This is a genomic window from Aeromonas sp. R5-1 (assembly GCF_040908265.1).
Taxonomy (GTDB): Bacteria; Pseudomonadota; Gammaproteobacteria; order Enterobacterales; family Aeromonadaceae; genus Aeromonas; species Aeromonas caviae.
Genome location: NZ_JBFODJ010000051.1, coordinates 1 through 57,460, shown reverse-complemented (window position 1 = coordinate 57,460; position 57,460 = coordinate 1). Strand labels below are relative to the sequence as shown.

General features: G+C 63.4%; 50 protein-coding genes and 1 riboswitch (1 of these 51 cut by a window edge). Of the genes, 16 read left to right on the top strand and 34 right to left on the bottom strand.

Features of this window, described 5'->3' with window-relative positions:
- Both cysI and AB5Y64_RS07480 read left to right on the top strand, forming a co-directional pair.
- On the top strand, positions 1-1,499 hold the 3' portion of the coding sequence (cysI, locus tag AB5Y64_RS07485) for an assimilatory sulfite reductase (NADPH) hemoprotein subunit (RefSeq protein WP_039040326.1). Its footprint begins 214 nt before the window's first position; 1,499 of the gene's 1,713 nt are visible here — the last part of the coding sequence; its start codon lies off the left edge, out of view; it ends in the stop codon at positions 1,497-1,499.
- Positions 1,489-2,295 (top strand): phosphoadenylyl-sulfate reductase, encoded by an 807-nt coding sequence (locus AB5Y64_RS07480; protein ID WP_010675432.1) that lies wholly within the window; start codon positions 1,489-1,491, stop codon positions 2,293-2,295. Before cysI ends, AB5Y64_RS07480 begins: the two co-directional genes overlap by 11 nt.
- A 98-nt stretch (positions 2,296-2,393) precedes the next feature.
- Here the strand turns inward: AB5Y64_RS07480 and proX are convergent, their stop codons facing one another.
- From proX to AB5Y64_RS07440, 8 genes are all read right to left on the bottom strand, one after another.
- Positions 2,394-3,395, bottom strand: a complete 1,002-nt coding sequence (proX, locus tag AB5Y64_RS07475; RefSeq protein ID WP_039040327.1) for a glycine betaine/L-proline ABC transporter substrate-binding protein ProX — start codon at positions 3,393-3,395, stop codon at positions 2,394-2,396.
- Positions 3,392-4,540 (bottom strand): glycine betaine/L-proline ABC transporter permease ProW, encoded by a 1,149-nt coding sequence (proW, locus tag AB5Y64_RS07470; protein WP_039040328.1) that lies wholly within the window; start codon positions 4,538-4,540, stop codon positions 3,392-3,394. The genes proX and proW overlap by 4 nt, the downstream gene beginning before the upstream one ends.
- Entirely contained in the window at positions 4,537-5,733 is a 1,197-nt protein-coding gene (proV, locus tag AB5Y64_RS07465; RefSeq protein WP_039040329.1) for a glycine betaine/L-proline ABC transporter ATP-binding protein ProV, read from the bottom strand. The genes proW and proV overlap by 4 nt, the downstream gene beginning before the upstream one ends.
- A 473-nt stretch (positions 5,734-6,206) precedes the next feature.
- Positions 6,207-6,698 carry a type 3 dihydrofolate reductase gene (folA, locus tag AB5Y64_RS07460; RefSeq protein WP_039040330.1) on the bottom strand — a complete coding sequence of 164 codons (492 nt, stop codon included), beginning with the start codon at positions 6,696-6,698 and terminating at the stop codon, positions 6,207-6,209.
- A gap of 23 nt (positions 6,699-6,721) precedes the next feature.
- Positions 6,722-7,189 carry a threonine/serine exporter family protein gene (locus AB5Y64_RS07455; protein ID WP_010675437.1) on the bottom strand — a complete coding sequence of 156 codons (468 nt, stop codon included), beginning with the start codon at positions 7,187-7,189 and terminating at the stop codon, positions 6,722-6,724.
- Positions 7,186-7,311, bottom strand: a complete 126-nt coding sequence (locus AB5Y64_RS07450; protein WP_368203581.1) for a hypothetical protein — start codon at positions 7,309-7,311, stop codon at positions 7,186-7,188. Before AB5Y64_RS07450 ends, AB5Y64_RS07455 begins: the two co-directional genes overlap by 4 nt.
- Positions 7,308-8,105, bottom strand: a complete 798-nt coding sequence (locus tag AB5Y64_RS07445; RefSeq protein WP_042014428.1) for a threonine/serine exporter ThrE family protein — start codon at positions 8,103-8,105, stop codon at positions 7,308-7,310. Before AB5Y64_RS07445 ends, AB5Y64_RS07450 begins: the two co-directional genes overlap by 4 nt.
- Before the next feature lie 232 nt (positions 8,106-8,337).
- Complete coding sequence (locus tag AB5Y64_RS07440; RefSeq protein ID WP_039040331.1) at positions 8,338-8,676, bottom strand: DUF3135 domain-containing protein; 339 nt, start codon at positions 8,674-8,676, stop codon at positions 8,338-8,340.
- A gap of 407 nt (positions 8,677-9,083) precedes the next feature.
- Here AB5Y64_RS07440 and mog point away from each other — a divergent pair, with 407 nt between their 5' ends.
- Complete coding sequence (mog, locus tag AB5Y64_RS07435) at positions 9,084-9,614, top strand: molybdopterin adenylyltransferase (RefSeq protein WP_039040332.1); 531 nt, start codon at positions 9,084-9,086, stop codon at positions 9,612-9,614.
- 31 nt (positions 9,615-9,645) lie between these two features.
- On the opposite strand, the gene AB5Y64_RS07430 is transcribed toward mog, so the two are convergent.
- Complete coding sequence (locus AB5Y64_RS07430; protein WP_080770024.1) at positions 9,646-9,993, bottom strand: DUF2541 family protein; 348 nt, start codon at positions 9,991-9,993, stop codon at positions 9,646-9,648.
- Positions 9,994-10,201: 208 nt separating this feature from the next.
- Positions 10,202-10,957, bottom strand: coding sequence for a DNA/RNA non-specific endonuclease (locus tag AB5Y64_RS07425; RefSeq protein ID WP_039040334.1), 756 nt, complete (start codon positions 10,955-10,957; stop codon positions 10,202-10,204).
- Positions 10,958-11,602: 645 nt separating this feature from the next.
- On the opposite strand from AB5Y64_RS07425, the gene AB5Y64_RS07420 reads away from it, so the two are divergent.
- Positions 11,603-12,328, top strand: a complete 726-nt coding sequence (locus AB5Y64_RS07420) for a carbonic anhydrase (RefSeq protein ID WP_039040335.1) — start codon at positions 11,603-11,605, stop codon at positions 12,326-12,328.
- A gap of 73 nt (positions 12,329-12,401) precedes the next feature.
- On the opposite strand, the gene AB5Y64_RS07415 is transcribed toward AB5Y64_RS07420, so the two are convergent.
- From AB5Y64_RS07415 to AB5Y64_RS07370, 10 genes are all read right to left on the bottom strand, one after another.
- Positions 12,402-13,310 (bottom strand): pseudouridine-5'-phosphate glycosidase, encoded by a 909-nt coding sequence (locus AB5Y64_RS07415; protein ID WP_039040336.1) that lies wholly within the window; start codon positions 13,308-13,310, stop codon positions 12,402-12,404.
- Positions 13,304-14,395, bottom strand: coding sequence for a PfkB family carbohydrate kinase (locus AB5Y64_RS07410; RefSeq protein ID WP_039040337.1), 1,092 nt, complete (start codon positions 14,393-14,395; stop codon positions 13,304-13,306). Before AB5Y64_RS07410 ends, AB5Y64_RS07415 begins: the two co-directional genes overlap by 7 nt.
- Positions 14,396-14,539: 144 nt before the next feature.
- A complete protein-coding gene (gene nirD, locus AB5Y64_RS07405; protein ID WP_234704028.1) occupies positions 14,540-14,944 on the bottom strand; it encodes a nitrite reductase small subunit NirD in 405 nt (134 codons plus the stop codon).
- Positions 14,941-17,523 (bottom strand): nitrite reductase large subunit NirB, encoded by a 2,583-nt coding sequence (gene nirB / locus AB5Y64_RS07400; RefSeq protein ID WP_039040338.1) that lies wholly within the window; start codon positions 17,521-17,523, stop codon positions 14,941-14,943. The genes nirD and nirB overlap by 4 nt, the downstream gene beginning before the upstream one ends.
- Positions 17,524-17,549: 26 nt before the next feature.
- Entirely contained in the window at positions 17,550-18,371 is an 822-nt protein-coding gene (locus tag AB5Y64_RS07395; protein ID WP_010675449.1) for an ABC transporter ATP-binding protein, read from the bottom strand.
- Positions 18,372-18,402: 31 nt separating this feature from the next.
- The gene (locus tag AB5Y64_RS07390; RefSeq protein WP_052258857.1) at positions 18,403-19,362 is read right to left on the bottom strand and encodes an ABC transporter permease; all 960 of its coding nucleotides are present in this window, start codon (positions 19,360-19,362) and stop codon (positions 18,403-18,405) included.
- Positions 19,363-19,376: 14 nt separating this feature from the next.
- Positions 19,377-20,732 (bottom strand): CmpA/NrtA family ABC transporter substrate-binding protein, encoded by a 1,356-nt coding sequence (locus AB5Y64_RS07385; protein ID WP_039040339.1) that lies wholly within the window; start codon positions 20,730-20,732, stop codon positions 19,377-19,379.
- Positions 20,733-21,077: 345 nt separating this feature from the next.
- Complete coding sequence (locus AB5Y64_RS07380) at positions 21,078-21,662, bottom strand: ANTAR domain-containing response regulator (RefSeq protein WP_010675452.1); 585 nt, start codon at positions 21,660-21,662, stop codon at positions 21,078-21,080.
- Positions 21,663-21,787: 125 nt separating this feature from the next.
- A complete protein-coding gene (gene cobA / locus AB5Y64_RS07375; protein ID WP_010675453.1) occupies positions 21,788-22,546 on the bottom strand; it encodes a uroporphyrinogen-III C-methyltransferase in 759 nt (252 codons plus the stop codon).
- A 28-nt stretch (positions 22,547-22,574) separates the two neighbouring features.
- Complete coding sequence (locus AB5Y64_RS07370; protein WP_039040341.1) at positions 22,575-25,199, bottom strand: nitrate reductase; 2,625 nt, start codon at positions 25,197-25,199, stop codon at positions 22,575-22,577.
- A 284-nt stretch (positions 25,200-25,483) separates the two neighbouring features.
- On the opposite strand from AB5Y64_RS07370, the gene AB5Y64_RS07365 reads away from it, so the two are divergent.
- Complete coding sequence (locus tag AB5Y64_RS07365; protein WP_039040342.1) at positions 25,484-25,987, top strand: RNA methyltransferase; 504 nt, start codon at positions 25,484-25,486, stop codon at positions 25,985-25,987.
- 22 nt (positions 25,988-26,009) lie between these two features.
- On the top strand, positions 26,010-26,102 hold the full coding sequence (locus AB5Y64_RS07360) for an RNA methyltransferase (RefSeq protein WP_162483103.1): 93 nt from the start codon (positions 26,010-26,012) through the stop codon (positions 26,100-26,102).
- 42 nt (positions 26,103-26,144) lie between these two features.
- On the opposite strand, the gene AB5Y64_RS07355 is transcribed toward AB5Y64_RS07360, so the two are convergent.
- Entirely contained in the window at positions 26,145-26,888 is a 744-nt protein-coding gene (locus AB5Y64_RS07355; protein ID WP_039040343.1) for a hypothetical protein, read from the bottom strand.
- Between the two features lie 194 nt (positions 26,889-27,082).
- Here AB5Y64_RS07355 and AB5Y64_RS07350 point away from each other — a divergent pair, with 194 nt between their 5' ends.
- On the top strand, positions 27,083-27,514 hold the full coding sequence (locus AB5Y64_RS07350) for a universal stress protein (protein WP_010675457.1): 432 nt from the start codon (positions 27,083-27,085) through the stop codon (positions 27,512-27,514).
- Positions 27,515-27,606: 92 nt separating this feature from the next.
- Here the strand turns inward: AB5Y64_RS07350 and AB5Y64_RS07345 are convergent, their stop codons facing one another.
- The 6 genes from AB5Y64_RS07345 to gpt form a co-directional block, all read right to left on the bottom strand.
- Positions 27,607-28,242, bottom strand: a complete 636-nt coding sequence (locus tag AB5Y64_RS07345; protein WP_039040344.1) for a murein L,D-transpeptidase catalytic domain family protein — start codon at positions 28,240-28,242, stop codon at positions 27,607-27,609.
- Between the two features lie 156 nt (positions 28,243-28,398).
- Positions 28,399-29,655, bottom strand: a complete 1,257-nt coding sequence (locus AB5Y64_RS07340) for a glutamate-5-semialdehyde dehydrogenase (protein ID WP_324606585.1) — start codon at positions 29,653-29,655, stop codon at positions 28,399-28,401.
- A gap of 32 nt (positions 29,656-29,687) precedes the next feature.
- Complete coding sequence (gene proB / locus AB5Y64_RS07335) at positions 29,688-30,791, bottom strand: glutamate 5-kinase (protein ID WP_010675460.1); 1,104 nt, start codon at positions 30,789-30,791, stop codon at positions 29,688-29,690.
- Between the two features lie 145 nt (positions 30,792-30,936).
- Positions 30,937-31,329: a sigma factor-binding protein Crl gene (gene crl, locus AB5Y64_RS07330; protein WP_039040346.1), complete on the bottom strand. Its 393-nt coding sequence runs from the start codon at positions 31,327-31,329 to the stop codon at positions 30,937-30,939.
- A 62-nt stretch (positions 31,330-31,391) separates the two neighbouring features.
- Positions 31,392-32,660: an esterase FrsA gene (gene frsA / locus AB5Y64_RS07325; RefSeq protein WP_010675462.1), complete on the bottom strand. Its 1,269-nt coding sequence runs from the start codon at positions 32,658-32,660 to the stop codon at positions 31,392-31,394.
- Positions 32,661-32,834: 174 nt separating this feature from the next.
- Positions 32,835-33,302 (bottom strand): xanthine phosphoribosyltransferase, encoded by a 468-nt coding sequence (gene gpt / locus AB5Y64_RS07320; protein ID WP_039040347.1) that lies wholly within the window; start codon positions 33,300-33,302, stop codon positions 32,835-32,837.
- A 927-nt stretch (positions 33,303-34,229) separates the two neighbouring features.
- On the opposite strand from gpt, the gene AB5Y64_RS07315 reads away from it, so the two are divergent.
- Entirely contained in the window at positions 34,230-35,681 is a 1,452-nt protein-coding gene (locus tag AB5Y64_RS07315) for an aminoacyl-histidine dipeptidase (protein ID WP_039040348.1), read from the top strand.
- A 629-nt stretch (positions 35,682-36,310) separates the two neighbouring features.
- Here the strand turns inward: AB5Y64_RS07315 and AB5Y64_RS07310 are convergent.
- From AB5Y64_RS07310 to AB5Y64_RS07285, 6 genes are all read right to left on the bottom strand, one after another.
- Positions 36,311-37,312 carry an ABC transporter ATP-binding protein gene (locus tag AB5Y64_RS07310; RefSeq protein WP_039040364.1) on the bottom strand — a complete coding sequence of 334 codons (1,002 nt, stop codon included), beginning with the start codon at positions 37,310-37,312 and terminating at the stop codon, positions 36,311-36,313.
- A gap of 94 nt (positions 37,313-37,406) precedes the next feature.
- On the bottom strand, positions 37,407-38,444 hold the full coding sequence (locus AB5Y64_RS07305) for an ABC transporter ATP-binding protein (protein ID WP_039040349.1): 1,038 nt from the start codon (positions 38,442-38,444) through the stop codon (positions 37,407-37,409).
- 25 nt (positions 38,445-38,469) lie between these two features.
- On the bottom strand, positions 38,470-40,287 hold the full coding sequence (locus AB5Y64_RS07300) for an extracellular solute-binding protein (protein ID WP_039040350.1): 1,818 nt from the start codon (positions 40,285-40,287) through the stop codon (positions 38,470-38,472).
- Positions 40,288-40,369: 82 nt separating this feature from the next.
- Positions 40,370-41,413: an ABC transporter permease gene (locus tag AB5Y64_RS07295; RefSeq protein WP_039040351.1), complete on the bottom strand. Its 1,044-nt coding sequence runs from the start codon at positions 41,411-41,413 to the stop codon at positions 40,370-40,372.
- Between the two features lie 2 nt (positions 41,414-41,415).
- Positions 41,416-42,441 carry an ABC transporter permease subunit gene (locus AB5Y64_RS07290; RefSeq protein ID WP_010675471.1) on the bottom strand — a complete coding sequence of 342 codons (1,026 nt, stop codon included), beginning with the start codon at positions 42,439-42,441 and terminating at the stop codon, positions 41,416-41,418.
- Positions 42,442-42,797: 356 nt separating this feature from the next.
- A complete protein-coding gene (locus AB5Y64_RS07285; RefSeq protein WP_103259636.1) occupies positions 42,798-43,070 on the bottom strand; it encodes a hypothetical protein in 273 nt (90 codons plus the stop codon).
- Positions 43,071-43,180: 110 nt separating this feature from the next.
- On the opposite strand from AB5Y64_RS07285, the gene AB5Y64_RS07280 reads away from it, so the two are divergent.
- From AB5Y64_RS07280 to AB5Y64_RS07250, 7 genes are all read left to right on the top strand, one after another.
- Complete coding sequence (locus AB5Y64_RS07280) at positions 43,181-45,787, top strand: TonB-dependent siderophore receptor (RefSeq protein WP_039040352.1); 2,607 nt, start codon at positions 43,181-43,183, stop codon at positions 45,785-45,787.
- Between the two features lie 102 nt (positions 45,788-45,889).
- A complete protein-coding gene (locus tag AB5Y64_RS07275; RefSeq protein WP_039040353.1) occupies positions 45,890-46,654 on the top strand; it encodes a DUF3450 domain-containing protein in 765 nt (254 codons plus the stop codon).
- Positions 46,651-48,024, top strand: a complete 1,374-nt coding sequence (locus tag AB5Y64_RS07270; RefSeq protein ID WP_039040354.1) for a MotA/TolQ/ExbB proton channel family protein — start codon at positions 46,651-46,653, stop codon at positions 48,022-48,024. The genes AB5Y64_RS07275 and AB5Y64_RS07270 overlap by 4 nt, the downstream gene beginning before the upstream one ends.
- 10 nt (positions 48,025-48,034) lie before the next feature.
- Positions 48,035-48,562, top strand: coding sequence for a MotA/TolQ/ExbB proton channel family protein (locus tag AB5Y64_RS07265; RefSeq protein WP_039040355.1), 528 nt, complete (start codon positions 48,035-48,037; stop codon positions 48,560-48,562).
- A gap of 67 nt (positions 48,563-48,629) precedes the next feature.
- Entirely contained in the window at positions 48,630-49,037 is a 408-nt protein-coding gene (locus AB5Y64_RS07260) for a biopolymer transporter ExbD (RefSeq protein ID WP_005327075.1), read from the top strand.
- A gap of 16 nt (positions 49,038-49,053) precedes the next feature.
- Complete coding sequence (locus AB5Y64_RS07255; RefSeq protein ID WP_039040356.1) at positions 49,054-49,689, top strand: energy transducer TonB; 636 nt, start codon at positions 49,054-49,056, stop codon at positions 49,687-49,689.
- An 11-nt stretch (positions 49,690-49,700) separates the two neighbouring features.
- Positions 49,701-50,936 (top strand): lipopolysaccharide assembly protein LapB, encoded by a 1,236-nt coding sequence (locus AB5Y64_RS07250; protein WP_039040357.1) that lies wholly within the window; start codon positions 49,701-49,703, stop codon positions 50,934-50,936.
- 342 nt (positions 50,937-51,278) lie between these two features.
- On the opposite strand, the gene AB5Y64_RS07245 is transcribed toward AB5Y64_RS07250, so the two are convergent.
- Positions 51,279-54,284 (bottom strand): glycosyl hydrolase family 18 protein, encoded by a 3,006-nt coding sequence (locus tag AB5Y64_RS07245; RefSeq protein ID WP_080770028.1) that lies wholly within the window; start codon positions 54,282-54,284, stop codon positions 51,279-51,281.
- A 145-nt stretch (positions 54,285-54,429) separates the two neighbouring features.
- Positions 54,430-54,513, bottom strand: a riboswitch (cyclic di-GMP riboswitch).
- Between the two features lie 293 nt (positions 54,514-54,806).
- Between AB5Y64_RS07245 and AB5Y64_RS07240 the strand changes: the two genes are divergently transcribed.
- Complete coding sequence (locus tag AB5Y64_RS07240; RefSeq protein ID WP_039040358.1) at positions 54,807-56,948, top strand: ExeM/NucH family extracellular endonuclease; 2,142 nt, start codon at positions 54,807-54,809, stop codon at positions 56,946-56,948.
- Positions 56,949-57,460 lie beyond the last annotated feature (512 nt).

Genomic DNA, 57,460 nt, shown 5'->3' with positions numbered 1-57,460 from the left:
AGCTGGAGCCCCTGCACAACGTCATGCTGCGCGCCCGCCTGCCCGGCGGCATCATCACCCCGGCCCAGTGGCAGGTGATCGACAAGTTCGCCGAAGAACACAGCATGTACGGCAGCATCCGCCTGACCACCCGCCAGACCTTCCAGTTCCACGGGGTACTGAAGCGCGACATCAAGCTGATGCACCAGACCCTCAACAGCACAGGTATCGACTCCATCGCCACCGCGGGGGACGTGAACCGCAACGTGCTCTGCACGAGCAACCCGGTGGAGTCCGAGTTGCACCAGGAGGCCTACGAGTGGGCCAAGAAGATCTCCGAGCACCTGCTGCCCAAGACCCGCGCCTACGTGGAGATCTGGCTGGATGGCGAGAAGCTGGGGGGTGACGAGGAGCCGATCCTGGGCTCCAACTACCTGCCGCGCAAATTCAAGACAACCGTGGTCATCCCGCCCCACAACGATGTGGACATCCACGCCAACGATCTCAACTTCGTGGCCATTGCCGATCACGGCAAGCTGGTGGGCTTCAACGTGCTGGTGGGGGGCGGTCTGGCCATGACCCACGGCGACACCACCACCTATCCGCGCAAGGCGAGCGACTTTGGCTTCATTCCGCTCTCCCACGTGCTGGAGGTGGCGGCCGCCGTGGTCAGCACCCAGCGCGACTGGGGCAACCGGGTCAACCGCAAGAACGCCAAGACCAAGTACACCCTTGAACGGGTGGGGGTCGAGGCCTTCAAGGCCGAGGTGGAGAATCGCGCCGGCATCCAGTTCGGGCCGGTTCACCCCTATGAATTCACCAGTCGTGGCGATCGCTTCGGCTGGGTGGAGGGGATCGACGGCAAGCACCACCTGACCCTGTTTATCGAGAACGGCCGCCTGCTGGACTTCCCGGGCAAGCCCCTCAAGACCGGCATGCTGGAGATCGCCAAGGTGCATCAGGGGGACTTCCGCCTCACCGCCAACCAGAACCTCATCATCGCGGGCGTGCCTGCCGGCGAGAAGGCACGCATTGAGGCGCTGGCGCGCCAGTACGGTCTGCTGGATGACGGCGTGAGCGAGCAGCGCAAGCAGTCCATGGCCTGTGTGGCCCTGCCTACCTGCCCCCTGGCAATGGCCGAGGCCGAGCGCATGCTGCCTGCCTTCGTCACCGACATCGAGGGGCTGCTGGCCAAGCACGGCCTGGCGGATGACGCCATCATCTTCCGGGTCACCGGCTGCCCCAACGGCTGCGGCCGCGCCATGCTGGCGGAAGTGGGTCTGGTGGGCAAGGCGCCGGGTCGCTACAACCTGCACCTGGGGGGCAACCTCGAGGGGACCCGCATCCCGCGCCTGCACCTGGAGAACATCACCGAGCCGCAGATCCTGGCCGAACTGGACGCCCTGATCGGCCGCTGGGCGAGCGAGCGCAACCCGGACGAGTGCTTCGGCGATTTTGTCATTCGCGCCGGGATCATCGCCCCGGTTATCGACTCCGCGAGGGACTTCTATGCAGCCTGAACAGACTGATACAGCCCGGCTGGCGCGCACCGCCGACGGCCGGCTCGACCTCGACGCCCTGCTGGCCCTGGGCCGGGAGGAGCAGGTCGAGGCGCTGGCCCCCCTCAACCGGGAGCTGGACGCCATGAGCGCCCCCGAGCGGGTGCGCTGGGCCCTGGCCAACCTGCCGGGGGAGCATGTGCTGTCGTCGAGTTTCGGCATCCAGGCGGCGCTCATGCTGCACCTGGTGAGCCGCGAGCGGGCCGACGTGCCCGTGGTGCTGACCGACACCGGTTATCTCTTCCCCGAGACCTACCGTTTCATCGACGAGCTGACCGAGCGTCTCGCGCTCAACCTCAAGATCTACCGGGCCGAACTCAGCCCGGCCTGGCAGGAGGCCCGCTTCGGCCTCCTGTGGGAGCAGGGGGTGGAGGGGATCACCCGCTACAACCAGCTCAACAAGGTGGAGCCCATGGACCGCGCCCTGAACGAGCTGGGTGCCCGCACCTGGTTCTCGGGCCTGCGCCGTGAGCAGTCCGGCAGCCGGGGCAAGCTGCCGGTGCTGGCCATCCAGCGCGGTCGCTTCAAGTTCCTGCCGGTGATCGACTGGAGCAACAAGGACGTCTTCTACTACTTCAAGGAGTTCGACCTCCCCTACCACCCGCTGTGGGAGCAGGGCTACCTCTCGGTCGGCGACGTGCACACCACCGCCAAGTGGGAGCCCGGCATGAGCGAGGAGCAGACCCGCTTCTTCGGCCTCAAGCGCGAGTGCGGCCTGCATGAGGAAGGTGGCGAGAGCGACGGCTCCGGCATCTGATCCCCCGGCCCGGCCATGTGCTGCGCCCGCCCACAAAAAAACGCCCGGCAACTGCCGGGCGTTTTTCTTTGCGCAAAAGGGTGATGTAACGCCCTTCATTACATGGCGGCAGCGCGCGCCTGATTCAGCCAGTCGTTCACCAGTGCCTCGTGGCCCTTGAGCCAGGCGTCGGCATGACGCTCCACGTCCGCCGGCTTGTTCTGCCCCTTGTTCATCAGGCCGTTCTGCACGTTGATGTCATTGAGCGGCAGCTTGACGATGGAGAAGAGCTTGGCGGCGGCCGGATTGGCCTCGGCAAACCGCTTGTTGGCAACGATATGCATGGTGTTCACCGCAAAGCCGTAGTTCTTGCCGTTCGGCAAACGGGTCTTGGCCGCATCCGGGGCGTCGGCGGGGACTTCCAGCCACACCACATCCTTGCCCGGCACCAGTTCGCTGCTGAGCCAATAGGGGGTCCAGGTGTAATAGAGCACCGGCTTGCCGGCCTGGTAGCGAGCCAGGGTATCGGCGATCAGCGCCGCGTAGTTGCCCTGCTTGTGGGCCACCGTGGGGGTCAGACCAAAGGCGTCGAGGTGATGGTTGATCGCCCCCTCGCAGCCCCAGCCGGGGTTGCAACCGATGAGGTCGGCCTTGCCGTCGCCATCCCCGTCAAACAGCGCCGCCACCTCGGGATCCTTGAGCTGGCCCAGGTTGGTGATGCCGTATTGGGTCGCGGTCTTCTTGTCGATGAGGTACCCCTGGGCGGCACCGGCCACATAGGTGCCCTCACGGAAGAACACCTTGTCGCCCCCCGCCTGCTCGTACTTGTTGTCCTGCAGCGGCACCCAGTTGAACGCGAGGAAGGTGCCGTCTCCCTGGGCCACCGAGGCATAAGCCACGTTGTAGTCCACCTCCTGGGCGGGCTGGACATCGTAACCCAGACGCGCCATCAGCTTGCTCACCAGCAGGCTCTGGAAGGCCTCTTCCGGCAAGGAGCTCTGCAGGGGCTGAACGCGAACCCCCTCCCCCGGCAACTCGGCGCTGGCCATGGCGAGCGGGCTCAGCAGTTGGGCACTCAGCAGCAATGTGCCCAGGGTCAATCCTTTGGTGATCGGTCTCATGCGTTTACTCCTTTGTAATCAATTTTCTTGTCACGGCCGGCCAGGCGCAGCAGCAGGGCGGCGGGGCCGTGCTGATACCAGCGGCCGGTACGGGTGCGATCCGGTTGCCCCATCGCCTGGGTGAGGCGGTCGAGCACGATGGCCAGCAGCACGATGCCGAGGCCGCCGATGGAGGCGAGCCCCATGTCGAGCCGGCCGATGCCGCGCAGCACCATCTGGCCGAGGCCCCCCACCGCGATCATGGAGGCGATCACCACCATGGAGAGCGCCAGCATCAGGGTCTGGTTGACCCCGGCCATGATGGTGGGCATGGCGAGCGGCAGTTGTACCTTGAACAGCAACTGGGAGGGGCTGGCACCGAACGAGTGGGCCGCCTCCACCAGATCCGTGGGCACCTGGCGAATACCCAGCATGGTGAGCCGGATCATGGGCGGCAGGGCGAAGATGACGGTCACCACCACCCCGGGCACGTTGCCGATGCCAAACAGCATCACGATGGGGATGAGGTAGACGAACGCCGGGGTGGTCTGCATGGCATCCAGCAGCGGCCGGGTCCAGGTGGAGAGCCGCTCGCTGCGGGCCAGCAGGATGCCGGTGGGCAACCCCAGCAGCACACAGAAGAACAGCGAGGTCAACACCAGGGACAGGGTCACCATGGCATCGGACCAGGCCCCGATGAGCCCGATCCCCACAAGAGATACGAGCGTGCCGAGCGCCATGCGGCCGTTCACCAGTTGCCAGGCAAGCAGGGCCAGGAGCCCCATCATCAGGGTGGAGGGCACCGTCTGCAGCAGATGGGTCATGGCGTTCAGGGTCAGCTCCACCGGTGCGCGGATCAGCTGGAACAGCGGCCGCAGGTTCTCCACCAGCCAGCCGATGCCCCCTTCCACCCAGGTATCCAGCGGCACCAGCGCCTGCTGGAAGGGATCCAGCCAGTCGATGGCGGTTGTGGTGTCGGCGGCTTCGATCTGGTTCTGCCAGTCGGTCGCCTCAGTGTCGGTACTGCCCCAGGGATCGGACACCTCGGCGGACGCAGGCGAGCTCCAGGGGTCTGCCGCCACCTCATCGGCCCGCAGGGAAGGGCTCGCCAGCAGCACCAGGGCCAGCAGCCCGCTCAGCAAGAAATGGGGATTCATCAGCTTCATGCCGGAGTACTCCTGTCCAGGGTGTTGAGCAGATTGGCCTTGGAGATGAGGCCGAGGTAAGTGCCATCCTCCTCGACCACGGGCACCTGACAGGGAGCGGCCGCCACCTGGCTGATCAGTTCATTGAGGGCGGTGTCCGCCAGGATGGGCTGGATGTCCGCCAGCAGCGCCTGCTCCAGGCTGCCTTTGGCCCTTACCGCCTGACCGAGCGACTCCACCGAGACGACCCCGAGGAAGCGGCGGCTGCGATCCACCACGTAGCCGAACTCCCGCTCAAGCTCCTTGAGCTGGCGCAGGGCGTTGCCCGGCCCGTCGGTGGTGTGTTTCTTGATGAGGGGCACCTGCTTGCGGCTGGCCACGTCGCGGGCGCTGAACACATGGGCCAGATCCACCCCGCGAAAGAAGGCGCGCACATAGTCGTTGGCGGGCTGGTTCAGGATCTCGTCCGGGGTGCCCACCTGCACCAGCTGGCCATCCTGCATGATGGCGATGCGATCGCCGATGCGCATCGCCTCGTCCAGATCGTGGGAGATGAAGACGATGGTGCGCTGCTGACTGGCCTGCAGCTTGAGCAGCTCGTCCTGCATCTCGGTGCGGATCAGGGGATCCAGCGCGGAGAAAGCTTCGTCCATCAGCAGAATGTCGGGGTCATTGGCAAGGGCCCGGGCCAGCCCGACCCGCTGCTTCATGCCGCCGGAGAGGGCATCCGGATAAGCCTCTATCCACTGTCCCAGCCCCACCTGATGGAGCGCCTGACGGGCGCTCTGCTGGCGCTCCGCCAGCGGTACACCGGCCAGCTCCAGCCCGAAGGCGGTATTTTCCAGCACACTCAGGTGCGGCATCAGGGCGAAGGACTGGAATACCATGCTGATCTTCTTGCGACGCACCTGGCGCAGCTCGCGCTCCGAGATAGCGGCGATGTCCTCGCCATCGATCAGCACCTGGCCGCGGGTCGGCTCGATCAGCCGGTTGAAGAGACGCACCAGGGTGGACTTGCCCGAACCGGAGAGGCCCATCACCACGAAGATCTCCCCTTCGTTGATGGCCAGATTGACATCCTGGACCCCCAGGGTCTGCCCGGTTTTTTGCAGGATACTGGCGCGATCATGCCCTTTCGCCAGCAGTTTGAACGCTTTATCCGGCTGATCGCCGAAAATTTTGTAGAGGGATTTGACCTCGAGTTTGACTGTCATATTGTCCTTTTTTCTTGGCCGACGCTTTGCCTGGCAAACCGTCGAACGTGAGCCAATTACTTTTAACACTAAGCAATTTCACACCCAAACAAAAGAACCAATTGAAGCCAACCTAGAAAGGTTAAATTTAACTCATTGATTTTTATTGGTTATTTTCATTCATAAAAATCCATTAAATCACGATAAAAACGCCTATAACAGACAGGGTCGCCACAGTAGCGATGCACTTTCAGCACATTTCATTAATGATTAAAAGGCGTTAGCAGCAGGCGAAAAGAGAGAGTGGGGACGACTGCGCCCATCGGAGCGATGAATGGCCCATTCATTACATAACTAATCATTTTAATGTCACGCATTCTGGATATTGCTTCAGGCATCTTCAGCCATGTCGGTTCAGCGCTCTTCTCTTTGCGGCAACAGGGCACAAAAAAGCCCCCGGCTGTCGCAAGGGGCTCTTCATGGCATCAGAGGGCTCAGCGCCGCTGCCAGGTCTCGAAACAGTAGGGGTGGGGGTTCTTCTCGTCAGGCTGATGTAACTCGCGCTCGATGCAGGACCAGTCGCCCTCGTCGAAGGCCGGGAAACGGGTATCCCCCTCCACCGCCAGATCGATGCGGGTCAGATAGAGCCTGTCGGCCCGTGGCAGCAGCTGGCCGTAGAGATGCCCCCCCCCGATCACCATCAGCTCCGCGACGTCACTATCCGCCAGCAGGGCCAGTGCGGCCTCCACCGAGTCGATAACCTCCACGCCGTCGGCCCGGTAGTCGGGATTGCGGCTGATCACCAGATTGCGACGGCCTGGCAGCGGCCGTCCGATGGACTCGAAGGTCTTGCGCCCCATCAGCACCGGCTTGCCCAGGGTGACCCGCTTGAAGTGGGCCAGATCCGCCGGCAGGTGCCAGGGCATCTGGTTGTCCAGGCCGATCACCCTGTCCTGGGCCATGGCGGCAATCATGGAAATCATCATGGGGTCAACCTCTCGCACCGTCGTCAGATAATGGGGCGGTTACGGTACACGACCAGAGAGGGGATCGCCAAACCGAAACTCAGGGCCCCCACGATAAAGAGCGCCTTGAGGCCGTTCTCCACCGCGCTCTGAAGCAGCTCCATGGTCACCCCGGAGATATTGAGCTCCACGATGGCGATCATGGTCTTGAACGCATAGCTGCCCGGGATCATGGGGATGATGGAGGCAACGCTGAACACCGGGCGCGGTGCCAGCAGGCGGCGCGACCAGTAGACACAGACAAAGCCGACCGTGGTCGCCGCTGCCAGGGTGGCCCACTCGATGGGCATGCCGTAGTGGATGAGCAGGGTACGCAGGCTGTGGGCCAAGGCGCCCCCCATGGCGCAATATTTGAGCATCCGTGGCGGCACGTTGAACAGCATGGCAAAGCCCACCGCCGGAATGGCCGACCAGAAGGCATCCTTGGCCAGCAGCCAGAGCAGTTCCATCATACCTTCCCCCCCCAGATACCGGTCACCGACATGGCGAGCATGATCCCGATATGGTTCCACGCGCTGATGGATAGCCGGTTTGCCCCGATCAACAGGGTCGATACAACGTCAAAGATCTTCATACTTTCCACCCCCAGATGCCGGTCACCGACATGGCGAGAATGATCCCTATGGCTGCGCTGATGGTCAGCAGTGTCGCCGTGCCCCAGCGGGCCAGCCCCATGTTGAAGTAACCCTTCACCATGTCGGAGACCGCATTGATGAGCGGGAACCCCGGCACCAGCAGCAACACGCTGGCGGCCATGGCGAGATAGGGTTGTTCGCCCCAGCCGAAGAAGGTGGCGCTGGAGGCGAGCAGGGTGGCGATGAAACCGGTGGCGGCAAAGTTGATGAGGGGACTGTGGTGATGGCGGGCAATGAGCTGGCGCACCCGCATGGCGACCGAGGCCGAGCAGCAGGTCACCAGGAAGATGGGCCAGTCACCGCCAAACAGCAGGCTGAAGGCACCGCAGGAGAGCCCCACCATGGGCACCACCAGCCAGGGGTGATAGTGGAACGGCGTGATGGCCTCGAGGCGCTGACGTACCTCGCGCGCGCCGATAAGCGACTTTTCCGTCATGATGCAGATGCGCTGGATTTCGCACACCACCTGCATGTTGATGCCGTGCTCCCGCACCCGGCGGGTGGTGGTGACGCAACTGCCCTGGTAGAGGCTGGTGAGGACGATGGCGCTGGAAGAGATGGCCATCTCGACGCTCTCCAGCCCGAGCGCCATGCCCAGGCGGACCGTGGTCTGCTCGATGATGCGGCTCTCCGCCCCAAACTGGGCCAGCATCTGGCCCGCCTTGACGATGATCCGGGTGATCTCCGTCTGCTGCTCTCGCGACAGCACCCTTCCTGGTGTGATGCTTCTCATGATCCCTTTGAGTCATAGCAAGATGAAATGTGTCTGGATATTACCCCAAAATAAATACACCTTCATCCATCTCTATCGGACTGCGGGCACTGGTCACTATTATTCAGCCGCCAGGGGAATATTTGCAGCAAATAAAAAACAATTCACCCAACTTGCTTAACAACTTGTTTGAGAAGGGGTGAAACAAATTAATAAATACCCTGTTTTTTTATATCTTGAACAGGGCCGTGAATTATTTCCGTTTCAGATAACTGGAAAACGCTATCACATTATCCGGCGGCGGGGGCTCTGCCATTTCCTGACAAGATTCATTCTGCAGATCCAGAATGTGCTGGCGCATGGCGTAGACGGAGTCATGCATCATGTTGGCTATCCGGATGCAGCTGTCGAGGTTGTTTCTTGCCAGGCGGCGCTGGCAGTCGATGCGAAATTGCAGACCTCGCAACCGACGTTGCCGCTCTGGCCCCACCTGGGCGATCAGGGTCTCTATCTGCTGGTGCAGCAGCGCGTCGAGTCGCTCCGGCTCGGCCAGCGCCCAGTACTTCAGGGTATCGAAATCAGGCAGCTCCATATACCCTCCTGGCCGGACCTCGCCCATGGAATGGAACGACGCCGGGCACATCACTATTTCACTGTCCCTATGGAAGGTTATATAGGATGGTGGCGATTTTGGGTCATTCACCGCCGAGCCACAGGAGTCCGGTTTTTGGCACGAATTGCGCATTGTTGGCGGAAAAAATCATTTATTCCTTATGATTCATGAAATTAACCGAATCCGGCCTGCGTCAGTTTTTTTATAAAATTTCAGCACCATTTTTCTCGGCCTTATGCCTTATTAACGGACTTTTCTCAAAATTGTTTTTCATTCGACTCTCCCCCTGGCTCGACGCCCTCCCCTTGCCTCATCCTGCGGTTTAACATATCTCACTGATTATGTTATTTTATTTACCACTTTATTGCGGCAACCAAGGGCAGACCATGAGCAAGGCAAGAATCGGTATCGTCACCGTCAGCGATCGCGCCAGTGCAGGCATCTACGAAGATCTCTCCGGCAAGGCCATCATCGACACCCTGAACGCCTACCTGACCTCGGAATGGGAGCCCGTCTATCAGGTGATCCCCGACGAACAGGATCAGATTGAGGCGACCCTGGTTCGGCTGGTGGACGAGGAGCAGTGCTGCCTTGTCGTGACCACGGGGGGCACAGGGCCGGCCAGGCGTGATGTGACCCCGGAGGCCACCGAGGCGGTGTGCGATCGCATGATGCCGGGCTTTGGCGAGCTGATGCGGGCCGAGTCCCTCAAGTTCGTGCCGACCGCCATCCTGTCGCGCCAGACCGCCGGCCTGCGCGGCAGCTCGCTCATCGTCAACCTGCCGGGCAAGCCCAAATCGATCCGCGAGTGCCTGGATGCGGTCTTCCCCGCCATCCCCTACTGCATCGACCTGATGGAAGGGCCCTATCTCGAGTGCGACGAGGCCATCATCAAACCGTTCCGCCCGAAGAAATAAGCACTGGGCGGGGATTTCCCCCGCCCTTTGCTCATTTGCGCCCGTACACCTTGACCCCCGCCCTGCTCCCTTCCGAATTGCCGTACACCTCGATGCGCTTGAGGCAGAGCCGGCTGCCGAGGGATTGCCACCCCGACTCCTGATCCTCTCTCAACACCTGGTCGAAATAGAGGGTCTTGCTGCGATCGTTGCCGTAGAACACCTTGACCCGCTCCAGGGTCAACTCCCGCCCTGCCTTGACCATGATGGATTTGGTCGGCCGGCAGGCGAGCATGGGAATGATGGCGGGATGATCGCCGACCCCGAGCAGAATGGTCTGCCCCAAGCGGATATCCTCGTCGGCCATGGCCGGGGGAACAGCAGCCCCCAGCAGCGCCATGGGTACGCAGATGCGCAACGCGCGGGCAAGAGTGGACGAGGAGTGAAGGGAAAACAGCGCTGACATGATGCCTCCTGAAAAAAGGAGTCATGATAAGGACCCGATGCCAGACCCAAGCTGTACTGGCCCTGTACCAGGGGCCATGACAATGGCCGGAAGCCCGTGCGGGTAACGGGGGCCTGGGCCCCCGTTACCCCTGCCGGACGCGCTAACCGCCCCACATGGCCGACAGCCGCGACTCCATGGCCTCTTCCTGCTCATCCGGCAGCTCGGTGAAGAAGTCGAGCCCGGTCTGCTCCTCCACCTCATCCACCGTCACCACATAGTCCGCCAGCCTGCTGGCCGAGACGTTCTCTTGCGGCAGGATGAAGGCGATGGCCCGCTTGCCCGCCAGATCCATCACCACCCGGTAGTAGGCGTGGGGCACGGTCACGCCGTTGCCGATGGCGCCATCGGAGTGGGTGAAGATGGGGCCGGTGATCACCTGCACGCTCTTGTAGGTGATGGCCCACTGCCGGGTCTTCTCCTCCAGGATGCGCCAGGCCCCCTGGTTGAGCGCCGGCAGTTGCGGGGTCATGTTGGTGAGCAGGAAGCTCTGCTTCATGGTGTTGGTGGTGGAGCGCATGTCCGCCGCCGGTGCCTGGTGGCCGCGGTCATAGCCCGAGCCCTTGTAGTCCGACAGGGTGGCGCGAAACTGCACCGGCACCTCCTTGTCCTCGGCGAAGGCATCCTTGCGCGGCACCTGGCCCTGGGCGCTGGCGGCCGTCATCCGGTAAGAGACCCAGTCAGAGACCTTGGTGTCGTAGTTGTACCCGGCGGCATAGCCCTCCCGGCACAACAGCTGACTGGATTGACCGGGTACCCCCAGGGTGACGTGCTCCCCGCACTGGAATCCCGCCGCCAGGCTCGGGAAGGTGGTGAGAGTGAATCCGATAGCCAGAACTAATTTATTGATATTATTCATTATTATGCCACTCCTTGTGTTAGGCGGAGTGATTTGACACCAGGTCGGATGAGCAAGGCAATCGCACAAATAGCGAGCAATCCGGAAATGTGAAGAGGACGGCAAAACCGCAAACAAGGCGCCGCCAACCGGGGGATTGTCATCCCGCCGTCACTGTGCTGAGGGGGGAATTTCTCCTGCACTATCAGAGGGATAAGGGGTCAACACCGAGGCACTCTGTCAGCACAGCGCCCGGCTCCCGCCACGCACGCCCCTGACCGGGTCAGGGAATATCGAACAAATCCCAGCGAAATAAGGGATCCTCAAGCCCGATAATTAGTCCGCGCTTGTTTGCTCGAGATCAAACGGAGCCATGAAAAGCCCTCTAGAATCAGCCCGTCATCTATTTGGGGCGCCATGAAAGGGGGCCGTTCATTGCGAAAATGCCCGCAGGATTTCTCCTCCATGAATAAGCGGGCCCCGTTGCCGGAATACATCATGGCGCCGCATCATGCCACGCTTCAAATAACGATGACGACAGACCTTTCATAACAATTAATCCGGTCTGGCACCGCGTACCCTGCGTTTCCAACGATGCCATTGATGAGGCCTTCCTGCCGGAAGGCCAGGAATGGCCGTGCTTTTCAATCAGGATAAGGATGCATGATGAAAAAGTCCCTGCTGGCTGGCGCCCTGCTGCTCTGCCCTGCCGCCTTTGCCGCCACCACACACTGGGAATACAGCGGCGAGGCCGGCCCGGCGAAATGGGCCAGCCTGACCCCGGAATATGGCCAGTGTGCCGGCAGCAACCAGTCGCCGGTCAACCTCTCGGGTCTGGTGAAGGCCGATCTGGCCCCCCTGCAGTTCCACTATCAGGCGGGTGGCAAGACGCTGGTCAACAACGGCCACACGGTGCAGGTCAACTATGCCCCCGGCAGCACCCTTGAGCTCGACGGCATGCACTTCGAGCTCAAGCAGTTCCACTTCCACGCCCCCAGCGAAAACCTCATCGAAGGCAGGTCCTACCCCCTGGAGGGTCACCTGGTCCATGCCAATGACAAGGGGGAGCTGGCGGTGGTCGCCGTGATGTTCGAGCCGGGCCAGGCCAATGGGGCCCTGAGCCAGGCCTGGCAGGTGTTGCCAGCCAAGGCGGGGGAGATCCATGCCTTCAAGGAACCCATCTCGGCAGAGCAACTGCTGCCCGCCCAGCACGACTACTACCGCTTCAGCGGGTCCCTGACCACCCCACCCTGCTCGGAAGGAGTGCGCTGGCTGGTGATGAAGGAGCCGGTCCAGGCCAGCCAGGCCCAGATCGATGCCTTCAAGGCGGTGATGCACCACCCCAACAACCGCCCCGTCCAACCTCTCAACGGGCGACTGGTGCTGGAATAAGGGGGTTATCTCACCGATTCGCGCAATAAAAAGAGGGCCTGTTGGCCCTCTTTTGCATCTTTCGCAAAGGTATTTACAGGCTGGCAGCGATGCGCGCCCCCAGGGCGGCGTTGTTCAGCACCAGCTGGATATTCGCCGCCAGGGAGTTGCCACCGGTCAGCTCGCACACCCGGGCCAGCAGGAAGGGGGTGGACGCCTTGCCCTTCACCCCCTGCTCGTCCGCCTCTCGCAGTGCCTGGGCAATGGCGGCGTCGATGTCGGCCTTGGGCATGGCAAACTGGGTCGGGATCGGGTTGGCCACCACGGCGCCCCCCGCCAGCCCCAGCTCCCACTTCAGACGCAGTGCCTCGGCGATGGCCGCCGGGCTCTCCAGGCGATAATCCACCTTGAAGCCGCTCTCGCGGGTGTAGAAGGCGGGCAGCTCCTCGGTCTGGTAGCCGATCACCGGCACCCCCTGGGTCTCCAGGTACTCCAGGGTCAGACCGATGTCGAGGATCGACTTGGCACCGGCGCAGACCACGGCCACCGGGGTCTGGGCAAATTCCTGCAGATCCGCCGAGATGTCGAAGGTCTCCTGGGCGCCGCGATGCACGCCGCCGATGCCGCCGGTGGCGAACACCCGGATCCCGGCCATGGCGGCCACTATCATGGTGGAGGCCACCGTGGTCGCCCCCAACCCCTTGTTGGCCAGCACGAAGGGGATGTCGCGGCGGCTGCACTTGGTGGCGGCGTGGCCGGCCCGGCCCAGCGCCTCCAGGGCCCCCGCATCCAGACCCACCTTGAGGCGGCCATCGATGATGGCGATGGTGGCCGGCACGGCGCCGTTGTCCCGCACCACCTGCTCCACCTGGCGCGCCGTCTCCACGTTCTGCGGATAGGGCATGCCGTGGGAGATGATGGTGGACTCCAGGGCCACCACCGGCTTGCCGGCGGCCAGCGCGGCGGCAACTTCAGGTTGGATATCGAGGTAAGCGTTCAACATGGGTACTCCTCCAGCATGCGTTCAACAGCGGCCTTGGATAGGCCGGAAAAGACGGTATCGGAACAATTGACGGTGAGGGCGGCGCAACCGAGGGCGAACCGGGTTGTCTCCATGATGCCCTGATCCAGCAACCAGGCGTGGGCCAGCCCTGCCATGAAGGCATCGCCGCCGCCGGTCACGTTGACGACCGGGCTGCCGAGCACGGGCAGATGGCCCTGGCAGGCCCCGTCGCTATAGAAGATCCCCTGATCGCCTAGGCTCAGGAAGAGCCGCTGCACCCCGGCGCGGTGGAACCAGGCCGCCGCCATGGGCCAGGTGTCGGGCCCGCCGATGGTGAAGCCGCACAGCTGCTCCGCCTCGGTGCGATTGGGTTTGAGGGTGTGGATGCGGTGCAGCCAGGGGCGGATCTTCTCCACCTTGGCCACCGACACTGTGTCCACGAAGATGATGTGCTCACCCTGGCGCTCGAACAGCCAGTCCAGGGTGTGGGTGGCGAGGTTGGTGTCGAGCACCCAGAGCCGGGCCGCACCGAGAAAACCGCTCAGGGGGGTAAGCCGGGCCGGGGTGAGCTGCTCGATGATCCCCATGTCGTTGACGGCGCAGCTCATCTCGCCGCTGCCATCGTGCAGGCTGAGGTAGCAGGAGGTCGATTGACCTTCCAGCACCAGCACCTGGCGCACGTCGACCCCGGCGCGCTGGCTCACCTCCAGCAGGTGGTGGCCGTATTGATCGTTGCCCACCGCAGTCAGCAGCCGGGTGTCGGTGCCAAGGCGCGCCAGGTTCTCGGCGATGTTGCGCCCTACCCCGCCGGCGGAGGTGCGTACCCGGCCCGGGTTGGAATCCCCGATGCGCAGGTTGTCGTGGCTGCAGCCACAGATATCCATGTTGGCGCCGCCGATCACCACGGCGTAGGGGCCTTCGCGCAGCACATAGCCGCGCCCCTGCACATAGCCCTGGCGCATCAGGCTGGAGATGTGGCTCGCCAGCGCGGAGCGGCTGATGCCGAGCCTGTCCGCCAGCTCCTGCTGGGCAATCATGGGATCCTGGCGCAGCAGGGCGAGGATCTCTTGCTCACGTTCCGTCATAGACAAACATCCAGTTGCAAACGTTTGTCCATTATTTCCGAAAAACGTTTTCCCGCCATCCTCTCGTACAAGAAATGTCGGGTCGCGCACAAAAAATCACCGGGCAGTGCCCGGCGATCACAACATGGTTTTCAGATGGGCCACTCACCCCAGCTGTACCCAGACCTCGCTCCCCTCCAGCCGCACCGGCCAGCAGGCGACGCTCAGGGCAGGATCGTCCAGACAGCGACCGTCCATCAGGGCGTAGCGCTGCTTGTAGAGGGGGGAAGCCACCACGGGTTCCCCCCCCGCATCCCCCACCAGACCACGCCCCAGCACTGCGACACCGGCCAGGGGGTCCACCCCGTCCAGGGCATAGACAAGCTCCCCGAGGCGAAACAGCGCCAGTACCCGCCCCTCCAGCCAGGCGCTGCGCCCGGCCTGCTCCGGCAGCGCCGCCAGCTCGCATACCCGGTGCCACTGCCCGCAGAGCTGTGCATCGTCCTTGTCATCCTTCATACCACCTCCTTGATACTGATGGCGGGCGTGCAACCCGTTGCCCCCGCTCATACCACCTCCTTGACAGCGATATCCGGCACCCATTGCCCCCGCTCCTCACGGCGCGGCGGCGTCTCGTCCTCGGGCCGGTTGACGAAGGCCTCGAACAACTTGAGCTTGTCCGGATCCGCCAATGTGCTCTTCCACTCGCACTGCCAGGTGCCGACTATCCCCTCCATCATGGCCTCCAGCTCGGCACCGATGCCGAGCCTGTCCTCGATGATCACCGACCTGAGATAGTCGAGCCCCCCTTCCATGTTCTCCATCCAGACCGAGGTGCGTTGCAGCCTGTCCCCGGTGCGCACGTAGAACATCAGCAGCCGGTCGATGTAACGGATCAGGGTCTGCTCGTCGAGATCCGTGGCGAACAGGTCGGCGTGGCGCGGCCGCATGCCGCCGTTGCCGCACACATAGAGGTTCCAGCCCCGCTCGGTGGCGATGACGCCGATGTCCTTGCTCTGGGCCTCGGCGCACTCCCGGGTGCAGCCGGAGACCGCAAACTTCAGCTTGTGTGGCGCCCGCAGCCCCTTGTAGCGGTGCTCCAGGGTCTGGGTCAGGGTCATGGAGTCCTGCACCCCGTAACGACACCAGGTGGAGCCCACACAGGACTTCACGGTGCGCACCGACTTGCCGTAGGCCTGACCGGTCTCGAAGCCCGCCGCCACCAGCTCGCCCCAGATGGCGGGCAGCTGGTCGACCCGGGCGCCGAAGAGATCGATGCGCTGGCCGCCGGTGATCTTGGTGTAGAGGCCGTACTTGCGCGCCACTTCGCCGATGGTGATGAGCCCCTCCGGGGTGATCTCCCCCCCCGGGATACGCGGCACCACTGAATAGGTGCCGTCCTTTTGCAGGTTGGCGAGGAAGGCGTCGTTGGTATCCTGCAACGCGCGGTGGGGCTTCTCCAGCACGTGCTCGTTCCAGAGGGACGCCAGGATGGAGGCCACCGTCGGCTTGCAGATGTCGCACCCCAGCCCCTGGCCGTGCTTGTCCCGCAGCGCCTCGAAGCTCTTCAGCTCGCCGACCCGGGCCAGGTGATAGAGCTCCTGACGGCCGTAGGCGAAGTGCTCGCACAACCCCTTGTCCGCCTCGACGCCAAGATCCGCCAGGGTCTGATCCACCACTTGCTTGAGCAGGTTGCTGCAACCGCCGCAACCCGTGCCGGCCTTGGTGCAGCTCTTCACCGCCGACAGCTCGTGATTGCCCGCCCGAACGGCGGCCACCACGTCCCCCTTGCTGACGTTGTGGCAGGAGCAGAGGATGGCGCTGTCCGGCAGCACCAGGGGCGCGGGGGCGGCCCCGACCTCCCCCACCAGCAGGGAGAGCGGCGGCTGGGGCAGCGCCACCCCGTTCTGGTAGTACTGCAGCAGCCGCTCATAATCGGCCCCGTCCCCCACCAGGATGGCGCCGAGCAGGCGGTTGCCCTCGCCGTCGGTCACCAGCTTCTTGTAGATGCCGTTGACCCTGTCCAGCAGCAGCAGCTCCTGGGCGCCGGCGGTGGCGGCGTGGGCGTCGCCGATGGAGCCCACGTCCACCCCCATCAGCTTGAGCTTGGTGGACATGTCGGCCCCGATAAAGCGGCTCTCGCCGCCGCACAGGCTGGCCACGGCGGCCCGGGCCATCTGGTAGCCGGGGGCCACCAGGCCGAAGATGCGCCCCTGCCAGAGCGCGCACTCGCCGATGGCGAGGATGGCGGGATCCGAGCTGTGGCAGCCGTCGTCGATGCAGATGCCGCCGCGCTCCCCGACCTCCAGCCCGGATTGCCGGGCCAGGGTGTCGGCGGGTCGAATACCGGCCGAGAACAGCAGCACGTCGGTCTCAATGTGAGTGCCGTCCTTGAAGCGCAGGCGATGACGGGCCTGCTCCCCCTGCTCGATGCACTCGGTGGCTTTCTCCACCAGCACCTCGACCCCGAGGGCCTGGATCTTGTCCCGCAGCACGGCGCCGCCGCTCTCGTCGAGCTGTACCGGCATCAGCCTTGGGGCGAACTCCACCACCTGGGTCTTGAGGCCGAGCAGGCGCAGGGCGTTGGCCGCCTCCAGCCCCAGCAGGCCGCCACCGATGACCACGCCGCTGCGGGCCTGGGCGCAGGCATCGCGGATGGCGGCGAGATCTCCCAGGGTGCGATAGACGAAACAGCCCTCCCGCTGATGGCCGGGGATGGGGGGTACGAAGGGGACAGAGCCGGTCGCCAGCACCAGACGGTCGTAAGGGAATTGCTCGCCGTTGGCCAGCGTCAGGGTGCGGGTGGCCCGGTCGAGCACCTCCACCTCGGCCCCCAGCCGCAGCGCAATGCCGCTCTCTTCATACCAGGCGGGGTCGGCCATGCGCAGGGCCTGGGGCGCCTTGCCGCCGAATACCTCGGACAGATGCACCCTGTCGTAGGCGGGGTCCGGCTCGGCGCCAAACACCGTCACCTCGAACCGGCTCAGGCCACCGGCCGCCACCAGCTGTTCGACGAAGTGGTGACCCACCATGCCGTTGCCCACCACCAGCAGGCGTTGCTTTGCGGTCTGTTCGGCGGAACCACTGTTCTGGCAACCGAGCAGGCCCATGCCGTCCTCTGTCACCCACTGTTGCTCTTTGTCAGTCATGTCTCTCTTCCTTGAATCCGGCGGGCTCAGGCGCGCAGCTTGCTGCGCACCTGCCCGGCTGCCTTGAGGGGGGTCACCTTGCGCTGCTTCTCGTAGAGGAAGCGCAGCACCTGCTGGCGCAGCTTGTGGTAGTGGGGATCGTCCGCCAGGGCGACCCTGTCTCTGGGCCTTGGCAGGTCGACGGTCAGGATCTCACCGACCGTGGCGCTGGGGCCGTTGGTCATCATGACGATGCGATCGGAGAGCAGCACCGCCTCGTCCACGTCGTGGGTGATCATGATGACGGTGTTGCCAAGCTCCGCCTGGATCGCCATCAGAGCATCCTGCAGATGGGCCCGGGTCAGGGCATCGAGGGCGCCGAACGGCTCGTCCATCAGCAGCACCTTGGGGGAGAGCGAGAGGGCGCGGGCGATGCCGACCCGCTGCTTCATCCCCCCCGACAGCTCGTGGGGCATCTTCTGGCTGGCGTGATCCATCTGCACCAGGGAGAGGTAGTAGTCCACCCGCTCCGCCACCGCCCGCTTGTCAGACTCCACCTGGGCCACCGCCAGCGCCACGTTCTGCTGGACGCTGAGCCAGGGCAGCAGGGCGTGGTTCTGGAACACCATGGCCCGCTCGGGCCCCGGCCCCGCCACCTCGCGGCCATCGAGGATGATGCCCCCCAGAGTCGGCTCCAGCAGCCCGGCCACCAGGTTGAGCACCGTGCTCTTGCCGCAGCCCGAGTGGCCGATGAGGGAGACGAACTCCCCCTTCTCGATGCGCAGGTTGACCCGGCTCAAGGCCTCGAAGCTGCCCTGCTCCGTCTCGAACGAGATGCCGACGTCGCTTATCTCCAGATAACTCTTCATTGGCTCTTCTCCTGCCTGAATAGGAATGTGATTAACGCAGCACCTGGCGCTTGTCCCAGGACAACCACTGCTGCAGGGCCAGCATGCCCCTGTCCAGGGCACAGCCGATGAGGCCTATGGTGATCACCGCCACCATGATGCGGGCCAGAGACGCAGAGCCGCCGCTCTGGAACTCGTCCCAGACGAACTTGCCGAGCCCCGGGTTCTGGGCCAGCATCTCCGCCGCGATCAGCACCATCCAGGCCACCCCCAGGGAGAGCCGCAGCCCGGTGAAGATCATGGGCAGGGCCCCGGGCAGCACGATGCGCCGCACATGGGTCACAAAGGAGAGGCGCAGCACCCGGCTGACGTTGTGCAGATCCCCATCCAGCCCCGCCACACCCACCGCCGTGTTGATCAGGGTCGGCCAGAGGGAGCAGAGGGTCACCGTCAGGGCAGAGGTGAGGAAGGACTTGGCAAGCCAGGGGGCGGGATTGGCGTAGAGGGCGCTCACCACTAGCGTGATGAGGGGCAGCCAGGCCAGCGGCGACACCGGCTTGAGCAGCTGGATCACCGGGTTGGCGGCGCGATAGAGCCCCTGGTTCATGCCGAGCAGCACCCCGCACGGAATGGCGATCAGGGTCGCCAGCGCGAAGCCGCACAGCACGGTGAGCAGGCTGGTGGCTATCTGATCGAAGAAGGTGGGACGTCCTGTGTAGGGACGCAGCTTCACCTCGGCCGCCGGATCCGCCGCCAGCATTGCCGCATTGCGCACCTGCTGGCGTTCGAGGAAGGCCGCCGCCTTCTCCCGCTCCTGCAGATGCTCCTGACCGAGGGACCAGAGCTGGCTGGCGGTGGCGAGCGGCCCCGGCAGGGTGCCCAGACTGGTCTGCACCTGGCTCGCCCCCCACTGCCAGAGGCCGAGGAAGAGCAGCACGCCGAGCAGGGGCTGCACCATGATTTTCCAGTTGATGGCTTTTAAATGGATGAGGGGCCATGTGTGTCGTTTCATCGGGATCTCCTTGCTCATTGCACCCGCTCATCGCCCTTGAGGCCGATGGCGAACTGTTGCAGGTAGGCGTTGGGGTGGCGGCCGTCGTAGATGAGGCCGTCGATGAAGCCATCCTGGGGGCCGCGATAGCCCTGCTCGCTGGCAAAGTCGGGGAAGTCACTGGCCTTGAGCTTGCCCTCGGCGATCAGCGCCTCGGCGGCCTGGCGATAGACGTCCGGTTGATAGACGGCCTTGGCCACCTGCTCGAACCAGGCGTCCGGCTTGGCCTCGGGGATCTGGCCCCAGCGCCGCATCTGGGTCAGATACCAGATGGCGTCGGAGTAGTAGGGATAGGTGGCGTGGTGGCGGAAGAAGACGTTGAAGTCCGGCACCTGGCGCTTGTCCCCCCTGGCGTACTCGAAGGTGCCGGTCATGGAGCTGGCGATCACCTGCTCGTCCGCCCCCACGTACTCGGGTTTGGCCAGCAGCTTGGCCGCCGCGCGCCGGTTGCCGTTGTCGTCTGCATCCAGCCACCAGGCCGCCCGCAGCAGCGCCTTCACCAGCCGCACATGGGTGTTGGGGTGACGTTCGGCCCACTGCCGGGTGACGCCGAACACCTTCTCCGGGTTGTTGCGCCAGATCTCGTTATCCGTGATGACGGGCACCCCTATGCCCCTGGCGACCGCCTGCTGGTTCCAGGGCTCCCCCACGCTGTAGCCGGCGATGGTCCCCGCCTCCAGGGTGGCGGGCATCTGGGGGGGGGGCGTCACCGACAGCAGCACGTCCGCCTGGCGTTGGCCCGAGTTGTCGCCGAGCCGGGGCGCATAGAAACCGGGGTGCAGGCCGCCTGCCGCCAGCCAGTACCTCAGCTCGTAGTTGTGGGGGGAGACGGGGAAGACCATCCCCATGTTGAAGGGCTTGCCCCCCTGGCGATAGTCCGCCACCACGGGCTTGAGGGCGGCGGCACTCACCGGGGGCGGCACCTGGCCCGCCTGCGGCCTGGGCAACTGGGGCGCCATGGCGGCCCAGACGCTGTTGGCCACCGTGATGGCGTTGCCGTTGAGATCCATGGCAAAGGCCGTCACCAGCTCGGCCTGGGTGCCGATGCCGATGTGGGCCGCCAGGGGCTGGCCCGCCAGCATCTGGGCGCCGTCCAGCTCGCCGTCTATCACCCGATCCAGCAGGATCTTCCAGTTCGCCTGGGCTTCGAGGGTGACGTAAAGTCCCTCATCCTCGAAATAGCCACGCTCGTAGGCCACCGCCAGCGGCGCCATGTCGGTCAGCTTGATGAAGCCGAGCCTGAGCTCCTCCTGCTCCGGGGCTCCCAGTGCCAGCACCGGCAGCGACAGCGCCGCCAGCAGCAGCCCCGCACATCCTTGTCGTCCGTTCATTGCATCTCCTCCCTCGGTTCCGGGTCAGGGCCATGGCGCCAGGCTGCCTGGAATCGCAGTGCCACCTCGTTGCAGCGCTGCGACCCAAGGTGCGTCGCGACCAAAAAAAAAGCCCCGCCGATCCGGGATCGGCGGGGCTTCTTTGCCCTGTTGCGGGTGAGTGACCTGACCGGCCCCTCACTGCGCATCGTTACTTCATTGCTATCGTGTTTTTGTTATTCACTTTCCGTGCCAGCTCGTCCAGGGTGCATCAGGCGGCCCTTTGCGGCCTGTGGTGCCCAGATCCTCCCTCAAATTTGCCTCAATTAGGCGCAGTTGCACCAAAACGGTTGGCCACGGGAGCGCTCAGGCGGGCAAAGCCTGCAGCAGTTGCCGCGCCAGCTCCCCCAGGCTCAGGTGACGGCTCATGGCGGTGCTGCGCATCAGGCGATAGGCCTCATCCTCGTCCAGCCCCTGATGGCGCATCAAGCGTCCCTTGGCTTGCTCGATGAGCCGCCTATCCTCCAGCTTCTGGCGCAGCTCGCTCTCGGTCTGCATCAGGGCCTGCACCATGGCGAGCTGACTGCGGGCCAGGCGCAGCCACTGCTCCACCGGCTCACGCTCGCCGCAAGGGTGGGGCACCAGCAACACCCCCTGCTGCAATAGGGCGAGCTGGGTATCACCCCCCAGCCGCTCGCAGAACAAGAGGCGCGGCATGTCGGGCCAAAGGGAGAGGCCAAGGCGTACCTCGGCGCTGAACTGGCGGCAACTGACGAGCAGGGCATCCCCCCTCTGCGTCGGCGTCAGCAACTGGCGGGTATCGAGGATCCCGGGCTGATGGCCGTAGTGACTGACCAGCAGGGCCAGGCGGTTCGCCTGGCCCGGGTCATCGGCGTGGATCAACAGCCGGGAAGCGGGGCCGTCCTGGCCCCGGGTGGAAAAAGTGGTCATGGCGCTCCTTGCCGGCGACGATCGCGTTCTGTCTGGCGAAAATACCGCAACATGAAGGCCAACTCTTTGAATCTACCTCCTTTTTATCTATCAGGAGGTAGTGGGGGTAGAGGGAAAATCGCCCCTCAGGCGACCCGTTCCAGGGCCTCCGTCAGCAGCCCCTGCAGCTCGGCGCGCAGCCGCACCACCTCCCCCATGATGATCAGCACCGGGCTCTGGCCCAGCAGGGCACGGGCGGCCTGCTCCAGGCCATCTAGCGTGGCCTCGTGCACCTGCTGGCGGGGGCTGCAGCCAGCCACCACCAGGGCCACCGGCAGCGCGCCCGGGGCCCCCGCCCTCAACATCCCTTCCCGAATGCGGGCCGCCCGCTCCAGCCCCATGTAGAACACCAGGGTGTGGCCCGCCCGGGTCAGCCCCTGCCAGCCCTGATAGTCGCGCTCGTCCATCAGGTGCCCCGTCACCAGGGTCAGGGAGCGGGCCAGCCCCCTGTGGGTCAGGGGAATGAAGCTGCTGGCGGCGCAGCCCAGGGCCGCCGTGATCCCCGGCACCAGCTCGGCCTCGATGCCGTGCCGGGCCAGGTGCAGCGCCTCCTCGCCACCGCGCCCGAACACCAGGGGATCCCCTCCCTTGAGGCGCACCACCCGCTTGCCCGTGCGGGCCAGGGCCAGCAGCAGGGCGTTGATCTCCTCCTGGGTCGGGCTCGGCTCACCGCAGCGCTTGCCCACGTCGAAGCGGGCCGCCCCGTGGGGAATGCGGGCCAGGATCTCGCTCCCCACCAGGCGGTCATAGACCACGACCTCTGCCGCCTCCAGACGGTGCAGGGCGCGCAGGGTCAACAATTCGAGGGGCCCGGGGCCCGCTCCCACCAGACTGATTTGGCTCATCTCAGGCTCCTTGTGTCCTGGCACCGCACTAAGCGGATGCCAGGAAAACATGTTTGATCAACAGCTTGTCGATTTCGGGCAGACAGGTGCCGCAGTTGCTACCACAGCCGAGCAGGGCCTGCAGCCCCGCCAACTCGCTCACCCCCTGCCGGGTGATGGCATCGACGATGCGCTGCTCCGAGACCCGCAGGCAGGAGCAGACCAGCCGGCTCTCCCCGGCCAGGGCCTGGCTCAGGGTCTGGCTCAGGGCCCCCGCCTGGAGCGGCGTGCCGAGCAGACTGGCCAGCAGGTCGACCTTGATGTCCGGGCGCCGCGCCCCCACCAGCAGGATCCCCTCGATACGATCTCCGGCCAGGGCCACGGCCAGCCACCCCTCCTTCATGGGCAGCCTGAGCCAGTGCCCCTCGGCCCCCAGCCGTTGCCACAGGCGCTCTGTGCTCTCTGACCAGGAGGCCAGCAGGGTGCAGTTCCCCTCGGGCAGGGGACGCCTGGCCCACCAGTCCACCGGCTCGCGCCACTCACCACGGCCACACCAGAGCCCTTGCCAGCGGGTGAGCTGCGCCCTGGCCTGCATCCGCCCCTGTTTGAACATCGGCTGGCCGGAAAGGGGATCCACCACGGGGGCGATGAGGCGGTTGACCGCCCCCTGGCTGCACTGGCTGTCGGTCCAGTGCATGGGCAGGAAGGCCTCCCCCTCCCTGAGCCCCTCATCCAGCCCCACCAGCAGCAGCGCCTCTCCAAACCCGTTGCAAAGGCGCACCAGGTCCCCCTCCTTCACGCCAAGCGCCAGCAGGCTGGCGGCCCCCATTCGCACCCTGGGCCAGGGCTCGGCCTCCTGCAACCGGGGCACGTGGCCGGTGCGGGTCATGGTGTGCCACTGATCCCGCAGGCGGCCACTGTTGAGGAGCAGGGAGACAGCCCCTGCAAGCGGTGGCGTTTCTGGCTGCTCGGGGAAGCGCTGGGCCAGGGGCAGCAGGCAGGCCCGGCCATCCGGGGTGGCAAAGCGTCCGTCCTCGAACAGGCGGGCCCTCCCCTGGGGCCAGTCGGCGTTGACGGGCCAGCTCAAGGGTTCCAACGCCTCGAATTCGGCACGGGTGAGACCCGCCAGCCCGGAGATGTCGAACTGGCGGGATCCGTCGTTCTCAAACCCGGAGAGGGCGGCATGCTCGCAGAAGATTTCGTGCTCGTGCTCATAGGCGAACCCCTCGCCAAAGCCGAGCCGACGGGCGAGCCGGGTCAGGGCCCACCAGTCGGGCCTGGCCTCCCCCGGCAGGGGCAGGAAGGCGCGCTGGCGGCTGATGGTGCGCTCGGAGTTGGTGACGGTGCCGCTCTTCTCCCCCCAGGCGGCGGCAGGCAACAGCAGGTGGGCGAGGCGCGCCGTGTCGGTGTTGGCCGTCACCTCGGAGACCACCAGCAGCTCGCAGCGGCTCAGGGCCTCGCGCACCCGGTTGCCGTCCGGCAGGGAGACCGCCGGGTTGGTGCCGAGCACCCAGAGCGCGCGGATCTCCCCCCGGTGCACCGCCTCGAACAGCTCGACGGCCTTGTGCCCCGGCCCGCGCACCATGGTCGGGCTTCCCCAGAAGCGCTGTACCCGATCGCACTCGGCCTCGCCAAAGCCCATGTGGGCGGCGAGCTGGGTCGCGAGCCCCCCCACCTCACGCCCTCCCATGGCGTTGGGTTGCCCCGTCATGGAGAAGGGAGCCGCCCCCGGCTTGCCGATGCGACCGCACATCAGGTGGGCGTTGATGATGGCGTTGGCCTTGTCCACCCCCTGGTTGGACTGGTTGATCCCCTGGCAGAACAGGGTGACGGTCTTGGGGGTGCGGGCAAAGAGCTGGTAGAAACCGAGCAGATCGCTGCGGGAGAGGCCGCAGCTGCGGGCCACCTCGTCCAACTGCCAGGCGGGGTCGTCCAGCGCCCCCGCCAACGCCTCGAAGCCGCTCACGTGCTGCGCCACATAGGCCTTGTCCCAGCCATCGACATCGAGCAGGTAGCGGCACAGGCCGTTCCAGAGCGTCACGTCGCTGCCGGGTTTGAGTGCCAGATGCAGATCCCCCTGCTCCGCCGTCATGGTGCGGCGGGGATCCAGCACCACCAGCCTGAGCTCGGGGCGCCGCGCCCTGGCCTGCTGCAGGCGGCGAAACAGCACGGGATGGGTCCAGGCGGTGTTGGCACCGGTGAGCACCACCAGATCGGCGAGCTCGAGATCCTCGTAACAGGCGGGCACCAGATCCTCCCCGAAGGCGCGCTGGTGGGCCACCACCGCCGACGACATGCAGAGCCGGGAGTTGGTGTCCACGTTGGCACTGCCCAGGTACCCCTTCATCAGCTTGTTGGCGACGTAGTAATCCTCGGTGGTGAGCTGGCCCGACAGATAGATGCCGATGGCACCCGGCCCAGACTCGGCCAGGATGGCGGCAAAACGCTCCGCCAGGGTGTCCAGGGCCTCCTCCCAGCCGATGCGCTGCCCCATCCAGCGCGGATAGAGCAGGCGATCGGGAAAGGCCAGGCTCTCCAGCAGGCTGGCCCCCTTGACGCACAGGGCGCCGCCGTTGGCCGGATGCTGCTCATCCCCCTGCAACTGCCAGTTGTCCCCCTCCCGGCTCAGCCGGATGCCGCACCCCACTCCGCAATAGGCACAGGTGGTCTTCATTCCCTCGCTCCTTGTCATGTGTCTGACGAGGGGCCCATAAAAAAAGCGTCCGCCCCCCTGCGGGGACGGACGCCTTTGTCCGGATGCCTCATCGTCTTGTATGGGGAAGTGATTGCAAACCCCGCGCCAGGATGCAAGGGGCGCCGCCATTGCGCATCAGGGGGTCGGGCTGCGCCGCCACGGTGCAGCCGCCCCCTTGTTGGGCCCGCCTTGCGGGAATCCGCCCCGCACGCTGGGCAAGGGGCCCACCGGGGGTATAATGCGCCGCCACACAGGAGAGAGAGATGAAAGTGTCAGATGAAGGCGCTGCCGGGCAGCACCGGGCAGATACCCGGGAGAGAGGGGACTATTGCGCCATCGGGCTGGTCAATCCCAAATCCCCGGAGAACGTGGGCGCCGTGATGCGGGCCGCCGGCTGCTACGGGGCGGACGAGGTCTACTACACAGGGCAGCGCTTCGAGCTGGCACGCCGTTTTGTCACCGACACCAAGCAGATGGTGGAGAAGATCCCCCTGCTCGGGGTCGAGGAGCTGCTGGACTTCGTGCCCGAGGGCTGCACCCCTGTGCTGGTGGATCTGATCGAGGGGGCCACGCCCCTGCCGGATTACGTGCACCCCGAGAGAGCCTTCTACATCTTCGGCCCGGAGGATGGCACCCTGGAACCCGCCCGCTTCGCGGCGGTGAAGGAGGTCATCTATGTGCCGACTCAGGGTTGCATGAACCTGGCCGCCTCGGTCAACGTCATCCTCTATGACCGGTTGGCCAAGACGCTCAGCGCCAAAGGCTGAGGCAGGACAAGACGTTATCTATGTGGCCAGACCGACAGGCTGCATGCACCTCACCGCCTCGGTCAACGTCATCCTCTATGACCGGTTGGCCAAGACGCTCAGCGCCAAAGGCTGAGGCAGGACAAGCGGGGCCCGATGACGGCATCAGGCCCGACAGCTAGGGCTGTGGCTTGTTCGCCCGCACCACCTGCTCCCTGAGAAAGCCCTGGTAGTAGTCGTAGAGCTTGTTCTGCCGATAGATCTCCGCCAGTTTGCCCTGCCTTATCAGGGTGCGCATGCCGGGATCCCAGAGCCCGTGCAACTCCCTGCCCTTCGGGGTATCGGCGAAGATGGGGTAGGTAGGGATCCAGCGCAGGAATACCTGTACCAGCTCGGGGGGAAGGGAGCCTTCGGGGTAGAGGGCGCCGTCGGTCAGGTAGTAGCGGTAACGCCCCTTGATCAACAATTGCAGCGCCATCTCATGGCTGTCTATCTCGAACCAGCGCATCGGCTCCGGGATGAACTTGTCAAAGGCCCACCCCCTCAGCCAGAGCACCTCCTGCTCCTTGAGGCTGTGCTCCCCTGCCCAGTGCGGCAGCCAGCGCTTTTGCATCACCACGCTCACGTAGTCAGCCGAGTCGGGGTAGTCGGGCTGATGGACCCCGGGCACCTCTCCCCGATAGACCCCCATCGCCATGTCCCCCTCCTTTTTCGACACCACCGCCAGTGCCCGTTTGTAAGGCACCATGTGAAGCTTCACCCCGTGCCCCAGGGGTTCATAGATGGCTCGAACCACATCCAGATAGACCCCCTTGCCGTCCCGGTGACAGAAGCCGGGCCAGTCATCGCAATAGACGTGTATGGTGTCTGCCCGCACAAACGAGGTGATCAGCAGGCAACAGAACAGAAAAAGACGAACCATGAATATCCTCAGTGATATGGCACTCGGCAGATGCTCACCGCCGGACGGCCCGTTCAGGCATACAGATAGCATAGAAAAACAGAGTCCCGGCCGACATTTTCCCCATTTTGCGAGCGGGTCGAGGGTTATTGTCGCCCCACAGCGTATCATGGCAAACAAGATTCATTAGTAGCCCAACTTGAGGGGAGATTCTCATGCCAACCATCAAATCCCTGCTCTGCCCCGTCGATTTCTCCGAGATGTCCAGAGCGGTACTCGACTACGCCGTCTTCATGGCCAACACCCACCAGGCCGAGCTCAAACTGGTCCACGTGGTGGATCAGCTGCACGGCTTCGACAGCTACAAGATCCTGCACATGACGGCCATCGAGATCACCCACGAGATGGAGCGTCAGGCCAAGAGCCAGCTCAAGGAACTGGTCGCCTGCCTGCCCATTCCGGCCAAATTCGAGGTCCGTTTTGGCCGCGCCGCCGATGAAATCGTCCTCCAGGCGAAGGAAGACAAGGTGGATCTCGTGGTCATGGGCAGCCATGGCCGCTCCGGCATCAGCCACCTGCTGGTAGGCAGCGTGGCGGAATCCGTGGTGCGCCACGCCCCCTGCCCCGTGCTGGTGGTCCGCAAATAATCCCCGCCTGATGCGCCAAGGCCAGCATATGCTGGCCTTTTTGCTGTTGATTGCCATGAGATGCTCATCGCAGCAGACTCGCGGGCAGGGTCTCAGCCATGGGCATAGATGACGCTCCCTCCCTTGATGGTGTCGATGATGGCCCTGGACTGCTCCCTTGGCAGGGCCGGGCATCCCCAGCTGCGCCCCAGCTTGTCAAATTTCAGCAGATGCCTGGGGCTGGCGTAATCCGCCCCGTGCACCACGATGGCGCGCTTGCGGGCATTGCTGTTCTTGCCGGGACTGAGGCCGTCGAGACGCAGGGAGTAACCGTGCTTGCCCTGATAGGTCTCGGCGGTGCGGTAGACCCCGAGGGAACTTTGCCGGGAATTCATCTGATTGGAGAACTGGCGGGCGGCCAGCTCCCCCGAATTGCGGCCGTGGCTGACCCAGGTGTGGTAGAGCAGCTTGTGGCGCTTGACGTCGATGACGAACAGCCGGCGCATGGTCGAGGGCTTGCTGTAGTCGATGATGGTTAGAATGGGTTTTCGCTTGTGGCGCACGCTCTGGTAACCGTCCAGGGCCTTGCGAAACACGCGGCTGTCGAGTTTGCCCGCCAGCCCGAGCTGACGATAGAGATCCTGGTCCCAACTGGCGTGGCTGGCGCCGCTGAAACAGAGCGCCCCCAGCAGCAGTGGCAGGCTCAGCCAGAGGCTGCCCCACCACGCACTCCTATCCCGTTCCTTCATCCTTGAAGTTGCTCCCCTTGCTGTCGGTGGCCTGATGCCCCGGGTGACACCGCATCCTGCTGGATAGTTATATGCAAGCCATTGATTGCGAGCAATAAAAAAGCACAAAAATGCCGACCTGAGTCGGCATTGTCCTGCTTGCTGAGCGTGCCTGGATCAGGCACGGCTGAGATAATCCGCCTGCCCCACCCACTTGTAGCTGGTGAGTTCGGTCAGCCCCATGGGGCCACGGGCGTGAAGCATCTGGGTCGAGACCGCCACCTCGGCCCCGAGGCCAAACTGGCCACCGTCGGTGAAGCGGGTGGAGGCGTTGACATAGACCGCCGCCGAACCGGCCCCGTTGACGAAACGCTCGGCATTGGCGAGGGAGTTGGTCAGGATGGCATCGGAGTGGCCGGCGTTGTGCTCGCGCATATGGGCGAGCGCCTCGTTGACGTCCGCCACCACCTTGACCCCCAGGGTCAGCCCCAGCCACTCGGTGTCGAAATCTTCCGGCCCCGCGTCGCACAGGTTGTCGCTGCCAGCCAGCAGCGCCATGGCATTGGGCGCGCCCACCAGGGTCACCTTGCGCTCGTTCATCAGAGCCACCAGTTGCGGCAGCAAGGTGGCCGCCACCTTCTCGTGTACCAGCAGGGTATCGAGGGCGTTGCAGGCGGAGGGGCGCTGCACCTTGGCGTTCTCGATGACCGCCAGGGAACGCGCCAGATCGGCGCTCTCGTCCACGAAGATATGGCTGATACCGAACCCGCCGATGATGACGGGGATGGAGCTGTTCTCCTTGCACATCTTGTGAAGACCCGCGCCGCCGCGGGGGATGATCATGTCCACGTAGCGGTCGAGGCGCAGCAACTCGGCCACCAGCGCCCTGTCCGGGTTGTCGATGTACTGCGCCGCCGCCTCGGGCAGGCCGGACGCCGCCAGGGCATGCTGGATCACCCGCACCAGCTCCAGGTTGGAGTGGAAGGTCTCGCGACCGCCGCGCAGAATGCTGGCGTTGCCGGTCTTGAGGCAGAGGCTGGCGATGTCGATGGTGACGTTGGGGCGCGCCTCGTAGATGACGCCGATGACCCCGATGGGCACCCGGCGACGGGAGAGGCGCAGGCCATTCTCCAGCACCCGGCTGTCGATTTCGGCCCCGACCGGATCATCCAGGGTGATCACCTTGCGCACATCCGCCACTATGCCGGCAAGGCGCGCCGGGTTGAGCAGCAGGCGATCCAGCATGGCTTCCGTGAGCCCCGCCTCGCGCCCGGCGGCGATGTCTTTCTCGTTGGCCGCCAGGATCTGGGCACTGCGTGCTTCCAGTTCATCGGCGATGGCCGCCAGCGCCCGGTTCTTCTGTGCCGTGCTGACGGTGGCCAGTTGATAGGCGGCTTCACGGGCCGCCTGCCCCATTTTCTCCAGACTCATCACAGTTCCCTTTTGTTCATGCGGTGCCGCCCTGTTCAGAGCAGCACCATGTCATCACGGTGGATGGCCACGGCCCCATAGCCGTAACCCAATACCTGTTCAATCTGATCCGAGTGGACACCCCGCAGCCGATCCAGCTCCAGATGGTCGTAACGGCAGATACCGCGAGCCAGCTCGCTCCCCTTGGGATCCAGGATACGCACCACGTCGCCACGCACGAAATCGCCCTTCACCGCGACGATGCCCTTGGGCAGCAGGCTGGAGCCCTTCTCCTGCATGGCGGCCACGGCCCCCTGATCCACCTGCACTTCGCCGTGAGGAGGGGGCCCTGCCAGGATCCAGCTCTTGCGCCCTTCCAGGGGGGATGCCAGGGCAGGGAACAGGGTCCCCACCCGCTCCCCGGCGGCGAGGCGGCCGATCACTTCCGGGATCTGGCCGGTGGCGATCACCACGTCCACCCCGGCCCGGCGCGCCACGTCGGCCGCCTGCAGCTTGGTGGCCATGCCACCGGTGCCAAGGCCGCTCACGCTGTCACCGGCAAGGGAGCGCAGGGTGTCGTCTATGGTCTGCACCTCTTCGATGAGCTGGGCATCCGGGTTGGTGCGCGGGTCGGCGGTGAAGAGCCCCTTCTGATCCGTGAGCAGGATCAGCAAGTCCGCATCCGCCAGGATGGCGGCACGGGCGGAGAGGTTGTCGTTGTCCCCCACCTTGATCTCGGCGGTGGCCACGGCGTCGTTCTCGTTGATGACGGGGATGATGCGGTGATCGAGCAGAGTGCGCAGGGTGTCGCGGGCATTGAGGTAGCGCTCCCTGTCTTCCAGGTCGGCGCGGGTCAGCAGCATCTGGCCGATGTGCAGCCCGTAGAGGTTGAACAGGTCCTGCCATACCCGGATGAGCTGGGTCTGACCCACCGCCGCCAGCATCTGTTTGTTCGGCAGGGTAGGCGCCAGCGGAGGGTGGCCCAGATGCTCGCGACCGGCGGCGATGGCCCCCGACGTGACCAGCACGACACGGTGCCCGTGTCGATGCAAGGCGGCACATTGTCTGACCAGCTCGACCATGTGGGCACGGTTGAGGCGGGCAGATCCCCCGGTGAGCACGCTGGTGCCCAGTTTGACGACTATGGTTCTGTTTTCCATGGGAACGAAGGGTTAGAAAAGTAAGGAATCCCTTTATACCCACGGCCCCCCTGCCCTGCAAGGCAATTAAGCCTCGCCAGGCAGTTGCGGGCTCGGTGACAAAGCATCGGGGTACCCCGCACCGGGAAGATGCGGGGCTTGGGGATCAGGCTGCCGTCACGCTCAGTTCGGCGGTCACCTGCTTCGCGGGGGAGAGGGTGCACTCCAGCTGGGTCAACTTGCCGCTGATGAGCTTGTAGAAATGTTGCAGGGTGCGTTCCACTTCCGCCTGATGCTTCTTGGGCAGCGCCTTGTCGATCCACTCCCCGTCCGCGTTGTAGAACCCCGTCTGATAGTGGTAGCTGAAGCTGTGATCCGCCTGCTCCAGCACCAGCCACCAGCCCCAGAACTCCCGCTTGTCCGGAGCAGGCTTGGCGCTGACACAGACGGACAGGCAGTCAAAGCGGTAGCGGCCCTCCTCGCACAGGTCTTCACGCAAATAGGGGCCAATGGCCGCGAACTGCCGCAGCAATCGCTTGTAAGTCACTCTTTCTGACATGCTAACCTCCCTGTTGAACAAGCCATACCATCACATGATGATGTTACATTTTTAGTTTTATATCATGTACATAAGTGCTTTTTGAGCCAATCTACCGTCTCTTTCAGTGCCTCGTCATAGACCTCGAGCAGTGGCTGCTTGTCAAACACCACCGCCTTGCCGTTGCGACTCGCAGCGGCCAATGCCCGGACATCCTGCTCGGGACAAATAAAATCTTTCTTGTGCCCGATACTCAATATCGGCACGGAAGTGCGACTCCCCAGCAATCCCTGGGTCTTGAGGGAGAAGACCTGGCACTTGGTGCGCAGCAGATCCCACTGGGCCGCGTCCGCCCCCAGCCGGTTCGCCAGCCCGTCGCGCATCATGCGCGGGCAGCGGGCGAACATCTCCTGATTGGTGAACACCTGGTTGATGCCGGCACCGATGCAGACCACGGTCCGAAGCTTGAACGGCTCGACGAAGGCGAGACGGGCCGCCACATTGCCGGCGAGGCGGAACCCCACCATGGCGATGCGCTGGTGATCGACCCAGGCTACCTCCGAGAGGTAGTTGAGCACCGCCTGGTGCAGGCGGCTGGTGTCCTGCACCAGGGGCCAGTGCTCGGCATAGCCGGTGCCCGGCATGTCCAGGGAGAGCATCCCGATGCCGTGGGGCTCGAGACACTTGAAATAGAAGTTGAGGAAGTCCACCTGAAGCGAATCGATGCCACCGCTGACGATGACCAGGGGCACAGGTTTCTCGGTGGTGGGCAGATGCAGGTAGCCCTGGATGGTCTTGCCCCGAAACGGGACCTGCAACTCCTTGAGGGGCACCTTGAACAGGCGCCCGGCCTCGCGATAGGCCATGTTGCCGAGCAACTGGGCCTGATCCGCCAGCTCGTCGTGCTTGAGGTGGGGGTAGCTTGCGATGGAGTAGTAGCGCACTGCCTTGAGCAGGCTCTTCAGCGCCGCGGCGCGATCCCCTTCCCCCAGCAGCGTCCGCCCCGTATTGAAATAACGGCCGGCAAGCTGGCTCCACTCATAGACCCAGTTGCCGGGCACATAGCCCTTGATGGTGTCCAGATAGCGTTCGTGACTGCGCTCCCCCTGCCCCATGGCGATGTGCGCCAGGGTCTGCTCCACCTCGACGGGATCGGCCCCCTGCCAGGCCCAGGTCGGTCTGCGCAGCAGGCGATACCAGCGGGGCGACAGGGCGCCATCGATGAAGCTGTCAGACAGTGCGCTGTCTTGCTCGTCGACGGGGCTCGAGTTGGAGACTTCGGAAGTTTCCAATACCTTTTTGACCCGGGTAAACAGCTTTTCCGTCAGATTGGTATCGTCGTTTGGTTCCAAAATGGTGGCTCTTCTGTCTCAAACAATGTCCCATCTTAACCACTTTTCACATCGAGCAGCCACACCAGAAACGCATTGAGCCCCAAAAGGGGCTCAATGTGGTCAACCTTGCATCACGACGGATCAGTCCGCTCCCGAATGCCGGGGAGTCACTGGTAGCGACCGGTGCGGCGATTACGCTTCGTCGCAGATCGGCTTGGCGAACTCCAGCGCCATGTCCCAGGGCTGTTCAATCCAGGTATCCTGCGGAATAGCGACTTCGAAGTCATCCACAAGGGGTTCGCCCATGGGCTTGGCGAAGATGGTGATGAACTTGGCTCTGGGGTAGAGCTCGCGGATCGCCTTGGCGGTGCCGCCGGTGTCCACCAGATCGTCCACCACCAGCCAGCCTTCGCCGTCACCTGCGGTGGTGGCAGCCTTCACCACCACCAGCTCGCGCTGGTTGTCGTGGTCATAGCTGGAGATGCAGAGGGTTTCGACATTGCGAATGCCAAGTTCGCGGGCCATCAGGGCCGCAGGCACCAGACCACCGCGGCTGACGGCGATGATCCCTTTCCACTGGCTGACAGGCAGTTGACGACGGGCCAGACGGCGCGCTTCGCGTTGCAGGTTATCCCACGATACATAGAACTTTTTTGGCATGCTATCGATCTCAACGAGTTATAAAGCAATCACTTATGAGGCGAAACCCGGCAAAGAGACGGGTTCAGGTCAATTCTGGCACCCCGTTTCCCGAATTTTGCTTGCACTTTTTCGTGCCTCGGGGCTGACGCCTCGGCGGCAAAAACGGATGCAATGCGAACAGGGATGGGGTGTAGCTGGCGGCCATGTCGGGTGGACTCCCGATCTCGGGCCGGCTGTTGGGCCGGTATGATAGCACTCTTTATGGATAAATTGAGCGGCAAACGTATGCGAAAAACAGGAAATGTCCGCCATCTTCCGCTCTGTCGCCCTTTTGGGAGGGCTCCGGCGACACCGACAGGTTAGCCGTTTGACACACATTCCATGACATTCGGGCAAAAAAATAGCAGGGGGAGGAGAGGTTCCTCACACACCTGCTGCTGTTACCTGTGACGCCTGCGAGCCTTAACGGCGGGTAGCGTAGGGATTCGGGTAGTTGAAACCCTGGGTATAGAGAGATTGGGCAAACCAATAGGTTGAATTGCTGCCTGACATCATAAACTCCTGATTGCTTAACAAGTTACGTACCTTAATGCGGGTTCACATCCTTGAACTGACACTCGGTTCCATGGAGGCGCACTTGCTTTGCTTCGGTTCCCTGGAGGCATTGATTGTCATCCTGACAAGTGGGCTGGCCACGGCGGCTAATTTACCACCCGGCGCCCAAAAGACAATATTTTTGTGACTGGCATCACAAAATTGATGTTGTGCTGACACGAATAAGGCAGGTAGTGAAGTTCGCCATCCATGCTCCCTTTCCCAGCACAAGCAGAGCGTCATTTGCGCTGATCGCTCACATTTTTGCGTGATTGACTGTATTATCGTTATCCTCTTCCCCGGCCCGCAGAGTGGGGCCCGACATTTTCCATGCTGGTAAGGAGTCCCGACGTGGCACAGCTCAGTTCTCTGTCTCCCAAGTTGATTTGGCAATTCTTCGAGCAGATCTGCTCCATCCCCCACCCCTCCAAGCACGAAGCCCAACTGAGCGCCTGGATCGTGGCGTGGGCCCAGGGAGAAGGCCTGGCGGTCAAGCAAGATGCCGTCGGCAACATCATCATCAAGAAACCGGCCACGCCGGGGATGGAAAACCGCAAGGCCGTGGTGCTGCAAGCCCACATCGACATGGTGCCCCAGGCCAACGCCGACACCCAGCACGACTTCACCACCGATCCCATCGATGCCTACATCGACGGTGAATGGGTCACTGCCCGCGGCACCACCCTGGGCGCCGACAACGGCATGGGCATGGCTGGCTGCCTGGCCGTGCTGGCCGACAAGACCATCAAGCACGGTCCGCTGGAAGTGCTGCTGACCACCGACGAAGAGACCGGCATGACCGGCGCCTTCGGTCTGGAAGCGGGCTGGCTGGAAGGCGAGATCCTGCTCAATACCGACTCCGAAGAGGATGGCGAAGTCTACATGGGCTGCGCCGGCGGGGTGGATGCCAATATCCGCTTCCCCCTGGAGCGGGTCGCTGCCACCGAGGGTGAAGGTTTCGAGCTGCAGGTCAAGGGCCTGCGCGGCGGCCACTCCGGGGTCGACATCCATCGCGGCCGCGGCAACGCCAACAAGCTGCTGGTCCGTCTGCTCAAGGCCGCCGAACCGCTGGGGGTGCGCCTTGGCGATCTCAGTGGCGGCACCCTGCGCAACGCCATCCCCCGCGAGGCCCGCGCCAGCCTGCTGGTGCCCGCCGCCAGCGTGGCTGACTTCAAGGCCCTGGTGGACCGCTACGCCGGCATCTATCAGAGCGAGCTGGCCGCCACCGAGGCCAACCTCACCGTGCTGCTCACCGCCCGGGAGAAACCGGCCCAGCTCATGAGCGAGTCCCTGCAAAGCCGCCTGCTGGATGCCCTGATGGCCTGCCCGAACGGGGTGATGCGCATGAGCGACGCCATCCCGGGCGTGACCGAGACCTCCACCAACCTGGGTGTCATCAAGACACTCGAGGGGGAAGTCTATGTGCAGTGCCTGATCCGCTCCCTCATCGATTCCGGTCGCGAGAACATCGAGCAGATGACCCGCTCCCTGTTCACCCTGGCCGGCGCCAGCTGCGAGTTCACCGGCGCCTACCCGGGTTGGGCCCCGAACGTCGACTCACCGGTCATGGCACTGGTGCGAAGCAGCTACCAGACCCTGTTTGGCGAGATGCCGAACGTCATGGTGATCCACGCAGGCCTCGAGTGCGGTCTGTTCAAGAGCGCCTACCCGGACTGGGACATGGTCTCCTTCGGCCCGACCATCCGTGGCGCCCATGCACCGGGGGAGAAGGTACACATCCCGGCGGTCGAGCGTTTCTGGCAACTGCTGGTTCACGTGCTGGAACATATCCCGGCCAAGTAAGCCAGCTCACGACCATACCGATGCCCCGCCCCGTGCGGGGCATCTTTTTTGTGCACCCTCCTCGGCCACCTCTCTCATATCCCCGATTCCACGCGCGGCCCTGGCTTGAAATCGTATCCATGAACAGGTCTGCATTTGAAAACCTTTTCCATGATTTATGTAAATTTACAACACAAAAAGTTGATCCAGCTCACATATGCCCCTAGGATCAGAACGTGACCAAGGTCACACAACCCATGAACCACAGAGAAACGAGGTCATCATATGTTCGAGAATCTGGCAGTGCTGTTCCACCTGAAGGGTGCAACCAGCAAGAAAGGTGCTGAAGAGAAAGACACTTATGCGCCTGCAACCCGCAATTACTACTTCCGTTATGGCGCCTGATATCGCCTGTCCGGAAGTTGAAATTAGCAACGTAATAAAACTACAAAACAACTCAGCAATCCACACAGCAGCCACCCCCATCGGGGCGCTGTCCTGCCCGGGCCAGAATTTCCACGGCCAAACCTGAACTCCAACCATGAAGATGGGGCCCGCAGGCCCCATTTTTTTATTCCGTTTCCGCCTCTATTGCGCCTCCTCGGTGCCACCTTGCAGCGATGCCGGTCGCGACGTGGCGGGCGCCGGCATCATATCGCCTTTCCCAGTGGCACCGCCTCCTGCACGGGCAAGGGGAAATGGCAGGCCACCTGATGCCCCTGCCCGCCGCACGCCTCAAGGGCGGGCGAGCGGGTGCGGCACAGATCCGTTGCATGGGGACAGCGCTGGTGAAAGTGGCAGCCACTCGGCGGCGAAATGGGGGACGGCACATCCCCCGTCAGCAGGATGCGCTGGCTGCGCCGCCGTGGATCCGGCACCGGAATGGCGGAGATGAGCGCCTGGGTATAGGGATGGCGTGGTGCCAGGTAGAGTGCCTGGGCCTCGGCCAGTTCGACGATCCGGCCCAGATACATCACCGCAATCCGGTCCGAGATGTGCTTGACCACCGACAGGTCATGGGCGATGAAGATGATGGCGAGGTTCATCTCCCGCTGCAGATTGAGCAGCAGGTTCACGATCTGGGACTGCACCGACACGTCGAGCGCCGACACCGCCTCGTCACACACCAGCAGCTTGGGCTTGAGGGCGATGGCGCGGGCGATGCCGATGCGCTGGCGCTGGCCACCAGAGAACTCATGGGGATAGCGATCCACCGCGCTGCCGGGCAAACCGACTTTCTCCAGCAGCTCCTGCACCCATGTCCGGCGCTGTTCGGCGTTGCCCTTGCCGTGGATGATGAAGGGCTCCTCCAGGATCTGCCCCACCGTGTGGCGGCTGTTGAGGGATTCTGCGGGATCCTGGAACACGATCTGCATCTCCTGACGCAGGGATCGCATCTCCTTGGGCGAGAGGTGGGTGATGTCACGCCCCTCGAAGGTGATGGAACCGGCGCTCGGCTCGAACAGCTTGAGCAACGAACGCCCCAGGGTGGACTTGCCGCATCCCGACTCTCCCACCAGGCCAAGGGTCTCCCCCTGCTTGAGATCAAAGCTGATGCCATCCACCGCGTAGACGGTGTATTGCTTGCGCAAGAAACCGCCACCCATCTTGAAATGCTGCTTTAAATTGCTTACCGACAACAAGCTGGTCATGACTTCCATCCCCGACGATTCATGGCAGCAAACGACCTGGTCGCCTTCCCGCCGCCTGGCTGTCCTGCGACACCCCGTCCCCACACCAGGCCGCTCATAGGCTCACCTCCTTCCAGTGGTGGCAGGCCACCCCGTGGCGTTCGCTCAACTGCTCGGTCACCGGTATGGTCTCCACGCAAAGGGGCGTGGCATGGGGGCAGCGGTTGGAGAAACGGCACCCCGCCGGCATCTCGTGCAGGGCGGGCACCTGACCCTTGATGGTCTTGAGCAGGCTCTTTGGCACATCTTCCAGACGCGGGATCGAGGCCATCAGACCATGAGTATAGGGATGGCGCGGGTGGTCAAACAGTTCATAGATATCGGCCCGCTCCACCGCACGCCCGGCATACATCACCACCACCTCGTCGCACAGCTCCGCCACCACCCCGAGATCGTGGGTGATGAAGATGATGGCCATGCCGGTCTGGGCTTGCAGCTCCTTCATCAGATCCAGGATCTGGGCCTGGATGGTCACATCGAGCGCCGTGGTCGGCTCGTCGCAGATGAGCAGGGCCGGTTCGCAGGCCAGCGCCATGGCGATCATCACCCGCTGGCGCATGCCGCCGGAGAGATTGTGGGGATAAGCCGCGAAACGCTGGGCAGGCTCGGGGATCCCCACCTTCTGCAACATGGCGATGGCGGCGTCACGGCGCTGGGCCTTGCTGTAATCGGGGCGGTGGAGGCGAAACACCTCCATCAGTTGATCGCCAACCGTCTGCACCGGGTTGAGGGCCGTCATGGGCTCCTGAAAGATCATGGAGATACGGTTGCCACGCACCTTGTACATCTGCTCCGGCGGCAGATTGAGCAGCTCCTCCCCCTGAAAGCGGATGGAGCCCGCCACCACCTGACCGTGGGGCCTTGGCAGCAACCCCATGATGGCCAGCGAGGTGACGCTCTTGCCGCAGCCGGACTCGCCGACTATCCCCAGGGTTTTGCCCGGGGCGACCTGGAAGCTGACCCCGTCGAGCACCTTGATCTTGCCGTCGTCGACGGCGAACTCCACCTCGAGATCCCGCACCTCGAGGATGGGGGACAGAGACTGCCCCTCATGATCTCTGGTGCCGGGGGCGGTGGCCTGTGTGTTGGGCATGACTGCTGCTCCCTTCTGGGCCACATCAATGATGTGCATAGGTCTTGTCGATCAGGGTGATGGGGGCCAGCGCCTTGCCGTCAGCCTTGGCCTTCTGGGTCTCCTCCTTCACCTTGGGATCGATCCAGAGCAGGCCGCCACTGCTGTGGGGGTAGCCATCCATGGGCCAGTAGAGCAGATCCGGGGTGTTGCGGGTGGCGGGCACCTCCGGCAGCATCACATAGCGCCAGCTGCTGGCTCGCACATAGTTGAGCTGAACGCCGGGCACGAAGATGGCGAGATCATAGATCCGCTGCTGGATCTGGTGGGAAAGCGCGGCCCGCTTGTCCATGTCGAACTCGACGTTGTAGGCGTCGATCAGGCTGTCGAGCGCTTTGTCAGCCACGTTGAACAGGTTGTTGGTCTGGGGCTTGTTGGCGTTGTCGGAGTGGAAGGACTCCCAGTATTGCGGATAGAGACCACCGCCCCCCCAGCCAAGCCAAGCCGCCTCGTGTTTCTTCTCCAGCATCACCTTGAAGCCGGTGGCGCCATCCACCAGATTGAGCTCCAGATCCAGGCCCGCCTTCTTGGCCTCTTCCTTGAGCACGGTCAACCGCTTGGAGTGCTCCTGGCTGGTGTAGGTGAGGGCCAGGGTGAGCCGCTCTCCCTTGTCGTTTTGCAGGATGCCGTCCGGTCCCTGCTTGCCGTAACCGCCCTTGGCGAAGTACTCCCGTGCCTTGGCGATGTCGTAGGCCCGCTCAGGGAGCGCGATGTCGGTGAAGGCCCCGAAGCCAGAGCCGAAGGTGGTAGCGCGGTCATAATCGCCGTGCAGCACCGTCTCTATCATCTTGTCGATGTTGAAGGCGTGCTGGATGCCGAGCCGCACGTTGAGATCCGCCAGCTTGGGATTGGCCACGTTGAGGTGAACCCCCTGCCCCCCCTGCTTGGTGTCGGTCATGGCCATCACCTTCTGCACGTATCCCTGCTTGTACTCCGGTGTGACCGCCTTCTCATGCCACCAGTTGGGCAGGATCATCTCGAAGGTGTCCAACTCCCCCTTGAGGAAGTGGCGGAACGCGATGTTGTGGTCGCGGATCACCTGCACCTTGATGGTGTCGAGGTTGAACCTGTGCTGGTTGTAGCGATCGTCTTTTGCCCACCACTCTTTCTGCTTGCTGAAGGTGACGGACTTGCCCTTCTTCACGTCGCTCATCACGTAGGGGCCCGTGGTGGGTACCACGGCCCAGTTGTACTGCTTCACCCAGTTCGGGCCCATCTTGTAGTAGTGCTTGGGCTGGGGCCACAGTTCGGTGGTGTTGAGGAGATCGAGCTTGGCCTTGCGGCTGCCCGCCTTGACCAGGATGGTGTGGTCGTCAATCTTCTCCACCGCCACCACCTCGGTGGTGTAGTAGTTGTTGAACCAGGGGCCCTTGATGTCCTTGGAGCGCATCATCTCGTAGCCGAAGGTGTAGTCATCGGCGGTGACCGGCTTGCCGTCGGACCACTTGGCGCGCGGGTCGAGCCTGAAATAGACGGTCTGGCTGTCCGGCGCGATGGCCCAGGCATTCGCCAGGGCCGGAATGGGGTTGCCCGTGTTGGGATGGAAGCTGATGAGCCTCATCTGGTTGTCGAGGATGAAGGAGCGGAACGAGCCGTTGGAATCCGGCCCCACGGTGCGAAACGTCAGCGGGAAGCTGTCGACGAAGAGATTGAGGTTGCCGCCGGGCAGCGCCTTGGGAGAGGCGAACACGGGGTCGGTGTCGTTGGTCTCCCACGTCAGATCCGCGGGCAGGCTGGCCGCCCACACCCAGGATCCGTTCAACAGCAGAAAGAGAGCACCTGTCCATTTGATTTTATTGTTCATGTTTGACTTCCTGGTCATGCCCCTGCACTGGGGGTTTATCAATTTAAGGGTGAGCGACCCGGCGCCTTGAGTGCGCCACAGGTCACTGATAACGGGTAAATTTGCGCGGGTCGAACGCCTCGCGGATCGCCTCGCCGATAAAGGAGACCATGATCAGCACCAGACTCACCGCCGCCACTACCGAGCTCACGATCCAGATGGCGTCGAGGTTGTTGATCCCCTGGGAGAGCAGCTCCCCCCAGCTCGGGGTCGGCGGCGCCAGGCCAAAGCCCAGGTAGTCCAGCGCCGTCAGGGTGGAGATGTTGCCCACCACGGCAAACGGGGCCAGGGTGACGATCATCATCAGGGTATTGGGCAGAATGTGGTTGAAGATGATGCGCCTGGTGCTCGCCCCCTGGGCCCGCGCCGCCATCACGTAGTCCCGCGCCCGCTCCTTGTAGGTGAGGGTGCGCATGTACCAGGTGATCCCCATCCAGCCGAACAGCACGTTGATGCCCACGAACAGGCCGAAGTTCGGCTTGGCCAGGGAGACCAGGATCATGATGACGTAGAGGAAGGGCACCTGGGACCAGATCTCGATGAAACGCTGCATCAGGAGATCGAATCGACCGCCGAGGAACCCCATCATGCAGCCGATGCTGACCCCGATGACATAGCTCGCCACCAGCGCGATGAAGGCAAAGCCGATGGCGATGCGAAAGCCGTAGACCAGCCGTGCCAATACGTCGCGACCGCTGGTGTCGGTGCCGAGGAAGTGGCGCTCCGCCAGGCTCGGGGCATAGGGCGGGTAGGCTTCCTCCTTGAAGTCCTGCTCATAGGGGTTCCAGGGCACAGGTGGCAGCAGCACCCAGTCCCCCTTGCCCTCTGCGGCGAATTTGTCTTTGAGCTGGCGGTAGTTGGTCTCGTACTCGTAGTCGAGCCCGAAGTGCTGGCCCGGGATCACGTCCCCATAGGTGGGGAAATAGAGCTCCCCCTGATAGCTCACCGCCAGGGCCCGGCTGTTGACCAGCAGTTCCGCCAGCAGAGAGATGACCACCAGGACCGAAAAGATGACAAAAGAGTAGTAGCCGCGCTTTATCGACTTGAAGCGCTTGAGTTTTTTCAGAGTTACCGGATTCAGGTTCATGCTCACTCTCCAAACCGCACGCGGGGATCGACCAGGGCAACGCAGATGTCGGAGACAATGTTGCCCACCAGCATCAGCATGGAGGTGATGGCCAGAATGCCCATGACGGTGGGGTAATCCCGCTCGACAATGGCCTCGTAACCGAGCAGGCCGATGCCGTCGATGTTGAAGATGGTCTCGATGAGGAAGGAGCCCCCGAAGAAGACGGTGAGCACCGACCCTAAGTGACTCGCGATGGGGATCAGGCTGTTGCGCATGGCGTGATCGGTCACCGCCTTGCGAAACGGCAACCCCTTGGCCACGGCGGTGCGCACATAATCCGCCGACAGGTTCTCCATCAGGCTGTTCTTCATGGTCATGGTGAGGATGGCGAAATCCCCGATGGCGTAGGCGATGAGCGGCAGCAGCGCGTGGGCGAAGACGGTGCGGATCTGATCCCAGCTGCTCTCCATCCCGTCAAACTCGTCCCCCGGGAAGCCCCCCATGGGCAACCACTCCAGATGGAACGCAAAGACGGTGATGAGGAAGATCCCCACCACGTAGGCGGGCAGCGCATAGGCCATGTAGATGAGCATGGAGCTCAGGGAATCGAAGCGGCTGTTGTGTCTGAGCGCCTTGGCCACTCCGAGCGGGATGGAGACGGCATAGCTCAGCAGAAAGGTGGCGAGCCCGAAGAAGGCGGTCACCGGCAACCTCTCCTTGATGAGATCCCACACCGGCTCGTAATAACGGGTCGACTCCCCGAGATCCAGCACCGCCAGCTTCTGCAACCAGTCCCAGTAGGCGACCAGCATGGGTTTGTCGAGGCCGTAGAACGCCTTGAGCTCTTCAATCTGTTCGTCGGAGAGTGCCTGCGCCCCCTTGCTGCCACTGGAGCGGCCGGACTCGTTTTGCGAGACCTGCGCCTGCAGCAGCATGCGCTCGACCGGGCCGCCCGGCACGAAGCGGGTGATGGTGAAGACGAGCAGGGTGATACCGAGAAACGTCGGGATGATCAAAAGCATCCGACGTAGGAAATACGACAGCATGGTGGAACCTCGTCCTTGTTGTTCTTTTATGGCCAGTCACATCCGGTGACGGGCCTATCCTTACCTGGCATTACTCACTGAATTGACTGGCATTGGCAGACAATCCGGCTCGGTCACTGTAAAAGCTCTGCAACAAAAATCAAGTAGAACCCTGTCTGCGACCAGGAATGTCCCCCCGCAGCATATCCCGCGGATGATTTTTTCCAAAAAAACCAACTTCAATATAAAAAACTGCTACGCCTACCCGTCCAACTCGATTTTAATTATTAAAAAATTAATTACACAGGTGTTTTAATCCAAATCAAGCAGAATAAAATCAACAAGTTAATGATAATTCGGGTTGTTTTCTCATTTACCTATAAAAGAAGAGGGATAGCCTCCCCCACCATCCGTTCCCCGGAAAACGCTCTCGCCATAAAAGCAGATGAAAATACTGCAAAAAACCGTTTTCTCGATATCGGCACCGGAGTGACAAGCGACTTATCGATAAGTTCAAAAATAATCAATAAAATTGTAAAAATCGAACTTAACAACATCTTTACATAAGTTGACGCAACATTTACGGAATAAAACGCCAAAAATATTCCATCAAGTGCATATTCCCATCTAATTCCCTCTGCTGCCCCCATCCCCGCCGCTCCATTTGACGTCCATCACCAAACCTTGATAAGCCTTACGCACCGCTCCAACGAGGGCGGTAATGGAAGCAAACAATAAACAATCAGGAAGGATACTAGCGATGCTTAGGAAAAGCAGACTCTCTGCTGCCGTAGCGTTTGCCTTGGCGAGCGCGGCAGTTGTGGCCACCCCTGTCCTGGCCGAAGAGGGCCAGAACGTAGAAAAACTGCAAAAAATCAAGGTCACCGGCTCGCGGATCTCCCGGGTCGATGTGGAAGGCGCCACCCCGGTCGTCTCCGTGACCAAGGCGAAAATCGAGCAATCCGGTCAGCAGACCGTCGCCGATTACCTCAAGCAAGCCTCCTACAACTCCTTTGGCGGCGTCTCCCCTGCCTCCGGCAGCTCCTTCCAGTCCCAATCCACCGTCGGCCTGCGCGGCCTGGGTTCCGAGCGTACCCTGGTTCTGCTGAACGGCAAGCGGGTAGCGGGTTCCCCCACCATGGGCGGCACCTCCATCAACCTCAACACCATCCCCATGGCCGCCGTTGAGCGGGTCGAGGTCAACCTGGACGGCGGCTCCGCCATCTATGGTTCCGACGCCATCGGTGGCGTGATCAACGTGGTGCTCAAAGAGGGCTACGAAGGGCTGGACTTCCAGGGCCGCATCGGCTCCCCGAGCGAAGAGGGCGGCGACGAGAAGAGCGGCTCCATCGTGGCAGGGGTGGCCGGCGAGAAGGGCTCCCTGATGGCGGTCTACGAGCACGACAAGAAGGACGTCATCTACGCCCGGGATCGTGACTATCTCTCCAAACAGGGCAACGACTCCCCCAGCCCCTACGGCCGCAACGTGGAAGGGATCACGGGTCTTGACGCCAACGGCGACCCCATCTGGAAATACGGCCCCCTGGCCGGCGCCACCAATGCCGACGGTTCATGCAAGGAGCCCTTCGTCGGGTTCGAGGGCGGCTGTAACTTCAACTACGGCCAGGTCGCGGCCACCACGGCCTCCCGCAGCCGTGACACCCTGTACGTGAACGGTCGCTACCACATCAACGACAATGTGGACTTCGTGCCGCAGATCATCGGCTCCCGAGTCGAGAGTTTTGGCCGCTTCGCCCCGGCCGCCGGTGCCTTCACCATTGACCCGGCCAACCCGAAGAACGCCCAGTTCTTCGCCGACAACGGCCTGGATGCCGCCGCCACCCAGGGTCTGGGTGAGGCTGCCTACGCCTACTACCGCTTCAGCAACGTCGGTCCCCGTGACAACTATGTCACCGACACCACCGGCAGCATGAACCTCGGCTTCGAAGGCACCATCGCCACCGAAAGCGTCGGCGACATGCAGTGGAACGCCGGCTACATGTACTCCAAGACCGACAACAAGGAGAACGGCACCGGTTACGTGCTGAAGTCCGCCGCCCAGCAGGCGGTCGCCGACGGCAAGTTCGTCGGTGGCGAGTTCGACGCCTCCACCACGGCCTCCATGGCCGCCGACACCAGCCGCCGCTCCACCATGGACTTCTACCAGTGGTACGCCGGTGTCCAGTGGGACATGGGTGAACTGCCGGCCGGTCCGGTCAGCTGGTACGCCGGTGCCGAGTACAACGACTGGGTCTATGCCGACAAATACGACGCCCAGTCCGAAGCCGGCAACATCATCGGCTCCTCCGGCAACTCCTCCGGTGGCGTGCGTGACGTGACTGCCGCCTACATCGAGTCCCTGGTGCCCATCACCGAGCAGATCGAGCTGAACGTGGCCGGTCGCTTCGACAAGTACAGCGACTTCGGCAGCGCCTTCTCCCCCAAGGCGAGCCTGCGTTACCAGCCGCTGGACAACCTGATGCTGCGCACCTCCTGGTCCCGTTCGTTCCGCGCCCCCAGCCTGAGCGATCTCTACTCGGCTGACTCCTTCTCTGCCGACTGGGCGAAGGATTACGTCTACTGCGAGGCCAACGGCATCTCCGCGGCTGACTGCCCGAACCGCCAGTACGACACCACCCGTACCTCCAACGAGGATCTGAAGGAAGAGACCGCGGACACCTGGAACTTCGGGGTGGCCTACAGCCCGGTGGATGACCTGAACCTCTCCCTGGACTACTACACCATCAAGATCGAGGACGTGATCCAGCTGAACTCCCTGCAGTCTCTCATCTATGACGAACTGAACAGCGGCAGCTCCAGCAGCATCACCCGCAACAGCCAGGGCAAGATCAGCAACGCCATCGCACCCATGGTCAACCTGGGGACCCTCGAGACCTCCGGCCTCGACCTGAAGGTGGATTACACCTACGACCTGAACTACGCCACCGTGCGTTATGACCTGGGCGGTACCTACATCCTGAAATACAAGGAAGGTCTGTACGCCGGTGGTCCCATCATCGACAAGATCGGCCAGAACGGTCTGCCCCAGATGCGCTTCAGCTCCGGTGTGGGTGTCAACGTTCCCCAATGGTGGAACATGGATACCTACCTGAGCGCGAACTACATCGACTCCCAGAGCCAGGATTACATCGCCGATACCGGTGAGGAAGTGGGCCACATCGCGTCCCAGACCACCTGGAACCTGAACGTCGGCGTGGAAGCGCCCTGGAACGGCAAGATCCAGGTCGGCGTGAAGAACATGTTCAACGTGGGCCCGTCCCTCGAGAGCGATGGCTTCACCTATGACGACGAGCTCTACAGCATCGACGGTCGCATCTACTACCTCGACTACAGCCAGAAGTTCTAATCCACCAGCAAACCACAAGCCGGCCCGTTCGGGCCGGCTTTGCCCAAGGTCCCAAGGAAGTTACGGAGATAGGGTAATCCTATGAAAACAAGGACAACTACAATGAAGAAAGCGCTCCTCGGCAGCCTGATTTCGGCTGCCTTGCTGACCAGCTTCAATCTGAGTGCCGCCTCTGCCAGCCAGGCCGTGGACGCTCAAGCCGCCACCGACAATGCATCCAAAGTTTCCCAGCAGAAGATCGACAGCTACGCCGAGTCTGCCGAGTCTGCCCTGGCCCAGTACAAGGCCGCCCTGCGCCAGGCCGACAGCCTGCGCACCTACAACGAGCAAGTGGGCAAGATGGTCGACTCCCAGAGCGCCGAACTCGCCTCCATGCAAAAGCAGATCGCCCAGATCGACCAGACCAGCACCGAAGTGGTGCCCCTGATGCTCAAGATGATCGACTCCCTCGAGCAGTTCGTCTCCCTGGACCTGCCGTTCCAGAAGGTGGAGCGTGAGGACCGCGTGGCGGCCCTGACCGATCTCATGAACCGGGCCGACGTCACCATCTCCGAGAAGTACCGCAAGATCCTCGAGGCCTACCAGATCGAGGAGGGCTTCAGCCGCACCATCGAAGCCTACAAGGCGAGCCTGGACAAGGATGGGGACGAGAAGACCTACGAGTTCCTGCGGGTCGGGCGCATCGCCCTGCTCTACCAGTCCCCGGATGGCAACGAGACCGGCATGTGGAACAAGAAGACCCGCCAGTGGGAAGTACTGCCCCAGGAGTATCGCAGTGCGGTTGAACAAGGCCTTCGCATCGCGAAGAAGCAGGCGCCCCCCGCCCTCATCAAGCTGCCGGTTCAAACTGCGGAGAAAGCATCATGAAAGGAATCAAACTTGCCATCGCCTCGCTGATCGCGGGCGCTACCCTGGTCACCCTGCCGGTGACCGCCGCCGAGAAGCCGGTGGATCTCAACGCCCTGCTCAATCAGGTCAAGGCCGCCAGCACCAGCGAATCCCAGCTCAACAAGGAGCGGGAAGCCCGCTTCCTGGCTGACAAGAACGAACAAGGGGCCCTGCTCGCCAAGGCCAAGGCGGATCTCGCCGCCGAAGTCGCCAGGGGCGAAAAGCTCAAGGCCACCTTCGATGCCAACGACAAGCAGCTCACCGAGCTGACCGAAACCCTGCGCCAGCGCTCCGGCAACATGGGCGAGATGTTTGGCGTGCTGCGCCAGTTCGCCGGCGAGTTCAAGGGGATCTTCAACGCCTCTGCCCGCCGGGTCGAGCATCCGGAGCAGACCGCCCTGCTGACCCGCCTGGCCGAGAGCAAGGAGCTGCCCTCCAGCGATGACCTGACCGCCTTCTGGACCACCACCCTCAGCCGCATGGTCGACGGTGGCAAGGTGAGCCAGATCCCGGCCACCGTGGTCTATGGCGAAGGCAACCAGGCCCAGAAGACCGTGACCCAGATCGGCGAGTTCAACACCGTCTCCGAAGGCAAGTACCTCACCTTCGTGCCGGAGACCGGCAAGTTCGAACAGCTGCCCCGCCAACCCGACAAAGGAGTGCTGGAACCCATCGCCGACTTTGAACAAGGTGGCGGCAGCGTCGAACCCATCTTCGTCGATCCGTCCCGCGGCGTGATCCTCTCCCTGCTGGTGCAGTCGCCGACCCTGAAGGAGCGCATCGATCAAGGGGGTGAAGTGGGCTACGTCATCATGGTACTCGGCGTGCTCGGTACCCTGCTGGCACTGTTCTGCGGCGCTCGCCTCTCCCTCATCGGCGGATCCATGCGCAAGCAGCTCAAATCCGATCAGATCATCAAGGGCAATCCCATCGGCGAGATGCTGGGGGCCTACCAGAGCCATCGTGGCGACAACATCGAGGATCTGGAATCCAAGCTCGACGAGATCATCCTGCGCAACGTGCCCAAGTTCGAGAAGGGCATCAGCATCATCAAGCTGATCGCCTCCGTCGCCCCGCTGCTGGGTCTGCTGGGGACAGTGGTCGGGATGATTGCCACCTTCCAGGCCATCACCCTGTTCGGTACCGGCGATCCCAAGCTGATGGCGGGCGGTATCTCCGAGGCCCTGGTGACCACCATGCAGGGTCTGGTCGTGGCCGTGCCCATGCTGTTCCTCTACACCATCGTGCAGACCCAGAGCCGTCGTCTGATCCAGGTGCTGGAAGAGCAGAGCGCCGGTTTCGTCGCCCGCTACCAGGAACGTCTGCACGCCGCCAAAGCCGCAGCCTAAGGAGTCACCCATGTGGTTCTGGTTGATTGAAGAAGTCGAGTCGGTCCGCCGGTTTCTGGGATTGGGGGGCGACGTGCTGGTCGCCCTGTTCTTCCTGACCCTGATGATGTGGGCCCTGCTGCTGGAGCGCTGGTTCTACTTCATGGCGGTCTACCCCAAACAGGTGAAGCAAACCAAGGCGGCCTGGCTGGCCCGCACCGATCACCTCTCCTGGTCCGCCAGGCAGATCCGCCGCGAGCTGGTCTCCAGGGTTGCCATGGCGGTGGACAAGGGGATGCCGGTCATCAAGGTGCTGATCGCCCTCTGCCCGCTGATGGGGCTGCTCGGGACCGTGGTGGGCATGGTACAGGTGTTCGACACCCTGGCCATCACCGGCACCGGCTCACCGCGGGCGATGGCCTCGGGGATCTCCAAGGCGACGGTACCGACCATGGCGGGCATGATTGCCGCCCTTTCCGGCCTGTTTTTTGTCAACCAGCTCGATCACAAGGCCAAGTTGGCGGTGCAGAAGCTGGAAGACAACCTGAAACACGGCTGATGCAGGATGCACATCCCCGGCCGGGCCATGCCCGCCGGGGCACAGAACAAGCAAGGAGTTTTTTGCCATGAGAAAACGTCACAGCGACAGCGGTGCTGACGAGGCGGCCATCGATTTGACCCCCATGCTGGACATCGTGTTCATCATGCTGATCTTCTTCATCGTCACCACCTCGTTCGTCAAGGAGTCCGGCGTGGAGATCAACCGCCCGAGCGCCAGCACGGCCGAGACGGTGAAGAAGGGGAACATCATGGTCGCGGTCCGCGAGAACGGTCAGGTCTGGGTCGACAAACGGGTCGTCGAAGTGGGTGCCGTGCGCGCCAACATCGAGCGGCTGCGGGCGGAGAACCCGGAGAGCGCCGTGGTGATTCAGGCCGATACCGAGTCCCGTTCCGGGCTGGTGGTGCAGGTCATGGACCAGATCCGCATGGCCGGTGTCCAGAACATCTCCATCGCGGCGAGCAAGAGCAGCTGATGCCGGAGCGAGCCCTATGAGATACCTGATATCGTTGGCGGTCTCCTGCGTGGTGGTGTTCTTCCTGTTCCTGGGAATGAACAAGCTCATCACGCCGGATCACCGGGAGCTGACGGAGCGGGAGGACGTCACCATGACCGACTTCATCCGCCTCAAGCCTCAGGAGACCCTGCAAGAGAAACAACGGGAACTGCCCAAGCCGCCGCCCCCGAACCGCCCGCCGCCCCCGCCCGAGATGGAGGTGGCGAGCACGGACAGGCCGCAGATGGAGAGCTCCCCCATGGACATGCCCAAACTCGACATCCCGGTCAACATCGGTGGCGGCAACGCCCTGGGTGCCTACAGCACCGGTGGCGGTGGTGGCGGCATGGGTGGCAACAACGGCGCCATCCCGATGGCGACCTTCGAGCCCATGATGCCCCGCAAGGCGGCCCTGGCCGGTCTCGCGTCCGGCAAGGTACTGGTGGAGTTCACCGTCACCGAGCGCGGTACCGTGAGCAACATCCGCATCGTCAAGGAAGAGCCCCGCAGCTATGACCTCGGCAAGGCGGCACGCCAGACCATCGCCAAGTGGACCTTCAAGCCGGCCATGGTGGACGGCAAGCCGCAGGCCAGTCGCATGCAGCAAGAGATCGAGTTTGCGACCAACTAAGGAGGGTGGCGATGAAAAAGTTACATACCCTGATCCTCGCCCCGGTGGCCATGGCGGTGCTGCTCAGCACCGCCACCTGGGCCGCCGAACAACCCGCCCTGTCTGACCGCGCCTACCGCGCGGTCAACAAGGCCCAGGCGTTGATCACCGAGAAGAAATACGGCGAGGCCAATGCCAAGCTGCAGGAGGCGCTGTCCGGCGCCGGCGAGCGGGTCTACGACAAGGGGGTCATTTTGCAGACCCTGGGCTTCGTGGCGGCGCAGCAGGAGAAGTACGGTCAGGCGACCAAGTACTTCGCCGACGCCATCGCCACCGGCGGCCTGCCGCCCCCGGTGGCCCAGCAGGTGCGCTACAACCTAGCCCAGCTCTACATGGCGGAGGGGAACTTCAAGGGTTCCATCAACACCATGAAGGAGTGGTTCGCAAACCTCGGCAAGGACGAGAAGCCGACCCCGCACGCCTACATCACCCTGGCCAACGCCCATGTGCAGCTCAAGCAGTACCGGGAAGCCATTCCGGCAGTGGACAACGCGATCAAGCTCTCCGCGGGCAAGGCGCCGGAGTCCTGGTACCTGCTGAAGATGGCGGCCCACTACGAGCTGAAACAGTACAAGCCGGCCACCGAGGTGCTGACCGTCCTGGTGGACCGCTACCCGGAGAAGAAGAAGTACTGGACCCAGCTCTCGGCCATGCACATGCAGGCGGGCAACGATGCCAAGGCCCTGGCGGCACTGGAAGGGGCCTACAACCTCGGCATGCTGACCGAAGCCAACGAGTTGCAGCGGCTCGCCAACTACCTCGCCTTCGCCGGCATTCCCCACCGCGCCGCCCGCGTGATGGAGAAAGCCATGAAGGAAGGGCAGATCGAGAGCACCGCGGCCAACTACAAGACGCTCGCCAACTACTGGCATCAGGCCAAGGAGCTGGACCCGGCCATCGACACCCTGGCCAAGTCCTACAAGCTGGCCCCCAATGCCGAGCTGCAGCTCAAGATGGCGCGCATGATGATCCAGAGCAAGCGCTACCAGGATCTGGTGGCCTTCGCCGCCAAACCTGCCGCCAACGCCAGCGGCGAGCAGCGGGCGGACCTGAAGTTCCTGACCGGGGTCGCCTATTTTGAGCAGCAAAAGCCCAAGGAGGCGCTCTCCGCCTTCACTCAGGCTGCCCAGAACGGCAATGTCAGTGGTCGCGCTTCCCCCTGGATCAGCTTCTTGAAAGAGCAGCAGGGCGGCGCCGTCACCCAATAAAGCTGCGCGGCCCGGCTGGCGGGACGGGGATCTCCCCGACTCGGCATCCGGGCCGCGACACATCGACAAGGGGGTCACCCCGCAGATTGCCTTGGTGGCAATTGGCCGCTCTTCGGAGCGGTCTTTTTTATGGCACCGCCCCTGCCCTTTTCCCCCTCCTTCTCCTGATGCAAGGCACAAAAAAATCCGGAGCCTGGGCTCCGGATTGGGTCATTGCCTTGCGAGAGAACAGGCCATGCAAAGTGCCGGCCTGCCGCTCAAACGGTCATCAGTAGCTGCACACCAGCGTCCAGCTGCCGTCGCCCGCTCTGAGTTCGCTGCTGGCACAGCAGCCGGGACAACTCAGTAGTTGCATACCAGCTTCCAGCTGCCATCGCCCGCCTTGGGCTCGCTGCTGGTCCACCAGTTGGCCTGCCACACCGCCTTGCCGTTGGTCATGCGGTCGTTGCCATTGGCGTGATCCCCGCGCGGCCAGGTCGGATAGGCATTGTAGTCCGCCGGGTTGACGTTCTGGCTGGCACAGGTGGTGCCACCGCTGCCGCCGTCACCACCGCCACTGCTGCCCAGCACCGCCTCGGCCAGGGCCGGGAAGTCGGACTTCAGGCCTATGGTCTGGCTGCCGGCAATCAGGCGCATGCCACTCGGCACGCCGGCGGTCGGCAGGTAGTAGGTCATGGCCACTTCCACGTCGGTGCCCGGCGTCCAGGCTTTCCAGGCCGGCAGCGTCAGAGCCACCTTGTGGAAGTCCTTTTCATTGGCGATGCCGTCCGAGTTCTGGTTGCCACCGCTCTCCACCACTTTCAGCCCCATGCCGCTCTGGTCGGTGATGGTGTCTGAGGTGGAGGTGGGGACCAGGAACTCGATGCGGGTGCCACCCGGAATGGTCTGGGTCGACTTGTTGGTGAGCTTGAGGGTCGGGTTGATCGGGTAGTTGGAGTCCCCTTCCTTGAAGCCGGAGAGGCTCACGCCGATGTCGAGCTGGGCGGCCGGAGCCGGCAGATCATTCTGCTTCAGGGCCGCCTTGTCGGCCTTGCTGAACTTCTCGTAGGCGAGGCTGGTGAGGGTGCTGCCCATCACGTACTCGTTCTTCGCGGCGTCGAAGTCATAGTCCCCCGCCATCTCCCAGAACATGACGCCCCCGAGGCCCCGCTTGACGATGTAGTCGAGCTTGTGACCCATGGACTCTTCATCTTCGGTGGAGAGGAACACCTTCTTCTGCTCGTTCCAGAGCCAGGGCGCATGAGCCTTGTCGTCGTAGTAACGCACATACTGGCCTTGCATCACGTGGGCCGGGTTGTTGGGATCCAGACCCCAGGCCTGGCCGTAGCTCGGCAAGGTGGTGATGCCGAGGCTGGCGGCGTGCTCCAGGTTCTTGGCATGCCACATGGGCACGGCGCCGCCGCCAATCTCCTTGCCGTTCTTGTCAAGGTCATGCCAGATGTTGTCGATGCCCACCGCCCCGTTGCCGCACGGAATGGTGCTGCCACCGGTGCCCGGCTGGCAATCGCTCTGGCTCGGCAGCGCCGCCTTGCCACCCAGACCGTGGGTGCCACCGGTGACCCCCTGCCAGCCACGGGTGTAATAGGGCACCCCTATGTTGATCTTGCCCGCCGCCAGGGCACCACGGAAGTAGTGGGCCGCCCAGGCGGAGTTGAGATAGCCGATGCCGCCAAACTGGGCCTGGGTGTAGACACCCCACTGGGACAACTCGGGATCCGCCTTGTTGTCGAACAGGGCGGCGTTGTGACCGACGAAGTGGTTCCAGGCACCGTGGAAGTCATAGGTCATCAGGTTGACGTAGTCGAGGTACTGGGTGACCTGGAAGTTCTCCATGCCGCGCAGCAGGTAGGCCGAGGCCGGCGAGGCGATGGTCAGCATGTACTTGCGACCGTCCTCGGTGCCGGCGCTGTCGAGCTTGTTGCGCAGGGTCTTCATCAGCACTTCATAATTCGCAAAGAGCTTGCCGCGACACTGGTTGGAGAGCGGGAAGTCGTTGGGGTTGCCCGCATCCTTCATAGAGGTGGGGTACTCGTAGTCGATATCCACCCCATCGAAGCCGTACTGGCGGATGAAGCCCACGGCCGAGTCGGCAAAGGCGTTGATGCCGGCGGTGTTGACCGAGCAGTCGCCCTTGGTGGTGGCGGCGTAGAAGCCGCGGGTATCGGCCCAGCCCCCGACGGAGATGAGGGTCTTCACGTCCGGGTACTGCTTCTTGTACTTGGACAGCAGGTTGAAGTGACCCTTGTAGGCAAACTCCGGATCCATCTCGGCGCCCGGCACCCCGTTCCAGGTCAGCTTGGTGGCGGCGTCATCCACCTTGATGGTGTGACTCTGCTCGTCCACCGCCGCGAAGGCGTAGTTGATGTGGGTGATCTTGTCCCAGGGAATGTCGCTCACCAGGTAGGCGGGCAGGCCGTTCTTGCCGGTGCGCCAGGAGGTGAAATACCCGATGACGCGGCGGCCGTGGTCATCCCCCATGCACTCGCTGCCGTCGGCGCGGTAGATCTGGCGCACGTCGCAGGAGAGGTTGCCGCCGGTAGGGGGCAGGGCAGCTTCTTCCACCTGCACGTCCACCTGGGCCGACTCGCCAGAGAGGTTGGTCTTGTCGGTCGCCACCAGCTTGAGGCCGGTCAGCCCCTTGTTCTGGGGCGTCCAGCTCAGCTGCCAGGGGGCGCTGGTGTCCTCGCCCACCTTCTGGCCATTCACGAAGAGCTCGACCTTGGCGACGTCGTCATTGGCGTCGGTGACATTGCCGCTCACGGTGAGGGCGCGGCCCAGGGTCACCCTGGCGCCGGCGGCGGGGCTTGCGATGCTCACCCTGGGCGCCTCTGGCGCCACCACGGCGGCGACCTTGAAGCTCGAATCCGCCTCGCTCAGCACCTTGCCGTCTTTATCCAGCGCCCGGGCCTTGAGGGCGTGATTGCCCGCACCGGCGGCAGACCAGCTGGCACTCCAGGGAGAAGCCGTGGCGGTGGCCACCAGAGCGCCGTCGATGAGGTATTCCACCCGGGCGAGCGCCGTGACCGGGCCGCTCAGCGTCACCGCCAGGGCCACACTGGCCCCCTCGCTGACGCTGGCACCCACGGCGGGGGAGCCGATGGCGACGACCAGGGCCGGCGGCGGCACCTCGCCACCATACAGCTTCCAGGCATCGGCCCAGACGGTGCCGACCCCGGGCTCATAGTGGTAGGGGGACGCGCCGCACCAGCCGGAATAAGGGAATTCCTTGCATTCATAGAGGGCGCCTGCGTTGCTGACGATGTCGCCAGCCTTGTAGGCGGTGCCGGCCTGATAGGCGGGGTAAGCGGCCTGCGCCCAGGCAGGGACGGCCGCAAGGGCGACCAGCATGGCAAGCCTGCTGGGCCTCAAGATCTGTTGCATATTGTTATCTTCCTTGTTTTGTCTTGGCTTCAATACCGGGAAAAGCGCAATCGCAACAGGGAACAAGGGAGCGACAACAGGCCATGGACGGGCCACAAACCCTCAAGTCACCCTGGGTAACCCCGCTGTCTGGCCCGGATGGGACAGATCGGAGGCTTTGCGTCCCGGCATCACTGCCGGTTTGCCCTTTGCCTGGGTTCCGTGAGGAACGGCTCGAGTATAGGAAGCAAGTGACCACTGCTCAATCTTTATTCTCGAAGGAAAATATGTGAATGCTGGTCGCCTCACACTTTTCGCTCCCACCTGATGACAAATAGATCATCAATATCAAACTGTTAGCCACGTCAAAAAATGGCAGATGGGCTCCTTTGTCTCCTCATAATGTGCGTTGGTTCACTGGTCAGAGCTGCCAGAAATGTGACAATGCGCGCCCTTGGCCACGATGCCAAGGCTATGGAAACACTGGCAAAAATAAAAAAAGGAATACCCATGAAAGGAACACCTACCCTGCTGTCGCTGGCCGTGGGGCTCGCGCTCGCGTCCACCTCTCTCTACGCCGCCGGCTTCAGTTGCCCGGCCGACAGTGCCCTCACCCCCATCCCCGCCATCCAGGGCAGCGGCGACAAGAGCCCCCTCGTCCCGGACGATCAGTTCGAAAGCGCCCGGAGCGTCTCGGTCAAGGCGGTGGTCTCGGGTCTGGGGGAAAGCCTCAACAAGGGCTTCTACCTGCTGGATGTGCAGGGGGACGGCAACCCCGAGACGTCGGACGGCATTTTCGTCTACCTCAACGACAAGAACTTCGCCAGCAAGTACCCGGACATCCAGCCGGGCGCCCTGGTCTGTCTGGAGGCCAAGGTCGAGGAGTATTACGGCCACACCCAGCTCAAGCCCCTGTTTGACGGCAGCACGCCGCGCCTGACGACCCTGGCCCAGGGCGCCGCCCCGGCCGCCACGGCGCTGCGGGTACTGGAGGGGGAAACCCTGGCCCGAGCCCTGGAGCGTCACGAAGGGATGCGGGTACGCCTTGACGCCGACAGCGCCCTCAAGATAAGCCGCAACTTCAGCTACGACTATGCCGCCCGGCGCAACAACCTGGTGCTCGCTCACGGCGGCCCGCTGATGAAGCCGACCCAGCTCCATGTGGCGAGCAGCCCCGAGGCCGTGGCGCTGGCCGAGGCCAACGCCAGCAACCGGGTCTTCCTCGAGTCGGACGTCAAGGCGGGGGACGGCAAGATCCCCTGGCTGCCCGCCTGGGAGCCGGAGCAGGGTTACCTGCGCATCGGCGATGCCCCGGTCAATCTGGAGGCCATGGTCGGCTACAGCTACAACGAGTACCGCCTGATCGTGCCCCGGGATCAGACCATCACCGCGGGGGATCTGCTGCGGACCGGCGACAACGACCGCCAGAGCGCCCCGGCCCGCCTGGATGGCACTGACCTTCGCATCGGCAGCTTCAACGTGCTCAACTACTTCACCAGCCACTCCAGCGTGGGGGGCGCCCTCAACGTGCTCTGCGCGGATCAGGCGGATGCGGACAGCGCCAAGGGCTGCAACCGCGGCGCCAAGAGCCTGGAAGAGTTCCAGTTGCAGCGCGCCAAGATCGTCAACGCCATCACCGAGATGGACGCCGACCTGCTCGGCCTGATGGAGATGGAGAACAACGGCTTTGACGAGCACGCCGCCCTCCACGATCTGGTGGAGAGCCTCAACGCCAGGCAGAAGGAGGCGAGCAAGCACTACGCCTTCGTCACCCTGCCCAAGGCCCTGCTCACGGAGGATCGCTTCTTTGGCGGCGACGCCATCATGGTGGCCATGATCTACCGCCCCGCCCTGCTCACCCCGAGCGGGGATGCCGACGTCATCCCCCTGCCCCAGCAGCGCTACACCACGGGCGGCGTCACCAAGAGCGCCGGTCAGCGGGACTCCCTGGTCCAGCGCTTCACCGTGGCGGGCAGCGACGCCCCCCTGACCCTGGTGGTCAACCACCTCAAGTCCAAGGGGTCGGGCTGCTATGAGAACGGGGATGGCAAGACGGAGCCTGCGGATCTGCAGGGCAAGTGCACCGAGTTTCGGGTGAGCGCCGCCAAGGTGCTGGGGGAGGCGGTGAGCAAGATGCCGGGCCAGGTGCTGCTGGTGGGGGACTTCAACTCCTACGCCAAGGAGGATCCCATCCGGGTGCTGACCGACTATGCGCCGGTCGCGGGGGAGCGCCAGATCCGCTCCGCCTCCCACACCTACATCGGCGACAAGCCCTATGAGCAGATGGGCCAGACGGTGGCCAAGGGTTACGGCCTGGTGGATCTGAACGTCAAGTTCAACCAGGAGAAGGCCATCTCCTACAGCTACGAGGCCGAGCTCGGCACCCTGGACTACGCCCTCGCCAACCCGGCGCTGGCTGACAAGGTGGTGGCGGTGGCCGACTGGCACATCAACTCCTTCGAGAGCAACCTGTTCGAATATGGCAGCGCCTACACCGGCGACCTCATCAAGTCGGACAACCCCTTCAGCGCCTCAGACCACGACCCCGTCATCGTCGATCTCAAGCTCAAGGAAGCGAGCAAGGGGGGTGGCGGCGCCATGGGCGCCCTGCTGCTGGCCCTGTTGCCGCTCGCCTGGCGGCGCCGTCGCTAAGACGCGGCATCCTCGATGCCAGGTGCAAAGCCCGCGATGATCGCGGGCTTTTTTTGTGCCAGGGCCATTTGAAAAACAAATGCAAAGGGCCACATCATGGGATTAATAAATACCTTGTTGCCCCACCCCGCCCCTTTCCCGGAGGGCTGGCACCCTGCCGACGGTGAAACCCGGTGCTGACATCAGGGGCCGGATAGCGTATCCCGCAGGTTGCCGAACGAACCAACCACCGCGCGGCAGAGGATGGCATCGCGCAGCCCGCGCCATGGCCATGGCGGCATCAGCGCCAATCCCCACCCTCACCCCCGTCAGCGGCGGCCAGAGCCGCTGATGCCCTCGCGGACAGGGTGAAGCGCCATTTGCCAGACAAATGCAAAGGGCGAGATCATGGGAAATCCAAATGACAGGCAAACAAAAGGCTATGTCCCAATTACGTGTTGCATCGGGTGCCCTAGCGCCTCATGCAAACACATCTTGGTATTTACCTCCCTGCCGTAACGTTCCAGCATCCT

Bases quoted from the DNA above. Each gene is read 5' to 3' on its own strand.
- AB5Y64_RS07370 (WP_039040341.1), bottom strand. From the start codon at position 25,199: ATGAAGACCACCTGTGCCTATTGCGGAGTGGGGTGCGGCATCCGGCTG.
- AB5Y64_RS07350 (WP_010675457.1), top strand. From the start codon at position 27,083: ATGCCAACCATCAAATCCCTGCTCTGCCCCGTCGATTTCTCCGAGATG.
- nirD (WP_234704028.1), bottom strand. From the start codon at position 14,944: ATGAGCGGGGGCAACGGGTTGCACGCCCGCCATCAGTATCAAGGAGGT.
- AB5Y64_RS07430 (WP_080770024.1), bottom strand. From the start codon at position 9,993: ATGGCGCTGCTGGGGGCTGCTGTTCCCCCGGCCATGGCCGACGAGGAT.
- AB5Y64_RS07395 (WP_010675449.1), bottom strand. From the start codon at position 18,371: ATGAAGAGTTATCTGGAGATAAGCGACGTCGGCATCTCGTTCGAGACG.
- AB5Y64_RS07305 (WP_039040349.1), bottom strand. From the start codon at position 38,444: ATGCCCAACACACAGGCCACCGCCCCCGGCACCAGAGATCATGAGGGG.
- AB5Y64_RS07275 (WP_039040353.1), top strand. From the start codon at position 45,890: ATGAAGAAAGCGCTCCTCGGCAGCCTGATTTCGGCTGCCTTGCTGACC.
- nirB (WP_039040338.1), bottom strand. From the start codon at position 17,523: ATGACTGACAAAGAGCAACAGTGGGTGACAGAGGACGGCATGGGCCTG.
- AB5Y64_RS07450 (WP_368203581.1), bottom strand. From the start codon at position 7,311: ATGAAGATCTTTGACGTTGTATCGACCCTGTTGATCGGGGCAAACCGG.
- AB5Y64_RS07290 (WP_010675471.1), bottom strand. From the start codon at position 42,441: ATGCTGTCGTATTTCCTACGTCGGATGCTTTTGATCATCCCGACGTTT.
- AB5Y64_RS07260 (WP_005327075.1), top strand. From the start codon at position 48,630: ATGAGAAAACGTCACAGCGACAGCGGTGCTGACGAGGCGGCCATCGAT.
- AB5Y64_RS07355 (WP_039040343.1), bottom strand. From the start codon at position 26,888: ATGGTTCGTCTTTTTCTGTTCTGTTGCCTGCTGATCACCTCGTTTGTG.
- AB5Y64_RS07295 (WP_039040351.1), bottom strand. From the start codon at position 41,413: ATGAACCTGAATCCGGTAACTCTGAAAAAACTCAAGCGCTTCAAGTCG.
- AB5Y64_RS07345 (WP_039040344.1), bottom strand. From the start codon at position 28,242: ATGAAGGAACGGGATAGGAGTGCGTGGTGGGGCAGCCTCTGGCTGAGC.
- AB5Y64_RS07270 (WP_039040354.1), top strand. From the start codon at position 46,651: ATGAAAGGAATCAAACTTGCCATCGCCTCGCTGATCGCGGGCGCTACC.
- AB5Y64_RS07410 (WP_039040337.1), bottom strand. From the start codon at position 14,395: ATGACGGAACGTGAGCAAGAGATCCTCGCCCTGCTGCGCCAGGATCCC.
- proB (WP_010675460.1), bottom strand. From the start codon at position 30,791: ATGGAAAACAGAACCATAGTCGTCAAACTGGGCACCAGCGTGCTCACC.
- mog (WP_039040332.1), top strand. From the start codon at position 9,084: ATGAGCAAGGCAAGAATCGGTATCGTCACCGTCAGCGATCGCGCCAGT.
- AB5Y64_RS07285 (WP_103259636.1), bottom strand. From the start codon at position 43,070: ATGGGGGCAGCAGAGGGAATTAGATGGGAATATGCACTTGATGGAATA.
- AB5Y64_RS07310 (WP_039040364.1), bottom strand. From the start codon at position 37,312: ATGACCAGCTTGTTGTCGGTAAGCAATTTAAAGCAGCATTTCAAGATG.
- AB5Y64_RS07365 (WP_039040342.1), top strand. From the start codon at position 25,484: ATGAAAGTGTCAGATGAAGGCGCTGCCGGGCAGCACCGGGCAGATACC.
- AB5Y64_RS07255 (WP_039040356.1), top strand. From the start codon at position 49,054: ATGAGATACCTGATATCGTTGGCGGTCTCCTGCGTGGTGGTGTTCTTC.
- gpt (WP_039040347.1), bottom strand. From the start codon at position 33,302: ATGCCAAAAAAGTTCTATGTATCGTGGGATAACCTGCAACGCGAAGCG.
- proV (WP_039040329.1), bottom strand. From the start codon at position 5,733: ATGACAGTCAAACTCGAGGTCAAATCCCTCTACAAAATTTTCGGCGAT.
- AB5Y64_RS07245 (WP_080770028.1), bottom strand. From the start codon at position 54,284: ATGCTGGTCGCCCTTGCGGCCGTCCCTGCCTGGGCGCAGGCCGCTTAC.
- proW (WP_039040328.1), bottom strand. From the start codon at position 4,540: ATGAAGCTGATGAATCCCCATTTCTTGCTGAGCGGGCTGCTGGCCCTG.
- AB5Y64_RS07390 (WP_052258857.1), bottom strand. From the start codon at position 19,362: ATGAAACGACACACATGGCCCCTCATCCATTTAAAAGCCATCAACTGG.
- AB5Y64_RS07300 (WP_039040350.1), bottom strand. From the start codon at position 40,287: ATGAACAATAAAATCAAATGGACAGGTGCTCTCTTTCTGCTGTTGAAC.
- AB5Y64_RS07280 (WP_039040352.1), top strand. From the start codon at position 43,181: ATGCTTAGGAAAAGCAGACTCTCTGCTGCCGTAGCGTTTGCCTTGGCG.
- AB5Y64_RS07445 (WP_042014428.1), bottom strand. From the start codon at position 8,105: ATGAGAAGCATCACACCAGGAAGGGTGCTGTCGCGAGAGCAGCAGACG.
- AB5Y64_RS07480 (WP_010675432.1), top strand. From the start codon at position 1,489: ATGCAGCCTGAACAGACTGATACAGCCCGGCTGGCGCGCACCGCCGAC.
- AB5Y64_RS07440 (WP_039040331.1), bottom strand. From the start codon at position 8,676: ATGGAGCTGCCTGATTTCGATACCCTGAAGTACTGGGCGCTGGCCGAG.
- AB5Y64_RS07420 (WP_039040335.1), top strand. From the start codon at position 11,603: ATGAAAAAGTCCCTGCTGGCTGGCGCCCTGCTGCTCTGCCCTGCCGCC.
- crl (WP_039040346.1), bottom strand. From the start codon at position 31,329: ATGTCAGAAAGAGTGACTTACAAGCGATTGCTGCGGCAGTTCGCGGCC.
- AB5Y64_RS07385 (WP_039040339.1), bottom strand. From the start codon at position 20,732: ATGAACGGACGACAAGGATGTGCGGGGCTGCTGCTGGCGGCGCTGTCG.
- AB5Y64_RS07240 (WP_039040358.1), top strand. From the start codon at position 54,807: ATGAAAGGAACACCTACCCTGCTGTCGCTGGCCGTGGGGCTCGCGCTC.
- proX (WP_039040327.1), bottom strand. From the start codon at position 3,395: ATGAGACCGATCACCAAAGGATTGACCCTGGGCACATTGCTGCTGAGT.
- AB5Y64_RS07250 (WP_039040357.1), top strand. From the start codon at position 49,701: ATGAAAAAGTTACATACCCTGATCCTCGCCCCGGTGGCCATGGCGGTG.
- folA (WP_039040330.1), bottom strand. From the start codon at position 6,698: ATGATGATTTCCATGATTGCCGCCATGGCCCAGGACAGGGTGATCGGC.
- AB5Y64_RS07455 (WP_010675437.1), bottom strand. From the start codon at position 7,189: ATGATGGAACTGCTCTGGCTGCTGGCCAAGGATGCCTTCTGGTCGGCC.
- cobA (WP_010675453.1), bottom strand. From the start codon at position 22,546: ATGAGCCAAATCAGTCTGGTGGGAGCGGGCCCCGGGCCCCTCGAATTG.
- AB5Y64_RS07425 (WP_039040334.1), bottom strand. From the start codon at position 10,957: ATGAATAATATCAATAAATTAGTTCTGGCTATCGGATTCACTCTCACC.
- AB5Y64_RS07265 (WP_039040355.1), top strand. From the start codon at position 48,035: ATGTGGTTCTGGTTGATTGAAGAAGTCGAGTCGGTCCGCCGGTTTCTG.
- AB5Y64_RS07415 (WP_039040336.1), bottom strand. From the start codon at position 13,310: ATGTTGAACGCTTACCTCGATATCCAACCTGAAGTTGCCGCCGCGCTG.
- AB5Y64_RS07380 (WP_010675452.1), bottom strand. From the start codon at position 21,662: ATGACCACTTTTTCCACCCGGGGCCAGGACGGCCCCGCTTCCCGGCTG.